At 69.9% G+C, this 54923-nt stretch carries 56 protein-coding genes and 1 tRNA gene (1 of these 57 cut by a window edge); 30 read left to right on the forward strand and 27 right to left on the reverse strand.

All coding sequences use genetic code 11. The annotated features are described in order from the left end of the window. The first annotated feature begins 128 nt into the window (after positions 1 to 128). The 3 genes from glf to FCN18_RS02540 are packed head-to-tail and all read left to right on the forward strand — an operon-like array spanning position 129 to position 2834. Entirely contained in the window at positions 129 to 1352 is a 1224-nt protein-coding gene (glf, locus tag FCN18_RS02530) for a UDP-galactopyranose mutase (RefSeq protein WP_199542859.1), read from the forward strand. Beyond that, a complete protein-coding gene (locus FCN18_RS02535; protein ID WP_112266130.1) occupies positions 1345 to 1905 on the forward strand; it encodes a phosphatase PAP2 family protein in 561 nt (186 codons plus the stop codon). The genes glf and FCN18_RS02535 overlap by 8 nt, the downstream gene beginning before the upstream one ends. After that, positions 1902 to 2834, forward strand: coding sequence for a decaprenyl-phosphate phosphoribosyltransferase (locus FCN18_RS02540; RefSeq protein WP_112266132.1), 933 nt, complete (start codon positions 1902 to 1904; stop codon positions 2832 to 2834). The genes FCN18_RS02535 and FCN18_RS02540 overlap by 4 nt, the downstream gene beginning before the upstream one ends. A 60-nt stretch (positions 2835 to 2894) precedes the next feature. On the opposite strand, the gene FCN18_RS02545 is transcribed toward FCN18_RS02540, so the two are convergent. Further along, positions 2895 to 5762 carry an arabinosyltransferase domain-containing protein gene (locus FCN18_RS02545; RefSeq protein WP_137093027.1) on the reverse strand — a complete coding sequence of 956 codons (2868 nt, stop codon included), beginning with the start codon at positions 5760 to 5762 and terminating at the stop codon, positions 2895 to 2897. Positions 5763 to 5885: 123 nt separating this feature from the next. On the opposite strand from FCN18_RS02545, the gene FCN18_RS02550 reads away from it, so the two are divergent. After that, positions 5886 to 8051, forward strand: coding sequence for an ArnT family glycosyltransferase (locus FCN18_RS02550; protein ID WP_137093029.1), 2166 nt, complete (start codon positions 5886 to 5888; stop codon positions 8049 to 8051). A gap of 85 nt (positions 8052 to 8136) precedes the next feature. Here FCN18_RS02550 and FCN18_RS02555 read toward each other — a convergent pair whose 3' ends face one another. Then, the gene (locus FCN18_RS02555; RefSeq protein WP_137093031.1) at positions 8137 to 8892 is read right to left on the reverse strand and encodes a decaprenylphospho-beta-D-erythro-pentofuranosid-2-ulose 2-reductase; all 756 of its coding nucleotides are present in this window, start codon (positions 8890 to 8892) and stop codon (positions 8137 to 8139) included. Then, on the reverse strand, positions 8889 to 10271 hold the full coding sequence (locus tag FCN18_RS02560) for an FAD-binding oxidoreductase (RefSeq protein ID WP_206077787.1): 1383 nt from the start codon (positions 10269 to 10271) through the stop codon (positions 8889 to 8891). Before FCN18_RS02560 ends, FCN18_RS02555 begins: the two co-directional genes overlap by 4 nt. Positions 10272 to 10341: 70 nt before the next feature. On the opposite strand from FCN18_RS02560, the gene FCN18_RS02565 reads away from it, so the two are divergent. Both FCN18_RS02565 and FCN18_RS02570 read left to right on the forward strand, forming a co-directional pair. Beyond that, a complete protein-coding gene (locus FCN18_RS02565) occupies positions 10342 to 10788 on the forward strand; it encodes a GtrA family protein (RefSeq protein ID WP_112266142.1) in 447 nt (148 codons plus the stop codon). A gap of 84 nt (positions 10789 to 10872) precedes the next feature. Continuing rightward, on the forward strand, positions 10873 to 12813 hold the full coding sequence (locus FCN18_RS02570; RefSeq protein ID WP_112266144.1) for a glycosyltransferase: 1941 nt from the start codon (positions 10873 to 10875) through the stop codon (positions 12811 to 12813). A gap of 49 nt (positions 12814 to 12862) precedes the next feature. Here the strand turns inward: FCN18_RS02570 and FCN18_RS02575 are convergent, their stop codons facing one another. Next, entirely contained in the window at positions 12863 to 13105 is a 243-nt protein-coding gene (locus tag FCN18_RS02575; protein ID WP_137093033.1) for a hypothetical protein, read from the reverse strand. Positions 13106 to 13224: 119 nt separating this feature from the next. Between FCN18_RS02575 and FCN18_RS02580 the strand changes: the two genes are divergently transcribed. The 4 genes from FCN18_RS02580 (at position 13225) to FCN18_RS02595 (ending at position 16692) form a co-directional block, all read left to right on the forward strand. Next, entirely contained in the window at positions 13225 to 14007 is a 783-nt protein-coding gene (locus FCN18_RS02580) for an ESX secretion-associated protein EspG (RefSeq protein ID WP_112266146.1), read from the forward strand. Between the two features lie 133 nt (positions 14008 to 14140). Continuing rightward, on the forward strand, positions 14141 to 14605 hold the full coding sequence (locus tag FCN18_RS02585; RefSeq protein WP_228713590.1) for a hypothetical protein: 465 nt from the start codon (positions 14141 to 14143) through the stop codon (positions 14603 to 14605). Positions 14606 to 14611: 6 nt separating this feature from the next. Then, positions 14612 to 15202, forward strand: coding sequence for a DUF3558 family protein (locus tag FCN18_RS02590; protein ID WP_137093035.1), 591 nt, complete (start codon positions 14612 to 14614; stop codon positions 15200 to 15202). Positions 15203 to 15207: 5 nt separating this feature from the next. Beyond that, the gene (locus FCN18_RS02595) at positions 15208 to 16692 is read left to right on the forward strand and encodes a hypothetical protein (RefSeq protein ID WP_137093037.1); all 1485 of its coding nucleotides are present in this window, start codon (positions 15208 to 15210) and stop codon (positions 16690 to 16692) included. A 54-nt stretch (positions 16693 to 16746) separates the two neighbouring features. Here the strand turns inward: FCN18_RS02595 and glfT1 are convergent, their stop codons facing one another. The 4 genes from glfT1 to FCN18_RS02615 form a co-directional block, all read right to left on the reverse strand. Then, positions 16747 to 17643, reverse strand: coding sequence for a galactofuranosyltransferase GlfT1 (glfT1, locus tag FCN18_RS02600; protein ID WP_112266150.1), 897 nt, complete (start codon positions 17641 to 17643; stop codon positions 16747 to 16749). A gap of 10 nt (positions 17644 to 17653) precedes the next feature. Next, complete coding sequence (gene wzt, locus FCN18_RS02605; RefSeq protein WP_112266152.1) at positions 17654 to 18460, reverse strand: galactan export ABC transporter ATP-binding subunit Wzt/RfbE; 807 nt, start codon at positions 18458 to 18460, stop codon at positions 17654 to 17656. 8 nt (positions 18461 to 18468) lie between these two features. Next, positions 18469 to 19359, reverse strand: a complete 891-nt coding sequence (wzm, locus tag FCN18_RS02610; protein WP_112266154.1) for a galactan export ABC transporter permease subunit Wzm/RfbD — start codon at positions 19357 to 19359, stop codon at positions 18469 to 18471. 91 nt (positions 19360 to 19450) lie between these two features. Beyond that, on the reverse strand, positions 19451 to 20239 hold the full coding sequence (locus tag FCN18_RS02615) for a class I SAM-dependent methyltransferase (RefSeq protein WP_137093040.1): 789 nt from the start codon (positions 20237 to 20239) through the stop codon (positions 19451 to 19453). Between the two features lie 97 nt (positions 20240 to 20336). Here FCN18_RS02615 and FCN18_RS02620 point away from each other — a divergent pair, with 97 nt between their 5' ends. From FCN18_RS02620 to pseI, 4 genes are read left to right on the forward strand one after another with little or no spacing between them, the layout of a single operon-like run. Further along, positions 20337 to 20996 (forward strand): hypothetical protein, encoded by a 660-nt coding sequence (locus FCN18_RS02620; protein ID WP_407675765.1) that lies wholly within the window; start codon positions 20337 to 20339, stop codon positions 20994 to 20996. Between the two features lie 29 nt (positions 20997 to 21025). Beyond that, on the forward strand, positions 21026 to 21469 hold the full coding sequence (locus FCN18_RS02625; protein ID WP_112266156.1) for a hypothetical protein: 444 nt from the start codon (positions 21026 to 21028) through the stop codon (positions 21467 to 21469). Beyond that, positions 21459 to 21938 (forward strand): GNAT family N-acetyltransferase, encoded by a 480-nt coding sequence (locus FCN18_RS02630; protein WP_137093042.1) that lies wholly within the window; start codon positions 21459 to 21461, stop codon positions 21936 to 21938. The genes FCN18_RS02625 and FCN18_RS02630 overlap by 11 nt, the downstream gene beginning before the upstream one ends. A gap of 2 nt (positions 21939 to 21940) precedes the next feature. Continuing rightward, positions 21941 to 22996 carry a pseudaminic acid synthase gene (gene pseI, locus FCN18_RS02635; RefSeq protein WP_137093044.1) on the forward strand — a complete coding sequence of 352 codons (1056 nt, stop codon included), beginning with the start codon at positions 21941 to 21943 and terminating at the stop codon, positions 22994 to 22996. A 17-nt stretch (positions 22997 to 23013) separates the two neighbouring features. Here the strand turns inward: pseI and FCN18_RS02640 are convergent, their stop codons facing one another. Both FCN18_RS02640 and pseB read right to left on the reverse strand, forming a co-directional pair. Continuing rightward, complete coding sequence (locus FCN18_RS02640; protein ID WP_137093047.1) at positions 23014 to 24153, reverse strand: DegT/DnrJ/EryC1/StrS family aminotransferase; 1140 nt, start codon at positions 24151 to 24153, stop codon at positions 23014 to 23016. Continuing rightward, positions 24146 to 25129, reverse strand: a complete 984-nt coding sequence (gene pseB, locus FCN18_RS02645; RefSeq protein WP_113642713.1) for a UDP-N-acetylglucosamine 4,6-dehydratase (inverting) — start codon at positions 25127 to 25129, stop codon at positions 24146 to 24148. The genes FCN18_RS02640 and pseB overlap by 8 nt, the downstream gene beginning before the upstream one ends. Before the next feature lie 50 nt (positions 25130 to 25179). On the opposite strand from pseB, the gene FCN18_RS02650 reads away from it, so the two are divergent. From FCN18_RS02650 to FCN18_RS02660, 3 genes are read left to right on the forward strand one after another with little or no spacing between them, the layout of a single operon-like run. Then, positions 25180 to 25914, forward strand: coding sequence for a cytidylyltransferase domain-containing protein (locus tag FCN18_RS02650; protein ID WP_206077788.1), 735 nt, complete (start codon positions 25180 to 25182; stop codon positions 25912 to 25914). Further along, entirely contained in the window at positions 25911 to 26930 is a 1020-nt protein-coding gene (locus FCN18_RS02655) for a spore coat protein (protein ID WP_137093051.1), read from the forward strand. Before FCN18_RS02650 ends, FCN18_RS02655 begins: the two co-directional genes overlap by 4 nt. Beyond that, entirely contained in the window at positions 26927 to 28429 is a 1503-nt protein-coding gene (locus FCN18_RS02660; RefSeq protein WP_137093053.1) for a hypothetical protein, read from the forward strand. The genes FCN18_RS02655 and FCN18_RS02660 overlap by 4 nt, the downstream gene beginning before the upstream one ends. Before the next feature lie 84 nt (positions 28430 to 28513). Here the strand turns inward: FCN18_RS02660 and FCN18_RS02665 are convergent, their stop codons facing one another. Then, positions 28514 to 29083 (reverse strand): bacterial proteasome activator family protein, encoded by a 570-nt coding sequence (locus FCN18_RS02665; protein ID WP_170200497.1) that lies wholly within the window; start codon positions 29081 to 29083, stop codon positions 28514 to 28516. Positions 29084 to 29226: 143 nt separating this feature from the next. Here FCN18_RS02665 and FCN18_RS02670 point away from each other — a divergent pair, with 143 nt between their 5' ends. After that, the gene (locus tag FCN18_RS02670) at positions 29227 to 30426 is read left to right on the forward strand and encodes a cysteine desulfurase-like protein (protein ID WP_112266174.1); all 1200 of its coding nucleotides are present in this window, start codon (positions 29227 to 29229) and stop codon (positions 30424 to 30426) included. On the opposite strand, the gene FCN18_RS02675 is transcribed toward FCN18_RS02670, so the two are convergent. Beyond that, a complete protein-coding gene (locus FCN18_RS02675) occupies positions 30423 to 31400 on the reverse strand; it encodes an NAD(P)H-quinone oxidoreductase (RefSeq protein ID WP_113642710.1) in 978 nt (325 codons plus the stop codon). The genes FCN18_RS02670 and FCN18_RS02675 overlap by 4 nt on opposite strands. A gap of 109 nt (positions 31401 to 31509) precedes the next feature. Here FCN18_RS02675 and FCN18_RS02680 point away from each other — a divergent pair, with 109 nt between their 5' ends. The 3 genes from FCN18_RS02680 to FCN18_RS02690 all read left to right on the forward strand — a co-directional run bounded on the left by FCN18_RS02680 (position 31510) and on the right by FCN18_RS02690 (position 34141). Beyond that, positions 31510 to 33033: a M28 family metallopeptidase gene (locus FCN18_RS02680; RefSeq protein ID WP_112266178.1), complete on the forward strand. Its 1524-nt coding sequence runs from the start codon at positions 31510 to 31512 to the stop codon at positions 33031 to 33033. 526 nt (positions 33034 to 33559) lie between these two features. Next, positions 33560 to 34036, forward strand: a complete 477-nt coding sequence (locus FCN18_RS02685) for a MarR family winged helix-turn-helix transcriptional regulator (RefSeq protein ID WP_112266180.1) — start codon at positions 33560 to 33562, stop codon at positions 34034 to 34036. A 20-nt stretch (positions 34037 to 34056) separates the two neighbouring features. After that, positions 34057 to 34141 (forward strand) — tRNA-Ser (locus tag FCN18_RS02690). A gap of 91 nt (positions 34142 to 34232) precedes the next feature. Here FCN18_RS02690 and FCN18_RS40015 read toward each other — a convergent pair. Next, complete coding sequence (locus tag FCN18_RS40015) at positions 34233 to 34643, reverse strand: tyrosine-type recombinase/integrase (protein WP_228713592.1); 411 nt, start codon at positions 34641 to 34643, stop codon at positions 34233 to 34235. Positions 34644 to 34855: 212 nt separating this feature from the next. Continuing rightward, positions 34856 to 35878 carry a helix-turn-helix transcriptional regulator gene (locus FCN18_RS02700; RefSeq protein ID WP_137093055.1) on the reverse strand — a complete coding sequence of 341 codons (1023 nt, stop codon included), beginning with the start codon at positions 35876 to 35878 and terminating at the stop codon, positions 34856 to 34858. Between the two features lie 132 nt (positions 35879 to 36010). Here FCN18_RS02700 and FCN18_RS02705 point away from each other — a divergent pair, with 132 nt between their 5' ends. After that, on the forward strand, positions 36011 to 36406 hold the full coding sequence (locus tag FCN18_RS02705; protein WP_137093345.1) for a RidA family protein: 396 nt from the start codon (positions 36011 to 36013) through the stop codon (positions 36404 to 36406). 931 nt (positions 36407 to 37337) lie between these two features. Here the strand turns inward: FCN18_RS02705 and FCN18_RS02710 are convergent. After that, on the reverse strand, positions 37338 to 37928 hold the full coding sequence (locus FCN18_RS02710) for an ImmA/IrrE family metallo-endopeptidase (protein ID WP_112266182.1): 591 nt from the start codon (positions 37926 to 37928) through the stop codon (positions 37338 to 37340). 2 nt (positions 37929 to 37930) lie between these two features. Beyond that, the gene (locus FCN18_RS02715; RefSeq protein ID WP_112266184.1) at positions 37931 to 38302 is read right to left on the reverse strand and encodes a helix-turn-helix domain-containing protein; all 372 of its coding nucleotides are present in this window, start codon (positions 38300 to 38302) and stop codon (positions 37931 to 37933) included. A gap of 116 nt (positions 38303 to 38418) precedes the next feature. Here FCN18_RS02715 and FCN18_RS02720 point away from each other — a divergent pair, with 116 nt between their 5' ends. The 3 genes from FCN18_RS02720 to FCN18_RS02730 all read left to right on the forward strand — a co-directional run bounded on the left by FCN18_RS02720 (position 38419) and on the right by FCN18_RS02730 (position 40528). Next, positions 38419 to 38655 carry a DUF2188 domain-containing protein gene (locus tag FCN18_RS02720; RefSeq protein WP_199542850.1) on the forward strand — a complete coding sequence of 79 codons (237 nt, stop codon included), beginning with the start codon at positions 38419 to 38421 and terminating at the stop codon, positions 38653 to 38655. Positions 38656 to 38730: 75 nt separating this feature from the next. Beyond that, complete coding sequence (locus tag FCN18_RS02725) at positions 38731 to 39327, forward strand: hypothetical protein (protein WP_137093057.1); 597 nt, start codon at positions 38731 to 38733, stop codon at positions 39325 to 39327. Positions 39328 to 39364: 37 nt separating this feature from the next. Next, a complete protein-coding gene (locus FCN18_RS02730) occupies positions 39365 to 40528 on the forward strand; it encodes a glycoside hydrolase family 3 N-terminal domain-containing protein (RefSeq protein ID WP_112266188.1) in 1164 nt (387 codons plus the stop codon). Here FCN18_RS02730 and FCN18_RS02735 read toward each other — a convergent pair. After that, positions 40525 to 40929, reverse strand: a complete 405-nt coding sequence (locus FCN18_RS02735) for an SsgA family sporulation/cell division regulator (RefSeq protein WP_112266190.1) — start codon at positions 40927 to 40929, stop codon at positions 40525 to 40527. The two genes, FCN18_RS02730 and FCN18_RS02735, sit on opposite strands and share 4 nt — an antisense overlap. 351 nt (positions 40930 to 41280) lie before the next feature. Here FCN18_RS02735 and FCN18_RS02740 point away from each other — a divergent pair, with 351 nt between their 5' ends. Next, the gene (locus tag FCN18_RS02740) at positions 41281 to 41964 is read left to right on the forward strand and encodes a hypothetical protein (RefSeq protein ID WP_113642706.1); all 684 of its coding nucleotides are present in this window, start codon (positions 41281 to 41283) and stop codon (positions 41962 to 41964) included. 9 nt (positions 41965 to 41973) lie between these two features. On the opposite strand, the gene FCN18_RS02745 is transcribed toward FCN18_RS02740, so the two are convergent. Next, positions 41974 to 43071, reverse strand: coding sequence for a winged helix DNA-binding domain-containing protein (locus FCN18_RS02745; protein ID WP_137093059.1), 1098 nt, complete (start codon positions 43069 to 43071; stop codon positions 41974 to 41976). Between the two features lie 165 nt (positions 43072 to 43236). Between FCN18_RS02745 and FCN18_RS02750 the strand changes: the two genes are divergently transcribed. After that, on the forward strand, positions 43237 to 44250 hold the full coding sequence (locus tag FCN18_RS02750; RefSeq protein ID WP_199542847.1) for a beta-ketoacyl-ACP synthase III: 1014 nt from the start codon (positions 43237 to 43239) through the stop codon (positions 44248 to 44250). A 29-nt stretch (positions 44251 to 44279) separates the two neighbouring features. Here FCN18_RS02750 and FCN18_RS02755 read toward each other — a convergent pair whose 3' ends face one another. The 8 genes from FCN18_RS02755 to FCN18_RS02790 form a co-directional block, all read right to left on the reverse strand. After that, entirely contained in the window at positions 44280 to 45716 is a 1437-nt protein-coding gene (locus tag FCN18_RS02755) for an adenylate/guanylate cyclase domain-containing protein (RefSeq protein WP_137093347.1), read from the reverse strand. Positions 45717 to 45819: 103 nt separating this feature from the next. After that, a complete protein-coding gene (gene ku / locus FCN18_RS02760; RefSeq protein WP_137093061.1) occupies positions 45820 to 46785 on the reverse strand; it encodes a non-homologous end joining protein Ku in 966 nt (321 codons plus the stop codon). Positions 46786 to 46793: 8 nt separating this feature from the next. Beyond that, positions 46794 to 47666 (reverse strand): non-homologous end-joining DNA ligase, encoded by an 873-nt coding sequence (gene ligD, locus FCN18_RS02765; protein WP_137093064.1) that lies wholly within the window; start codon positions 47664 to 47666, stop codon positions 46794 to 46796. Further along, on the reverse strand, positions 47663 to 48583 hold the full coding sequence (ligD, locus tag FCN18_RS02770) for a non-homologous end-joining DNA ligase (protein WP_137093349.1): 921 nt from the start codon (positions 48581 to 48583) through the stop codon (positions 47663 to 47665). Before ligD (FCN18_RS02770) ends, ligD (FCN18_RS02765) begins: the two co-directional genes overlap by 4 nt. A 14-nt stretch (positions 48584 to 48597) precedes the next feature. Then, a complete protein-coding gene (locus FCN18_RS02775; RefSeq protein ID WP_137093066.1) occupies positions 48598 to 49167 on the reverse strand; it encodes a DNA polymerase ligase N-terminal domain-containing protein in 570 nt (189 codons plus the stop codon). A 37-nt stretch (positions 49168 to 49204) separates the two neighbouring features. Next, the gene (locus FCN18_RS02780) at positions 49205 to 50017 is read right to left on the reverse strand and encodes a SigB/SigF/SigG family RNA polymerase sigma factor (protein ID WP_113642701.1); all 813 of its coding nucleotides are present in this window, start codon (positions 50015 to 50017) and stop codon (positions 49205 to 49207) included. Beyond that, positions 50014 to 50445, reverse strand: coding sequence for an ATP-binding protein (locus tag FCN18_RS02785; protein WP_137093068.1), 432 nt, complete (start codon positions 50443 to 50445; stop codon positions 50014 to 50016). The genes FCN18_RS02780 and FCN18_RS02785 overlap by 4 nt, the downstream gene beginning before the upstream one ends. 92 nt (positions 50446 to 50537) lie before the next feature. Continuing rightward, entirely contained in the window at positions 50538 to 51635 is a 1098-nt protein-coding gene (locus FCN18_RS02790) for an Rv2629 family ribosome hibernation factor (RefSeq protein WP_137093070.1), read from the reverse strand. 146 nt (positions 51636 to 51781) lie between these two features. Here FCN18_RS02790 and FCN18_RS02795 point away from each other — a divergent pair, with 146 nt between their 5' ends. From FCN18_RS02795 to glmS, 3 genes are all read left to right on the forward strand, one after another. Continuing rightward, complete coding sequence (locus tag FCN18_RS02795; RefSeq protein WP_137093072.1) at positions 51782 to 52579, forward strand: sulfite exporter TauE/SafE family protein; 798 nt, start codon at positions 51782 to 51784, stop codon at positions 52577 to 52579. Between the two features lie 61 nt (positions 52580 to 52640). Further along, positions 52641 to 52910: an HU family DNA-binding protein gene (locus FCN18_RS02800; protein ID WP_112266211.1), complete on the forward strand. Its 270-nt coding sequence runs from the start codon at positions 52641 to 52643 to the stop codon at positions 52908 to 52910. Positions 52911 to 52919: 9 nt separating this feature from the next. Then, positions 52920 to 54749, forward strand: a complete 1830-nt coding sequence (gene glmS, locus FCN18_RS02805) for a glutamine--fructose-6-phosphate transaminase (isomerizing) (protein WP_113642699.1) — start codon at positions 52920 to 52922, stop codon at positions 54747 to 54749. A gap of 129 nt (positions 54750 to 54878) precedes the next feature. Here glmS and hisC read toward each other — a convergent pair whose 3' ends face one another. Then, positions 54879 to 54923 carry the final stretch of a histidinol-phosphate transaminase gene (gene hisC / locus FCN18_RS02810; RefSeq protein ID WP_112266215.1) on the reverse strand. 1014 nt of this gene lie beyond the right edge of the window, so 45 of the gene's 1059 nt are visible here — the last part of the coding sequence; the start codon falls outside the window, past its right edge — the gene reads right to left on this strand; the stop codon is at positions 54879 to 54881.

The following is a 54923-nucleotide window of genomic DNA, read 5'->3' on the forward strand; positions in this document are numbered from 1 at the left end:
GGCAACCCGGGGGTGCCGGGATGCGCAGGCCCTCGTGCGGCAGGCAGGCGCGGACTCGGGGCAGGTCCGCAAGGGCCGAAGGAGCCTCGCCGCACGAGGGCCACAGCGCGCCGGTAGCCTTTTCGCCCGTGAGCGCGCACACGAACCCCGCAGAGATCACCGAGGGCGAGTTCGCCGGATACGACCTGATCGTGGTCGGCTCCGGGTTCTTCGGCCTGACCGTCGCGGAACGGGCCGCCAGCCAGCTCGACAAGCGCGTCCTCGTGCTCGAGCGCAGGCACCACATCGGAGGCAACGCCTACTCCGAGCCCGAGCCCGAGACCGGCATCGAGGTGCACAGCTACGGCGCGCACCTGTTCCACACCTCCAACAAGCGCGTGTGGGACTACGTCAACCAGTTCACCGACTTCACCGGCTACCAGCACCGGGTGTTCGGCAAGTACCAGGGGCAGGTCTACCCCTTGCCGATGAACCTCGGGCTGATCAACCAGTTCTTCGGCAAGTCCCACTCGCCGGACGAGGCCCGCGCACTCATCGCGCAGCAGGCCAGCGAGATCGAGACCAAGGACGCGCAGAACTTCGAGGAGAAGGCCATCTCGCTGATCGGCCGTCCCCTGTACGAGGCGTTCTTCCGCGGCTACACCGCGAAGCAGTGGCAGACCGACCCGAAGGAGCTGCCCGCGGGCAACATCACGCGGCTGCCGGTCCGCTACAACTTCAACAACCGGTACTTCAACGACACCTACGAGGGCCTTCCGGTCGACGGCTACACAGCGTGGCTGGAGCGCATGGCCGACCACCCGAAGATCGAAGTCCGCCTCAACGTCGACTACTTCGAGGTGCGGGACCACATTCCCGCGGGCACGCCGACCATCTACACCGGCCCGCTCGACCGCTACTTCGGCTACTCCGAGGGCCGCCTCGGCTGGCGGACGCTCGACTTCGAGCAGGAGGTCGTGCCGACCGGTGACTTCCAGGGCACCTCGGTGATGAACTACAACGACGAGGACGTGCCCTACACCCGGATCCACGAGTTCCGGCACTTCCACCCCGAGCGGGACTACCCGGCCGACAAGACCGTCATCGTGCGGGAGTACTCGCGGTTCGCGAACGACGACGACGAGCCGTACTACCCGATCAACACCTCCGAGGACCGCGAGAAGCTGGAGCGCTACCGCGAGCTCGCCGCCGCCGAGGCCAAGGAGCGCAACGTGCTGTTCGGCGGCAGGCTCGGCACGTACAAGTACCTCGACATGCACATGGCGATCGGTTCGGCGCTGTCGATGTTCGACAACAAGATCGCACCTCACCTGACCGACGGCGCACCACTGGACGGGGCGATCGATGCTTGAGAAGGATCCGGCGAAGGGCAAGCCGGTCGAGGTCCCGCCCGCGACGGGTGAGATCGCGGTGCTGGCGGGCGTGCAGAAGGCCATCGCCCGCCCTGCGACCGTGAAGGCCGCGCGCGGCCTCTCCCACTTCGGGGAGCACAGCGCGGGCTGGTTCGCGCTGGGCCTGCTCGGCGCCGCCGTGGACAAGCCGCGGCGCAAGGACTGGCTCGCCGCCTCGGCGGGCGTCGTCGGCGCACACGCCGCCTCGATCGCGGTCAAGCGGGTCGTTCGCAGGAAGCGTCCAGACCACCCGAGCGTCGAGATCGGGGTGGGGACGCCGAGCAAACTGAGCTTCCCCTCGTCGCACGCGACGTCCACGACGGCGGCGGCGGTGCTCTACTCCGGGTTGACGGGGCGTAACCTCGTGCCCGCACTCGTGCCACCGATGCTGGCCTCGCGGCTCGTGCTCGGTGTGCACTATCCGACCGATGTGCTCGCCGGCGCGGCCCTTGGTGGCGCTGTCGGTGGCATCCTGCGCCGCAAGCTGAACTCACGGAAGCGGAAACCACGATGAGTGAGACGACCGAGCGTGCCGAAGTGAGCACCGAAGCCCCCGCAGGCAAGAAGGGTCCCGTCGGGACCGTCTTCGGCGTGGTCAAGACCGCGCGCCCCCGGCAGTGGGTCAAGAACGTTCTCGTTCTGGCCGCGCCCTTCACGGCGGGGGAGATCGCCAACCTCAGCGTGCTGTTCGAGGCGCTGATCGCCTTCGTGGCGTTCTCGCTCGTGGCGTCCTCGGTCTACCTCATCAACGACGCGGTCGACGTCGAGGCCGACCGCGCCCACCCGACCAAGCGCAACCGGCCCATCGCGGCCGGGATCGTGCCGATTCCGGTGGCCTACGTCTCCGCGGTCGGGTTCTTCGCGGCGGGCTGCGGAATCAGTCTCATCGCCGACTGGCGGCTGCTGATCGTGCTGGTGATCTACGAGGCCATCCAGCTCGGCTACTGCTTCGGCCTGAAGCACCAGCCGGTGGTGGACCTGGCGATCGTCGGCTCCGGCTTCCTGATGCGCCTCATCGCGGGCGGTGTCGCCACCGGCATTTCGCTGTCGCAGTGGTTCCTGCTGGTCACGGCGTTCGGCTCGCTGTTCATGGTCGCGGGCAAGCGGTACGCCGAGATCATGCTGTTCGAGCGCACGGGCGCGAAGATCCGCTCGTCGCTGAAGAAGTACTCGGCGAGCTACCTGCGTTTCGTGTGGGCGACGTCCGCGGCGATCCTGATCATGTCGTACTCGCTGTGGGCGTTCGAGCAGGAGCAGCGCATGGACGGCTCGGTGTGGAGCGTCATCTCCATGGTGCCGTTCGTGATCGCCGTGCTGCGCTACGCGGTGGACGTCGACGGCGGCAACGCGGGGGAGCCGGAGGAGATCGCCCTGCGCGACCGCGTCCTCCAGGTCCTCGGCGCCTCCTGGGTCGTCACCCTGGTCTTCTCGTACTACCTCTGAGCTACTCGCCAACCGCAGTGAAGGCCACCATGCCTGCGTTCAACGCAGGCATGGTGGCCTTCACTGCGTCTGGGTGACCCCGCGCATCGGCAACGCGTAGTCCAGGCGGAAGATGCTCACCGGTTCGAAGAGTTTGTCGCCGCTCAGGTAGGTCGGCAGCGGGGTCTGCCTCGCCAGCTGCAGCAGCGGCGCGTGCGGTCCGCCCGCGCCGGCCGACAGTGACACCCCGGAGAGCCAGCGGATGCTCGGCCCCGACGCGAACCGGTACCGCACCGGTTCGGAGAGCCCGTCCGCCACCGACGACGGCACGCGGCACGGCAGCACGAAGGCGTCCACCCAGTCCAGGATCACCGGCTCCGAAACGGGCACCACCTCGGCCACCGGCACCACCTTCGGCAGCCTCGGCGCGCCGACCGCGATCCAGCCCTCGCCGTCGGCTCGGTCGGTCGCGACCACCCGCACCTGCGCGGCGTCGCCGGGTTCGAGCCGCGCGTCCCGCCAGCCGCCGTTCTTGTCGAGGCCGAGGCCGTGTTCGCGCAGCACGGTGCCGTTCTCGTCGGCGAACTCGACCTTCGCCGACACCGCGCCCTGGCCGCCGATCGGCACCACCAGCGGCGGCATGTCCGCCGCACCGGCGCCGTCCGGCAGCCGGTACCAGTCCGTCGTGACGCTTCCGGCCGCCCCGCCGCTGCCCCACACGGGCGCCTCGGCGGTGCCGTACGGCGCCACGGGCGCCACGTGGGCGGGGAAGCCCCCGTTCACGACGAAGCCGTCGGTCCGCGCGGGAGCCCCTCCGCTCGGCAGCAGGCCGGCCCTGAGGTCGGGCTCCACCCGCAGCCAGTCCTCGACCCCGCAGCTGCCGCCGGACAACGACGCGAGGTTCGACCGGCCGATCGTGTAGGTGTCCCAGCGCGGCACCATCGCGTACGCCATCGTCGCCACCTCGACGACGACCGTGCCCATCGCCACGACCACCACGAGCCAGCCGGGCTGGCGCAGCCACCGCCACGCGCCGAACAGGCCGGCCACCGCGAGCACGAGCCCGAGTACCAGCACCGCGTCGGCCGCGTCGATGTTGCGAAAACCTGGCTCGACCATCGCCCACTTGACGTTGAGGCTCGACACGTACCACCAGCGCGACGGCGCGGACAGCGCCAGCACCACCGCACCCGTGAGCACCGCCATGACCAGCGACTTCTCCCACGAACGCCGCAGCGCACCACGCGTGATGGTGTAGACGGTCACCGCGATCACGAGCGTGCCCAGCCCGGCCAGCGCGCCGAAGTGGTGCGTCCACTTCGTCGGCGTGAACGCCAGTGCCACCAGGTACAGCGCGCTGCCTGCGAGCAGCCGCCGGGTGGGGCCCGCCGCGAGGCCGGGGACACGCCGGAACGCCAGCAGCACCGCGAGCACCAGCATCGAGGCGAGCATCAGCAGCATCGGCATCCGGCGGTTGAGCGCGCCCTCCACCTGGGTGCTGTCGAACAGCGTCTCGTAGCGCGTGAGCTCGTCGGTGACGCCGTAGCTCGGGCCGATCTCCGTGCGCACCTCGGTGGCGTGCAGCACGGCCGAGAGCGACTGGTCGTAGAACATCAACAGGAGCGCGCTCGCGCCCGTGCCCAGCAGCACGGCGACCACCAGCCCCCAGTGCCCGCGCACGAGCCGCACGATCGCGGGCAGGGCCGCCAGGAACGGCATGAACGCCGCCACCCCGGTGGGAGTCACGGCCACGGTCGCGCCCGCGACGATGACGCCCAGCGCGAGCGGCGTGAACGCACGTGTCGCGATCGCCCGCTCCACCAGTGCGAACACCACCAGCGAGCCCAGCACGATCCACGGCTCGGGCCGCACGCCGACGTTGTAGGGCAGGTACCAGAGGAGGAAGAGCGCGGCGCTCGCCCAGCGCAGCAGCCGCGCAGGGCCGCGCCGGCTCCGGGCAGCAGGAAGAGGATTCGTCGGACCCGCCCTGAGCCCGGAGGTGAACCGGCGCAGCAGCACCCGGTCGATCAGCAGCCACGAGGCGAAGCCGAGCAGCACCGAGGGCAGCCGCAGGAACCACCCGCTCGCGGTGAGCTCGGCCAGCGGCCGGTACAGCTCGTAGAACCAGCCGAACGGCGCCTCCGGCGCGTTGAACCAGCGGAAGTAGTTGCCGACGTAGCCCGTGTCGGCCTCGGCCTTGAGCATCGTGACGATGTAGCCGTCGTCGACGGTCAGTGCGCCGATGAACGCCCAGACCAGCAGGGTGGCCGCTACGGCTCCGTCCGCGAGAGTCGGCCGCCACCAGTGCCTCGGCAGCACCCGTACCCGGCGGGTCCTTGGTGCCTCCCAGCGGTGGAGCAGCACGAGCATCGCCACGAGGCTCGCGACCGAGAGCGCCCCGGCGATGATCTTCCACGCGCTCGCGTCCGTCTGGTACCGCGTGTCGGGCACCACGGTGGCCCGCAGGTCCGTCCGGCCGCTCAGGTCCGTGAACAGCCCGTTCACCGCCGCGGTCTGCTGGCTACGGCCCACCTCGGTGCCGTCCACCACCACGCGCGTGCCGTCCGCGCCGGAGTGCAGTGCCCACTCGCAGTCGGCGCCCCGCGACTGTCGCGCCAATTCCTCGTCACCGAGGCTCACCACGACGGAGCCGCCCTCCGCCCGCACCGCCAACCCGGCCGGACTGGGCCGCTCGCCCGCCACGCCGTCGGGCGGCGTCGTGGAAAGCACCAGCCCATCACCGAGCGCGACCGTGTCGGCGCAGGTGAACGTCACGTCGAGCCGCTCCGGCTCGTACGGGAAGAGCGGCAGCGCGGTGCTCTCGGTCTCCTGCGCCGACGGCCATTCGTAGGTCGTCACGTCCTGGTTGACCGGTGCCAGCACGAAGAGCACAGCGGTCAGCGCTGAGAGGAGTCCGAGGCCGGCGATCGTCCAGCGGTGAGAGGACACCGTTGAACCCTAGGGAAGACGACCTTGCTCACGCGCACCCACCTGGGCTGCGGGTCAACCCAGTCGCGGCCACGCGCGATCTGGTCGGTAGCTTACGAACACATGCCCGACAGGCGGGGAGAGATGACCACGACAGCCGACACGGACAGACAGAGCGACACCCCCGGCGACGAGGCCGAGTCCGCCCCGGAGTCGCCGAGGACAGCCGAGCCCGGAAGGCGCATCCGCGCCCTGCTGGCCCGGCGGGACCGTCTTGCCTGGCTGATCGGCGGCCTCTCGCTCGTGCTGGGCGGCGTGTTCGTGGTCGTGGACATGGCCTACAACCAGGGCAACCTCGTCGCCCCGCTCGACGACGTCTACATCCACCTGCAGTACGGCAAGCAGCTCGGCGAGGGGCACCCGTTCCAGTACAACACCGGTGACCCCATCAGCACGGGCGCGAGCAGTCTGCTCTACGCGTTCGTGCTGGGCACCGCCTACTTCCTCGGCTTCAAGGGCGCCCTTTTCCTCACGTTCGCCGTGCTGTTCGGCGTCGTCTGCATGGCCATCACGGCCGGTCTCGTCTACCACCTCGGCCGCGCGCTCGTGAGCCGCGCCGTCGGCGTGTGGGCCGGCGTGCTCGTCGCGGTGAGCGGGCCGCTCCTGTGGGGTGCGGCGAGCGGCATGGAGGTCGGGCTGACGTCCCTGCTGGTCACGGGCTCGGTGCTGACGTTCGTCAAGGAGCGGCCCGCGGTGCGCTTCCGGTGGACGCCGCTCATCGCCGCTGCGATGGCGCTGGTCCGGCCGGAGGGCATGATCTTCGCGATCATGCTCTGCGGCGCGATGCTGTGGACGCTCTGGGGCGTCCGGCGCGAGCGGAAGGTCGTCCTGTCCGCGCTGTGGGCCCTGGTGCCGCTGGCCGCCACCGCGGCGCAGTACCTCTTCTACCGGCTCGCCACCGGCACGTTCACCGCCAACGGCGTGCAGTCGAAGTCGCACCTCAACGACCGCCCGGTGTTCTACCTGGGCCAGTTCATCGACCGCACGGTGGCCAACATCCGAGGCGCCGTCGACTACTTCAACGGCATGAACGGCCAGGACTTCGCGTTCCCCGGCATGCTCGTCGTGTTCCTCGTGGGCCTGGCGTACCTGCTGGTCACGCGCAAGCGGTGGCGCCCGCTGCTCCTCGCGGTAGGGCTGGGCTTCGGCGCCGTCGTGCTGTCGGTGTCGACGCTGTCCACGGCGCTGATCCACGAGCTGCGCTACTTCCACCCGTTCATGCCGCTGTACATCCTGTTCACCGTCTGCGGCGTGTACGCGCTGACGCGCGTGGCGTTCGCGGAGCGGGCGCGCCGGATCGGGATGCACGTGCTGCTCGTCGTGGTGCTGCTGTTCTCACTGGTCGCGCTGCCGACGTGGGGCGTGCGGCTCGGGCGCGAGGCGGCGACCATCCGCGACACCGACGTCTCGCTGGGAGCCTGGATCGACGGCAACCTGCCGAGGGACGCGATCGTCGCCGTGAAGGACGTCGGGGCAGTCGCCTACTTCGGCAACCGCAAGGTGATCGACACGATCGGTCTCGCCACCAACGGTCTCGCCGAGGCCAGCAACAACGGCACGGGCTCGCTGTACGAGGCGCTGCGCAAGCTGCCGCCAGGCGAGCGCCCCGACTACTTCGCCATCTACGAGCCGCAGCCGGGCGCGCCGATGCGCCCCCTGGTCGACGCGGGCATCCTCGGCCCGGAGCCGCTGCAGACGCTGCCGGTGCGCGCGCCTGCCGACCTCACCGGGTTCCGGATCGTGCCGTTCGAGGACCTCAAGGTCTACGAGGCGCACTGGCAACTCGCGGGCAGCGGCGAGGCGTGCCCCGTGCCGGGGGACGTTCGCGACTACCTCAACGCGGGAGACCTCGAGAGCGAGGAGTCGCACGACTACGAGGCCCGCATGGAGCAGCCGAGCCTGCAGCCCAACAGCCTCCTGCGCAGGCAGGACGACGTGATCGACAGCGGCCGCGTGATCGTGGGCGGCGAGGCGTTCACGGCGCACAACCTCGAGCCGGGCAAGCCGCTGAAGATCGCCGGGCGGATTCTGGCGCCGGGCGAGGAGAGGTCGGTGCGCGTGCTCGTCGACGGCCGGGAGGTCGGCGTCTGGCGGCTCGGGCCGAAGCGGGACAGGTGGACGAACGAGTCGTTCACCGTGCCCGGGGACGCGATCACGTCGTCGACGGTCTCGGTGGAGCTCGCACCGGTTCGACCGATGCTGAGCCCCTACCCCGAGTACACCTCCTTCGGCTACTGGTTCATCCAGTAGCGGCTGCTGCAGTGAAGGCCACCATGCCTGCGTTCAACGCAGTGAAGGTGGCCTTCACTGCAGCAGGGCGGCGCGGCTCGTCGGGTCAGATCGGCAACTTGCGGAAGATCGGCCTCGGCACGTGCCGCAGCGCCGACATCACCCAGCGGAAGGTGCCGGGCGCCCACACGAGGTCCTTCCCCGCCTGCGAGGCGTTCACGGCGATCTCGGCCACCTGCTCGGCGGTCTGCTCCAGCGGGGCCTTGCCCATGCCCTCGGTCATCTTCGTGCGCACCTGGCCGGGGCGAACCACGGTCACCGTGACGCCGGAGGGCTTCAGGGCCTCGCCGAGGCCGAGGAAGAAGCCGTCGAAGCCGGCCTTCGTGGAGCCGTACAGGAAGTTCGAGCGCCGTACGCGCTCACCGGCGACGGACGACAGTGCGATCACCTTGCCGTGCGCCTGCTTCTTGAGCTTGTCCGCGAGCGCGACGCCCACGGAGACGGCCGCGGTGTAGTTCACGGTCGCCAGCTCGACAGCCTTGGCGTGGTCCTGCCAGACCTCCTCCGCGTCGCCGAGCAGGCCGAAGGCCACCACGGTCACGTCGATGTCGCCGCCCTCGAACGCCTTGTCCAGCATGGCCGGGTGCGAGGCGGTGTCCTTGGCGTCGAAGTCCACAGTGGAGACATCGGCGCCTTTGGCCTCGAGCCGCTTGGCGGCGGCGTCGAGCCGCGCGGAGGGCCGTGCCGCCAGCACGATCCTCAGTGGACGCTTCGCGAGGTACTGCTCGGCGATCGCCAGAGCGATGTCCGAGGTGCCGCCGAGCAGCAGCAGCGACTGGGGGTTGCCCACCGCGTCGATCACAGTTCCAGCCTCCTGGCCATGTCCGAGATGAATACGCCGTCGGGGTCGACGGAGTGGCGGACCTTGCGCCACTCGTCGAGGCGGGGGTACATGCGGTGGAAGGTCTCCGCAGTCGTGCGGGAGTCCTTCGCCGTGTAGAGCCGCCCGCCCGCGGCCAGCACGTCCTCGTCGAGTTCAAGGCAGAACCGGCTGAGCCCGTCCTTGATCGGGAAGTCGACGCTGAGCATCCAGCCGGGCGAGGGCCACGACAGCGGGGCCGGGTTCGCCTCGCCCATCCGCTTGAACACGTTGAGGAACGAGTAGTGCCCCGAGTTCGCGATCTTGCGGCACATGCGCTTGAGGTCGTCCTCGCGCCCGAACGGCACGGAGAACTGGTACTGCAGGAAACCCGCCGATCCGTAGGCCCTGTTCCACTCGCTCAGCATGTCGAGCGGGTGGTAGAACTGCGTCAGGTTCTGGATCTTGCCGCGGGCGCCCTTCTTCGGCACCGTGCGCTGCCACAAGTTGTTGATGAGTCCGAAGGTGACCTTGTTGCCGAGCCCGTTGGGGAACACGTCCGGCAGCGTCATCAGCACGGGCGCGTCGAACTTGAGCGGGTCGGCCTTCAGCTTCTCCGGCAGCTGGTCGACCTTGGCCAGCGAGCCACGGGAGAACGTGGCGCGGCCGAGGCGGTCGTCCTTGGAGATCAGGTCGGGCACCGACATCGAGTAGTCGTAGTTGAGGTCGGAGCCGTTGGTGAACAGCTCCAGCGTCTCGTCGAGGTTCGAGGTGCGGTCGGCGTCGACGACGAAGTACGCCGTCTCGGTGCGCTTCATCCGCACCTTCGCCCGCACGATGATGCCGGTCAGCCCGATGCCGCCGACCGTCGCCCAGAACAGCTCCGACTCCGGGCCCTCGGGGGTGATCGTGCGCACCCTGCCGTCGGCGGTCAGCAGGTCCATCGACAGCACGTGGTTGCCGAAGCTGCCCGCGCTGTGGTGGTTCTTGCCGTGGATGTCGTTGGCGATGGCGCCGCCGATGGTGACCTGGCGCGTGCCCGGCAGCACCGGCACCCACAGCCCGTGGGGGATGGCCGCGCGCATGAGCGCGTCCAGGCTCACGCCGCCGTCGACGTCCACCGTCGCGCTGTCCGGGTCGATCGAGTGGATGCGGTTGAGCGCGGTCATGTCGACGACCAGCCCGCCCGCGTTCTGCGCGGGGTCGCCGTAGGACCGCCCGAGGCCGCGGGCGATGACGCCGCGCTCACCTGCCTGCGTGACCGCACGCGCGATCGTCTCGACGTCGGGCGTGCTCAGCACGTTCGCGATCGTCGGGGCTGTGCGGCCCCACCCGGCGAGTGCCTGGCGTTCGGTGTGGGGTTCTGGAGTCGCTGCGCTCACCCGGCCCAGGGTAGCGATGCCCGTGTGCGAGACTCGGACCGGACAGATTCCCGGCCGATGAGGTAGAGCAGTGGTGGCGACCGACTCCCAGGCCAGTGAGGCCGCGAGCAGGCCAGCGTCTCCCGGTCTGCTGGCACAACTCGTTCGATTCGCGCTCATCGGTGGTTTCTGCGCGCTGGTCGACTCCGGTATCTACTGGTTGCTGCTCCAGGCGGGCACGTGGGTGCACCTGGCGAAGGCGATCAGTTTCATCGCCGGAACCACGACGGCGTATTTCCTTAACCGCCGCTTTACTTTCACTGCCGCCCAAAAGGGTGGAGCCGGGCAAATCAGCGGCTTCATGCTGCTCTACACGGTGACGTTCTTCGTCAACGTCGGCACCAACGCGCTGGCACTGGAACTGCTGCCGGAACTCACGTGGCGCGTCGCGCTCGCGTGGATCATCGCGCAGGGCACGGCGACCACGATCAATTTCGTGATGCTGAAGTGGGTCGTGTTCCGCGAACCCCGTGCGTGATGGCCTTGTGCGTTGTCCTCAGGGTTGGCCTGTACCTTACTGGCAGCCCCCCGCGAAATGTTTTCCTTGGAGGACTGAGGTCTGATGCCCGGTAAAGCCGCTCCGGCAACCGCACAACAGCCGGCCACGAACGGCAAAGCCCCGGCGAACGAGGAGCAGGCGTTGTTCTCCGAGCACACCCCGCAGGGCAGGCTGCTCGCCCAGCGCGGCCTCTTCGCCGGGCCGTCCGATGTGGTGAGCAAGGACCTCTACTCCGACATCACGGAGGGCGTCGCGTCCCGCAAGCGCGATAGCGTCACGCTCGAGCCCTCGGCCCGCGTCTCCGGCAACACCTACTTCGGACGTTTCCCGGCGAGCTACTGGCAGCGCTGGACCAACGTCCCCACCGTCACCGTCGAGGCCACCGTCACCGGCTCCGGCCACCTGGCCGTGCGGGCCTCCGACGTCGCGGGCGAGCCCCGCACGATCACGGCCACGTCGGTGGAGAACGCCAAGCAGCCCCGGACGGTCGCGCTCGAGGCCAAGCTGGACAAGTTCTACGACGGCGGAGCGCTGTGGCTCGACCTGGAGACCGAGGCCGGTGAGCGGCTGACCGTCTCCGACGTCCGCTGGACCGTCGAGCCGCCGGAGAAGGTGCGTCCGACCGCCGTGACCATCTGCACGATGAACCGCGCCGACGACTGCCTGAAGAACCTCAAGGCGCTTGCCGACTCGCTGCCCGCGCTCGACACGCTCGACGCCATCTACGTCGCCGACCAGGGCACCGACACCGTCGACTCCCGCGACGGCTTCGCCGAGGTCGCCGAGCGGCTCGGCGCCAAGCTTCGATACATCAAGCAGCCGAACCTCGGCGGCGCGGGCGGCTTCACGCGAGGGCTGTACGAGGTCGCCGGGCACACCGAGACCGAGCACGCCAACGTGCTGTTCATGGACGACGACGTGCTGCTCGAGCCCGACCTGGTGATCCGGTTGACGGCGTTCTCGAACCGCGCAGCGAACCCGATGATCGTCGGCGGGCAGATGCTGAACCTGCTGCACCCGAACCAGCTGCACGTCGGCGCCGAGTACGCGCGGCTCAACACACTCGAGCCCGGCCAGCCCGTCGAGCACAGCCTCAGCACCGCCGACCTGCTGGGCGTCGACGAGGAGTCCGGCAAGCCCAACCGGCAGGAGCGCCGCCTCGACGCCGGCTACAACGGCTGGTGGTCGTGCCTCATCCCGTACGAGGTCGTCAAGGAGATCGGCTACCCGATGCCGTTCTTCTTCCAGTGGGACGACGCGGAGTACAGCTACCGGGCGAGGGCGCACGGCTTCCCGACGGTCACCCTGCCCGGCGCGGGCGTTTGGCACGCCGACTTCCACTGGAAGGACTGGGACGAGTGGCACCGCTACTTCAACCTGCGTAACTCGATCATCACGGCGGCGCTGCACAGCCCGTTCGACCTCAACGTGCTTTCCCGCGTGCTCATGGCGCAGCTCGTGCGCTACCTGCTCGGCATGCAGTACGGGCTCTCGGCGACCCTGATCAAGGCGGTCGAGGACTTCCTCGAGGGGCCGGACATCCTGCACGACGGCGGGGTCGCCGCGATGAAGGAGATCCGGGAGATCCGGGCGCAGTACCCGGAGACCAAGAGGTACCCGGCCACCGACGTGCCGGGCATCGCCTCCAACGACATCGGCATCATCAACACCGCGCCGAGGCCTAGCATGCAGCGGCTGGTGCTGCTCAAGCGCATCCTCAACCGCGTGCTCGGCAAGCACCGGTTCGCGCTCGGCGCCATCCCGAGCGACGAGGCCCACTGGTGGCACGTGTCGCTGTTCGAGACGGCCGTGGTCACCGACGCGTCGCAGGAGGGCGTGCGGGTCCGGCGCTACGACCGTGACCGCATGTTCGACCTGGCCAAGCGCGGCGTGCGCACCATCCAGCGGCTCCGCAAGGAGGGCCGCGCGGTGCAGGCGCAGTACAAGCGCGCGCTGCCCGAGCTGACCAGCCGCGACAACTGGACGCGGCTCTACCGGCTGTGATCGTCGGGGTGGTGAGTGCCGGGGGGCACTCACCACCCCGGCCTGTTCCTCAGTGCAGGCCGAAGACCTTCCCCTTGCGCTGCAGGTCGTCGATGTAGGCGACCGCGACGTGAGCGAAGTTCACCTGCAGGTTCACGTCCTCCCTGGTGCGGATGGTCTGGACCGATCCGTGGTCGAGGTACAGGTAGAGCTGCTTCGTGAGCTCGGCGACGTCGTCGGGATGCACGGAGAACAGCAGCGGTTCGCCACCGCTGACCAGGTGCAGGACCAGCGTGGGTTTCTCATCGGCCATGCGGTCCACAACAGCAGCCCGTGATCGCCCCGGCAAGATTGGTTCGCTGACAGCGGAGCCTTCGAGGCTGCTGATAACGTGCGTTCCCAGCAAACGAGGAAATTCGGGGGAGCTGGGAAATGGCGCATTCGTTCTCGCTGTCGCTCGTGGCGGTCGACATGCTGCTGGAGCACCTCAAGCTGGGCAAGGCGCCGTTCCCGTTCCAGATCCCTCACATGGGCACCACCCACACGCAGCGAGCCCAGGTCAGGGAGGCGGTCTTCCGTGACCTGGAGAACCGTGACCTGTTCAGCCGTGGTCGGCTCGACGCCGACGCGCAGCTCGCGCTGGAGACTTTCGTGAAGGCTCCGCTGGCGGTCGCGGCGGCCGCGCAGCTGAAGAAGGACGACAAGCTGTTCGCGAGAGCGGCCTCGGACGGCCAGTTCGCGGTGGTCGCGAGACAGGACGGCAACCTGCTGGTGTTCGAGGAGGTCAGGCCTACGAACTTCGTCTCGGCGATCGTCGACCTCCTGCCCCTGACGCCCGCGGCCGGAGGCCAGTCGGTGACGGTCGCGAAGCCGGCTCCGCGTCGCAGGCCCCGCCACGGAGCGCCCGACGAGGGCGGCTACGACCCGTTCGCGGGCGTGGCCCCGCCGCGTTCGCACTCGGCGTCGCAGGAGCGTGCGGTGGCGAGGCTGTTCGAGAAGCCGAAGGAAGGAATCGGCCAGTTCGCGGCGTTCGTGCGCGGCCGGGACGGCAAGGAGGTAAGCCTCGGTCCGATCGCGTGGTTCGACACCGAGGACGGCCGGTACTTCTGCACCCAGCGGGAGGCGGAGGACGGCCAGCAGTGGCTGACCTACGCGCCCGGCGACAACGCCCGCATCGCGCAGCAGCTGTATGCCCAGCTAGAGGGCTATCTGTAGCCGAAGTGGAACCGGACGTGGCCGTGGCCGCGTCATACCGCGGTCGTGGAGAGGATTCTGTGAACGCCCGTCGCGGTGGGTGGTCGACTTGTAAACTGCCGTCGGACGACACAGGCGAGGATGTGGGGTAACGATGCCGATCGCATGGGATTCGGGGGAGGCGCCGGACACCAGCGCGTGGGGCGCTGCCATCGGCAAAGCGGTGTCCGCGGTGGACACCAAGGCCATCGGGGAGGCGAAGGCCGCGACGCAGCAGTTGATCAGCGCCGCCAACTCGGGCCACTTCCGTATTAGCGAGGGAGCAGTCACACCGCTGCGGAACGCGCTGGTCGAAATGCAGAGTCGCCTCGACCGGCTTAGCGCCGAAACATTCTTCTGGATCACCCAGGCACCGAAGCTGGGGAGTCACGATTACGGCCAGACCGTCGCGCAGCACGACCAAAAGGGCGGAGGGGGTGCTGCCGGCTCAGCTGCCGCTGTTGCCGACCAACTCCGTCAGGTGCTCGAAGACGCCGACAAGGCCTTGGGACAGGCCGTCAAGAACTACCAGGAAAACGAGGCGGCGACCGCCCAGGGACTCGCGACGCGTGAGGCTTGATTGACAATGCGAGTTAGGACGCTCCGTACGTTGCCGTTTGCCGTCGTGGTCACTGGGCTATGCCTGCTCGCTGGCTGCGCGAGTAGCGAAGGGGGCACCGCATCGCCCACGCCGGGCAACTCACCGAGTAGCGCGGCTACGAGTGACGAGTCGCCGACTTCGTCCGCCGCGCCGACCGATCAAGCAGGTTCGCCCGAGGCGATAGACCCCTGCGTCTTGCTGACTGTGGCTGAAGCCGAGCAGTTCGGCAGCTTCACCGAGCCTGAGACTCGCGATGAGCTCGGCGCCCGCGGGTGCAGCTATTACCCGAAGCGGGACGGGAGCAGCGCAGGGTCCCTGCCGACGTTGATCGTCGGCGTACGCGACGAGCAGGCCGTGGACGAGGTGAACGATGTCGGACTGGGAATCAACACCGGGCAGCTCAACGGACGTGAGATCGCGCAGGTGCCAGGGCCCGGTGGCTGCATTATCGCTCTCGCGCTGAGTGATCAAGCTCGTGTCGACATCGGTGTGACTGGCCTCGACACGGAGCCCGCATGTGAACTGGCGGCCCAGGTCGCCGATGTTGTCGAACCAAAGTTGCCGTCGGAGGGGTAGGCGACATGACCACCGCGCATCCGCCGCAGTACACACCGGAACAGCTCGCGCAGATGGCGCCAGCCCAACGGCAACAGGCGCTCAATGAGATGGCCGAGGCTGGAGTCGACACGACCGGACTGTTCGGTCTGATCGAGCGGGTCCAGGCGAGGATGCAGGCCGGCCAGCAAGCCGATGACATCGCGAACAACCAGGTTCGCGAGCTGTCATCGGGCGACGTGCAGTACGTGGAGGGCCTGCAGCCTTCCGGGGCCGACTATCAGGGCCACGACCACAGTGCCATGACCCATTATCTGGCGCAGAACCTCAACACTGAGGAAGTCGTCAAGATCTCTGACGCCTACCACGAACTGCACACCGCGTTCAAGGAGTTCTCGGACCAGCTGAAGGAGGCCGTCGGCAAGTCCCAGCACGAGTGGGAAGGTGCGGCAGCCGATCAGGCGCACGGGTACTTCCAGAGCCTCAGCACCTGGGCCGATGGGAACTCCCAGAACGCTCAGCTCGCCTCCGAGGTCATGTACCAGCAGTCCGAGGCGGCGACCACCGCCAAGAACAGCATGCCCGAAGAGGTTCCCTTCAACTGGGAAACCGAGATGCAGCGCTGGGGCAGTAACCCGTTCAACATCGTCTCCAACATGAACGAGACGTTCGAGACGTACCAGCGCAGCCAGGAGGTCCATTCCGAGGCCGCGCGGGTGATGACCCAGTACGACAACGATCTCTACACGGCCGCCTCGAAGCAGCCCGTGTTCGCCGAGCCGCCGAAGTTCGGCACTGGCAACGGCGAGGGCACCGGGCTCAAGCCGCCGGGCACCGGCATCAGCATGCCCGGCAACGGGGGGACCGACGCGTCCGGTTACAGCGGCGGCTCGATTCCCGGTGGGAGCACCGTCCCCGGCGGGAGTGGGGGTGGCAGCTACGGCGGTGGCGGTTCCGGTCCCGGCGGTCCCGGCGGGGGTTACTCGTCGCCGGCGCCGTTGCCCGGCAGCTACACCGGTAGCACGCCCGGCACCGCTCCATCCGGCTACCGGCCGCCCACCACGAGCAGGCCGAGGGTGCCCACCGGGAACGGCAACAGCAACTTCAACAGCATGGGTCCCATGCCGATGGGTCCCATGGGCGGTGGCGGAAGCTACGGCGCGGGCGGGTCCGACTACGCCAGCAAGCTGGGGCGCGGCGGGGCCGGTGGCTTCGGTCCCGGTGGCAGCGCCGGTGCCGGTGGGGTTCCGGGCGCGGGTGCGGCCTCCGGTGCCGCGTCCGGCGCAGCCAAGCCCGGCATGGGCCCCATGGGCGGCGGTGCGGCGGCGCCCGGCGCCGCCGCGGCGGCAGGCCGGGGCGGTATGGGTGCCGCGGGCATGGGCGCAGGAGCCGGCCGTGGCCAGGGCAGCGAGGATGCCGAGCACCAGCGGCCCACCTACCTCGTCGAGGGCGACCCCGACGAGGTGTTCGGCACCGACCAGCGCACGGCGCCGCCCGTCATCGGCGAATAAGCGCAGCAGAAGGGGCCCCGAGCCCGAAGCTCGGAGCCCCTTCTCGGGAGAGGGTCAGTAGCGGAAGAAGCGTTCCCTGCGGCCCTGACGGACCAGGCGTAGCCACTGCGCGAACGCCTTCGGGTCCCGCTTCACGCCCACGAAGTACAGGCCGAAGCGCAGCACTTCCAGAGCGCCGATCTTGCGCATCCCCGGCTGCGACAGCAGGTAGCCCCTGTTGCGGTAGGTGTAGTACCGCTTGACGTCGTTCTCCGGGTCCTGCGCGTGGAACCGGCCGCCCAGCATCGGCTTGAACTCGTCCGAGCCGTTCGGATGCAGGTAGGCCGTGCGCAGCGACGTGCCGAACGGCAGGCCCGAGCGGACGAGCCTGCGGTGCAGCTCCACCTCGTCGCCACGGAAGAACAGCCGCAGGTCGGGCACGCCCGTGACCTCCAGTGTCGACGCGCGGAACAGCGCCCCGTTCATGAGCGAGGCGATGCCCGGCAGGAAGTCGGTGCCCAGCTCGGCCGACGAGCGCTTCCACGTCAGCCCCCTGCGCAGGGGGAACGCGAGCCGTTCCGGGGCGTCGATGTTGACCACCATCGGCGAGACCTCGGCGAGGTCGCGCTGCCGGGCCTCGTCGAGCAGCACCTGCAGCACGTGCTCGTCGGCGGGCCTTCCGTCGTCGTCGGCGAGCCACACCCAGTCGGCGCCCAGCGCCAGCGCATGCAGCATCCCGAGCGCGAACCCGCCCGCGCCGCCCAGGTTGCGGTGGGACGGCAGGTAGGTGGCGGGCAGCGAGTACGCCTCGACCACGTCGCGCGCGGGCACGTCGGGGCCGTTGTCGACCACGATGAGGTGGTCCACGGGCCGCGTCTGTGCCTCGATCACCTTCAGTGACTCGGCCAGCAGCTCCCGCCGGTGGCGGGTGACCACCACGGCGACGACGGCGCCCTCCGGCAACGGCTCCATGGCTGCCACCTCAGTCGCCGCTCAGCGCCGGTGCGCCTTCGAGCCGGTCGAGTGTCTCCTGGCTGACGTTGTGGAAGGGATCCCTGCCCTTGTACGCGGTGAGGACCTCGCGCAGCGGGCCCTGCATCTTCATCCGGCCCTCGTCCATCCAGATGGCCGAGGTGCACAACTCCAGCAGCAGGTCGTCCTGGTGAGACGCGAACACCAGCAGGCCGGAGCGCTTGACCAGGTCCACGAGCCGGTCGCGCGCCTTGTTCAAGAACGCCGCGTCCACAGCGCCGATGCCCTCGTCGAGCAGCAGGATCTCGGGGTCGATCGACGTCACCACGCCCAGCGCGAGCCGCACCCGCATGCCGGTCGAGTACGTGCGCAGCGGCATCGAGAGGTAGTCGCCGAGCTCGGTGAAGTCCGCGATGTCGTCGACGCGCTTCTCCATCTGCTTGCGAGTCATGCCCAGGTACAGGCCACGGATCATGATGTTCTCGTAGCCGGAGATCTCCTGGTCCATGCCGACGCCGAGGTCGAAGACCGGCGCCACGCGCCCGTTGACGCGCGCGGAGCCGCGCGTGGGCTCGTAGATGCCGGAGAGCAGGCGCAGGAGGGTCGACTTGCCCGCACCGTTGTGGCCGACCAGGCCGATGCGGTCGCCGCTCTTGACCGACAGGGTGATGTCGTGCAGCGCCTCGATGATGGGCACCTTGCTGTCGGTGCCGATCTTGCCGCCGACCTTGCCCAGCACGCGCTTCTTCAGCGAGCGGGTCTTCGCGTCGAAGATCGGGAAGTCGACCGACGCGTTCCAGACGTCAATGCTGATCATCTTTGTCGTCACACCCAATACGAGACGCGAGCACGGTAGTTGCGCATCACCAACAGCGCCAGGGCCCAGCCGACGATCGTGAAGGCGCCGACCACGACCCAGTGGTGCCAGCTCTGCTCGTTGCCGATCAGCGGCGCGCGCACGAGCTGGATGAAGTGGTACAGCGGGTTCAGCTCGGCGACGAGGTCCCGCCAGCCGACGCTCTCCCCGAACTTGTCCTTGAGGATGTCGGTGGACCAGACGATCGGCGTCATGAAGAACAGCAGGTTGATCAGGCTCGAGACGACCTGCGGGATGTCGCGGAACCGTGTGGAAGCGATGCCGAACAGCAGCACGACCCAGCCCGCGTTGATCGCCACCAGAACGAAGGCCGGGATGGCGAGCAGCACGCTCCAGCTCAGGCCCGGCTGGGGGACACCGCCCTCGGTGATCGAGTAGCCCGACGTGGTCACCGGGCCCCAGAAGATCGCGATCACGATCACGTAGATGACCATGTTGTGGGCGAGCATGATGCTCTGCCGCCACACCGTGCGCAGTACGTACACCGACAGCGGAGCGGGCAGATGCTTGATCAGCCCCTCGTTCGCGATGAACGTGTCCGTGCCCTCCGTCAGGCACCCCAGAATGAAGTACCAGACGATGAAGCCGGCCGTGATGTAGGGCAGGAACGTCCCGATCTCGGCGTCGAACAGTTGCGAGTACAGCAGGCCGAGACCGAGCGCGGTGATGCCCATGCTCAGGGTGATCCACAGTGGCCCGAGCACCGAGCGGCGGTACCGCTGCTTGATGTCCTGCCAGGCGAGGTGGCCCCACAGCTCGCGCTGCCGGGCGCCGTCCCTGAGGTCGGCGAACGCGCGGCGGAAGGTTCGGCTGTCCGAAGCGGGTGGTGCCGAAGTCATCGTGGGCGTTTCCGTGGGGTCAACGGTGCTTGTGGCGTGCACGAGATACGAGGGTACTGGCGACGGATGAAGGCGATCGCGCGCGTCCGCCTCAACCCGTGAGCCGCACCACGACCTGGCAGTCTTCGTAGGAGTACGCCTCGTACGAGAACTGCACACCTGTGCGCTCGGCGTATTCCCGCCACGCCCGGTACTCGTGGTCCTGCCAGCCGGGGTAGTTGAAGAACTCGTCGAACGCGATCACGGATCCCGCCCGCAACCGGGGTCCGACGAGGTCGAGCACGGTCTTCGCGGAGCTGTAGAGGTCGCTGTCCACGTGCACGAAGTCGACGGGCTGCCCGTGCTGCTCCAGGAAGGCGGGCAGCGTGTCGGCGAAGAGCCCGACCACCAGTTCCGCACCCGGTACGTCCGGTAGGTCCGTCCTCGCGAACGCGCCCGCGGGCATCCCGGCCAGCCACGGCTCGGGCAGGCCCTCGAACGAGTCGAAGCCGTACACCTCGCCGCCGTCGCGGGCCTCCGCGATGTGCCGGAGGGTGTTGCCGGAAGCGACGCCGAACTCCAGCGCGAGGCCGCCCTCGGGGGCCAGCGAGAGCGCGTAGCGCAGCGTCTCCCACGGCTTGCGGAAGTGCCGTGCGCCGATCAGGTGCTGGCGGGCGAAGCGGTGGCTCTCGGCCGCGGCCTCGCGGTCGCCCGCGTACACGATGTCGCGCCGGCTTCGGACCTCGAACTCGACGACCCGGTCGAGCAGGCGCGCCGTGTCCCGCCGCAGCTCGGTGACCTCCCGCTCGAGTCGTTCCAGCTTGCGCAGCTGTGGGGCCTGCGCAGCCTCGACGGCGCGAACGAGTTTCGCGCGCAGTGCGTGCCGGAGGTTTCGGCGCATCACCGGATCATAGGCGCAGGACTGCGCCGTTCGGAGCACTCGGTAGCTGTGTGTGTACGCGTTGCGCACTGCCGGTGTGCTGATAGCTTGCGTTCACATGGATAGCGACGTCCGGGCGCCGAACCTCCTGAGGAGCCTGCTCGAGGCGTACGCCGACCGCCCCGATCCGCGCTCGGTCGCCGTCGTGGGCAACCAGCCGCTCGCCCCGGACGAGCAGCGGGCCAAGGCCATCGATTCGTGCGACCTCGTCTTCCGGGTCAACGGCTTCGTGTGCGACGAGCCGGGCGGGCGGCCCACCGTCGGCCACCGAACGCACGTCGTGGTGTTCAACCGGGCCCTGCGGGCCACGAAGTGGGTGTTCGACGACTACCCCTCGCGGCTGTACCTGCTGGTGGAGCCGGGCAGGCTGCACTGGGAGCCCGAGGACATCCCGCAGTGGTGGCCCGCCGATCTCGGCTTCGTCCCCGTGTCCAACCGCGACGTGACGCTGCCGCTGTCGGAGGCACTCGACCTGCCGACGCAGGCTGAGGGCACGTGGGCCACCACGGGCACGATGGCGGCGTGGATCGCGCGGACGTCCTTCCCCGACGCGGAGCTGGTGCTCACCGGCTTCTCGTTCATCGACGACCCACACCAGACGTCCTGGGAGCACGCGGCGGGAGATTCGTGCATCGTGGGACCGGAGCACCAGATCGCCGCCGAGGGCAGGCTGCTGGAGTCCTGGACCAGGACGGGCAACACCAAGTTCCTCCGCTGACCACCGAGAACCCCAAAGGAAAACATGCAGTGAACCCAGTGAACCCGTTGAGAGCGCTTCGTCAGGGCGCCGCCGCGAGGCTCGCCAGGCTCGTCGACTTCCGCATCGACGACCGTATGCGCGGGCACGTCGAGCGCATCGAGCGGCACGCCGGGCGGCTCGCCGAGCAGGAGCGGCGGGTCGCCGACCTGGCGGCGGAGCTCGACCGGGTCCGCGGCGACCTGCGCTGGACGACCGGCGAGGTGGAGCGCCTGATCCCGCACGTCGCCGCGCAGGAGGCCCGGCTGGAGGACCTGCGCGCCAAGATCGCACTCACTCCGCCCGCCGACAAGGCGGAGCTGGCCGAGGCGCGCTCGCTGGTCGAGGAGGTGCAGCGCCAGCACGCCCAGGTGCGCGTGCGGCTCACGGGGATCGCGCGGTACGAGGAGCGGCTGCGCAAGCTGGAGGACCGTGCGGGCGCCAGTGGACACTGAGGCGCGGCTATCCGTCCGTGAGGCAGGCGTTCGCGACGCCGAGCTGCTGCTGAGCTGGCGCAACGACCCGGAGACGCGGCGCTGGTCGCGCGCCAGCGAAGTCGTCCCGCTCGCCGACCACGTGCGCTGGCTCGAGAGCGTGCTGGCCTCGGCGGACCGGCTGCTGTTCGTCGCCGAGGCGGACGGGCCCGTGGGCACGGTGCGGTTCGACCTGGTGTCCGACGCCCCCGAGGGCACGTGGGAGGTCAGCATCACCGTCGCCCCCGAGTGCCGCGGAAGGGGCCTCGCCGGAGCCATACTGGCGGCGGGCGAGTGCGAGCTGCGCAGGCGGCAATCCGCGCGGTGCGTGCTCGCGAGCGTCCACGAGGACAACTCGGCGTCCGTGGCCCTCTTCCGCAAGGCCGGCTACACCGGCACCGAGACGGCCGGGCCGTTCCGGGTGCTCACCAAACCACTGGAGAATGCCTAGCCATGGCTGCCACGTCCGTCGTCATCGGTAAGCACGACATCGGGCCGGAGCACGCGCCGTTCGTGATCGCGGAGGTGTCCGGCAACCACAACGGCGACCTCGACCGCGCGCTCGCGATCGTCGACGCGGTGGCCGAGTCCGGGGCGCAGGCAGTGAAGCTGCAGACCTATCGGCCCGACACGATCACGATCGACGTGGACGGTCCCGCGTTCCGGCTCAGCGAAGGCCACGAGCTGTGGGGCGGGCAGAACCTGTACCGCCTCTACGAGCAGGCGCACACGCCGTGGGAGTGGCACGAGCCGCTGTTCCGCCGCGCCCGTGAGCGCGGCCTGGAGGTGTTCTCCAGCCCGTTCGACCCGACCGCGGTGGAGCTGCTGGAGTCGCTCGACGCGCCCGCGTACAAGATCGCGTCGTCGGAGATCGTCGACCTGCCGCTGATCGAACTGTGCGCGCGGACCGGCAAGCCGCTGGTGATCTCCACCGGCATGGCCACGGTCGCCGAGATCGACGCCGCGGTGCGCACCGCGCGCGAGGCGGGCAACGACCAGCTGATCGTGCTCGGCTGCACGGCCAGCTACCCGGCCGCGCCGGAGGAGAGCAACCTGCGCGGCCTGCCGTTGCTGGCCCAGGTGACGGGTGCCCTGGTCGGTCTGTCGGACCACACGCCGGGCCTCGGTGCCCCGGTGGCAGCCGTGGCGCTGGGAGCGTGCGCGATCGAGAAGCACGTCACCCTCTCTCGCGGCGACGGCGGCGTCGACTCGGCGTTCTCGCTCGAGCCCGCGGAGCTCGCGGCGCTGGTCACGGAGACGCGGCGGGCGTGGCAGGCGTTGGGCGAACCGGTGCTGGGGCCCAAGGAGAGCGAGCGCGAGGGCCTGCGGCTGCGCCGATCGCTGTACGTCGTCGAGGACGTGCGGGCGGGCGATCCGGTGACCGAGCGGAACGTGCGCTCGATCCGGCCGGCGGGTGGGCTGTCTCCCGGTGACATCGCGAAGGTGCTCGGCCGGACGTTCCGCGTCGACGCGGTGAAGGGCACGCCCCTGAGCTGGGACCTGATCTAGGCCGTGCCTGACGCGGCCTAAGCCCCGAAGAACGACCGCACCGACGTGATCACCCGGTCTACATCGGACTCGGTCAGGTCAGGGAACAGCGGCAGGGACAGCTGTTCGGAGTAGAACCGCTCGGCGTTCGGGCACAGGCCGCGGCGGTAGCCGAGGTCCTCGAACACGGGGTGCCAGTACACGGGGATGTAGTTCACCTGCACGCCGATGCCGAGCCCACGCAGGTGGTCGAACAGCGCCCGGCGCCGTCCGTCGAGCACGCGCAGCGGGTACAGGTGCCACATCGGGTCCGCGCCCGCCCTCGTCACCGGGGTCCGTACGCCGTCGAGGTCGGCGAACGCCTTGTCGTAGCGCGTGTGGATCGCCGCGCGGCGCCGCTTGAACTCCGCGAGCCGTCGCAGCTGGCTGCTGCCCAGCGCGCACAGCACGTCCGGCAGCCGGTAGTTGAGCCCGAAGGCGTGCACCTCCTGGTGCCAGCCGCCCTCGTCGGGGTACCGCTGGGCGGCCCGGTCTCGCACGAGGCCGTGGTTGCGGAACGCCCTCGCCCGCTCCAGCAGCCGCTCTGACGCGCTCACCACGGCACCGCCTTCGGCCGTGGTGAGGTTCTTGGTGGCGAAGAACGAGAACGTCGTCAGGTCGGCGAGCGAGCCGACCGGCCTGCCGCGCCACGAGCCGCCGATCGAGTGCGCGGCGTCCTCCAGCAGCAGCGCGCCCGCCGAGTCGGCGACGGTTCGCAGCTCGTCCAGCTCCGCGGGGTGGCCCGCGTAGTCGACGGCGGCGACCACCTTCGTGCGGCTCGTCAACGCCGCGCGGGCCGCGTGCGGGTCGAGGTTGCCGGTGTCGGGCTCGACGTCGGCGAACACCACCTTCGCGCCGTGCAGCGCCGCGGCCGACGCCGTCGCGACGAACGTCATCGGGCTGGCCACCACCTCGTCGCCGGGCCCGAGACCCGCTGCCGCGTAGGCCACGTGCAGTGCCGCCGTGCCCGAGGTGACCGCCACCGCGGGGGTTCCGCCCGTCTGCGCCGCGAGGTCGGCCTCGAACCGCTGCACCGCGGGGCCCGTGGTCAGCCAGTCGCCGCGCAGCACCTCGGCGACGGCCGCGAGGTCGTCGTCGCCGATCGACTGGCGCCCGTAGGGCAGGAACGGCTCACTCATGTTCGGCGATCAGCTCCTGCAGCTGGCCGGTGTCGAGCCAGAGGTCGTTGGTGTCGGAGCGGTAGGCGAAGCCGTCCGGCACCGGCACGCCACCCTCCGGCGGCTCGTAGCCCCAGCCCGCGATGTGCGGCTGTACCACATAGCGGTCCTCCAGCAGCAGTGTCCGCCGCGAGTCGTCCGGCGCGATCATCTCCTCGTGCAGCTTCTCGCCGGGCCGGACGCCGACCTCGTGCATCGCGCTGCCGGGGGCGATCGCCTGCGCGAGGTCGACGAGCCGCATGCTGGGAATCCTCGGGACGTACAGCTCGCCGCCGTGCATCTGGTCGAAGGAGTCCACCACGAAGCGCACCGCCTGCGGCAGCGTGATCCAGAAGCGCGTCATCTCCTTGTGCGTGATCGGCAGCGACTCGCCGCGCTCGGCGAGCGAGCGGAAGAAGGGGATGACGCTGCCGCGCGAACCCATCACGTTGCCGTAGCGGACCACGGCGAAACGGGTGGGGTGGGTGGCGGCGTAGTGGTTGGCGCTGATGAACATCCGGTCGGCGCACAGCTTGGTGGCGCCGTAGAGGTTGATCGGGCTCGACGCCTTGTCGGTGGAGAGCGCCACGACCTTGCGCACGCCGGTGTCGATGGCGGCCTCGATGACGTTCTGCGAGCCCATCACGTTGGTCTGGACGAACTCGAAGGGGTTGTACTCGCCGGTGTCGACCTGCTTGAGCGCGGCGGCGTGCACCACGTAGTCCACGCCGTGCATGGCGCGTTCGAGCCTGCGGCGGTCGCGGACGTCGCCGATGAACCAGCGCAGGCGGGGGTCGTCGCCGAACTGCCTGCGCACCTCGTACTGCTTCAGCTCGTCGCGGGAGAGCACGACCAGCCTGCGCGGGTTGAGCTCGGCGAGCGCGTGGGTGATGAAGGCCTTTCCGAACGAGCCCGTACCTCCGGTGAGCAGGATGCTCGCACCGTCGAGCTCGGCCATGGGGTTACCTCCGCGTTGCAGGCGTATGGACTCCGGCCATCATGTCACCCATGCGCGAGCCGACCGTCGTGAACGTCGTCATCCAGGCGAGGGCGTCGTCGACGCGGTTGCCGGGCAAGGTGCTGCGTTCGCTGGGTGGTCGCAGCGTGCTCGGCTGGGTGGTGCGGGCTGCGTCGGCGACGCCGGGGGTCGACACGGTGGTGGTGGCCACCTCGGACGCGCCCGACGACGACTCGGTGGCCGACGAGGCGGCGCGGTGTGGTGCCGAGGTGGTGCGCGGCCCGCTCGACGACGTGCTCGCCCGGTTTCTGCTCGCGTGCGAGCGGTACCCGGCCGACGCGGTCGTGCGGCTCACGGCGGACTGCCCCCTGCACGACCCGGCGCTGATCGCGCAGCTCGTGGCGTTGTGGCGGGCACAGCCGGAGCTGGACTACGTGAGCAACGTACTGGTGCGCACGCTGCCGCGTGGGTTCGACGCCGAGCTGGTGCGCGTGCCGGTGCTCACCGAGCAGGCGGAGGAACCGAGGGGGCCACACCGCGAGCACGTCACGTCGGGTGTGCACGGGCGGCCGGAGCGTTATGCGTGCGCCGGTATCGTCGTGTCGCCGCCCGCCGGCGACCTTCGGGTCACGCTCGACACCGAGCAGGACTGGACGGTGCTGGAGGGCGTGGTCGCGGAGCTGGGCGACCGCGTCCCGGCGTGGCGGGAGGTAGTGGACGTGCTGCGGCGGCGTCCGGACCTGGTGGCGGTGAACGCGGACGTGGAGCAGAAGGCGGTGCGGTGAGGATCCTGCTGCGAGCGGACTCGTCGCGACAGATCGGGGCCGGGCACATCTCGCGCATGGTCGCGCTCGCCGAGCAGGCCACGCCGCGCGGCTGGACGGTCGCCTTCGCCGGGCACACGGACAACGCCGACTTCCTCGCGGCGCGCTTCGCCGAACTGGGCGTTCCGGTGCTCGGGCCCGAGACGCGCGCGGACGGCTACGACGCGGTGGTGGTGGACCACTACGGCATCGGCGAGGTGCGGGCCGAGGTGAACGCCGCCGGTGCGCGGCTGGTGTCCTTCGAGGACGGAGTGTTCGGCAGGCGGGCGGCGGACGTGGTGGTGGACTGCGGGCTGGCACCCCAGCCGCGCCCCGACGACGGCTCCGGCTCGGTGCTCACCGGCGTCGGCTACGCCCCGCTGCGGCAGGTGGTGCTCGAGGCGAGGGACAAACGGAGAGCGAGGGAGCTTTGCTCCCGCGAAACGGGAGTAAAGCTCCCTCGCTCCCACGACGGGGGCGACGCGAAAGCTCCACACGTGCTGGTGGTGCTCGGTGGGGGCGGGGTCTGGCAGGAGACCGTCGCCGCGCTGCTGGAGGCCCTGCGCGCCACCGGCAGGCCGTGCACCGTCGAAGCCCTCGTGCGCGGCGAGCCCACTCTCCCCGAACCAGGACCCGGCCAGCGCTTCGTCGTGTCGCCACCCGGCCCGAGCCTGCACGGCAAGCTCGTCGACACCGATCTCGTCGTCAGCGCCTCCGGTGTGACCCTCCTCGAACTGTGCTGCATCGGCGTGCCGACCGCGCTCGTCCAGCTCGTCGACAACCAGGCCGCCGGCTACCGCGCCGCCGTCGACGGGGGCCTCGCCGCGGGACTCGGCAACGCCGCCGCGTTCGACAGCCCCACCACTGCCACCGCGACCCTCGCCACGCTGCTGGCCGAGCCCGCCGCGCGCGAGCGCCTCGCCGCCACGGCCTCGGCCGCCGTCGACGGCCACGGCGCCGCGCGCGTGCTCGACGCGCTCGAAGGAGCCGTGCGATGAGCAAGGCGGCCAGGTCGGGCCTGTTGCTGGGGCTCGCCGTCCTGTTCGCGTTCGGCACGTGGCTGGCGTGGGCGTTCGTGATCGACGACGCGTTCATCACCTTCCGCTACAGCAAGCACCTCGCCGAGGGGTTCGGTCCCGTCTGGAACGTCGGCGGCGACGCCGTCGAAGGCTTCACCAACTTCGCCTGGATGCTGTGGCACGGGCTGTTCGCGTCGTTCGGCGCCGACCTGCTGACCGTCGCGAAGGTGACGTCGCTGGTGTTCGGCGGCGTGACGCTCGTGCTGCTCGTGCGCGCCACCGACGGCGTGGGAGCCGTCGTCGCGGGCACCGCGTTCGTGCTCTTCCTGCCCACCTACTTCCACCTCAACAGCGGGCTCGAAACGGTCGCCTTCGCCGCCGTGCTGCTGCGGCTGGTGATCGTCGCGCTGCACGTGATCGACGAGGACCGGGTCTTCGACTGGGAGCCGCCACTGCTGCTCCTGCTGCTCGCGATGCTGCGGCCAGAGGGTCTGCTCGCCGGACTGCCCGCGTTCGCCGTGTGGTTCTGGTACTCCCGCCGGATCCCCACGGCGCGCTGGGGGCTCGGCGCGCTGGTGGTCGTCGGCGCCGGGTACTTCCTGTGGCGCTGGATCTACTACGGGCAGCTGCTGCCGAACACCTTCTACGTCAAGTTCGGCGACGTGGCCGCGGGCTCGGACTGGGCCGGACGGACGGCGCTCGCCCTCGCCCCGCTGCTCGTGCTCACGCTCGCCCTGCTCGTCGTCAAGGGGCTGTGGTTCAAGGGCCTGCTGCTCAGCCTCACGGTGGCGGCCACGTACGCGCCGTACGCGATGTCCGGCCTCACGATGGACTACCTGCACCGCTTCGCCTACCACGCCTTCCCGGTGCTGTGCCTCGGCGCCGGCATCGCTGTCGCCGCGATCGGTCACCGCCTGGCGAGCGCAGCGGTGGGCGCGGTCGCCGTCGGGTGGGTCGCTGTTACCGGAGCAGTGGCCTCAGATCTGCCGACGATCGCCAACTACGGCGTGGACCTCCAGCGCGCACACGTCGCGATCGGGCAGGGCCTCGCCGAGTCGGGTGTGCCGGAGGAGGCGCGCACCCTGGCCGTCAGCGACGCAGGCGCGATCCCTTACTACAGCGACTGGCGGTCGATCGACTACATCGGACTCAACGACGAGGCGATCGCCCACGGCGCCGACCCCACCTCGATCGTGAGCAAGGCACGGCCGACCGTGGTCGTGGTGACAGGGATCGGGCCCGAGATCCCAGCGAACAAGTACGGCCTGGACGTGGACGCCGCCACCGCGGGGTACCAGCTCGTGGCCCGGATCCAGATGCGCGAGGACTACTGGCAGAACGTCTTCGTCCTGCCGCAGTGGGCGCCCCAGGTGAGTACCGCCGTCACCGCGAGCACCGATGCGGCACGGCTGACCTACGACCCAGGGCGCTACGAGCTGACCATCGACCGGTGGCTCGGCCGGCTCAGCGGCCGCTGAACCCAACCGCAGTGAAGGCCACCATCACTGCGTTCAACGCAGTGATGGTGGCCTTCACTGCGGACGTCGGGCTCGGCGCACCGCTCAGAGGTACTGGCCGGGGTTGCCGATCGACGGGCCCTGCTCTCCGCCACCCGTGCCGGGCGGGAGCCCGCGCCGCATGTGCTCCAGCTGCACGCGCGCGGCCATCTGCTGGGCGAACAGCGCCGTCTGGATGCCGTGGAAGAGGCCTTCCAGCCAGCCGACGAGCTGGGCCTGCGCGATCCGCAGCTCCGCGTCCGAGGGCGTGGTGTCGTCCGTGAACGGCGCGACCAGCCGCTCCAGCTCGTTCTGCAGCTCCGGCGCGAGCGCCTGCTCCAGCTCCTTGATCGAGGTCTGGTGGATCTCGCGCAGCCGGTTGCGGGAGGCGTCGTCGAGCGGTGCCGCGCGCACCTCCTCCAGCAGCTGCTTGATCATGGTCCCGATCCGCATGACCTTGGCCGGTTCCTCGACCATGTCGCCGACGGACTCGTTCTTGTTGTCCCCCTCAGCGCCGGGACCGATCCGTGCCGCACCCACCGGAGCGCCATCCGGGCCCACGACCACCACGTGGTGTGATTGTTCCCCTTCTTGGCTACCGGCCGTGTGTGAATTCGGGAAATTCGGCTCCGTCATATGCTCCATCCTGGCTCATTTCGGAAGTACTTCACAGCGCTTCGACACACCCCACATCCGAGCGTAGCCGGAACCGTCGCTGACCGTGTTCACCAGGGCAACCCCGAACGCGCAGCGAAACTACGGCTCCGTACGGTGTGCTCATGGCGTTTGACGTCGCTCGGATACGTGGGTTGTTTCCCGCACTGGGTGACGGCTGGATCCACTTCGACGGTTCCACCGGAATGCTCGTTCCAGAACAGGTCGCCTCGGCGGTGTCGACGGCGATGCGGGCTCCGGTTTCGGGGCCTGGCGGAGCATTTCCGGCCTCCCAGCGCGCGGAGAGCATCGTCGCGGCCGCGCGCCGTGCGGTCGCCGATCTCGTCGGCGCCGACCCCGACGGCGTCGTGCTCGGCCCGAGTGCCTCGGTGCTGCTGAGCCGCCTCGTCGACTCGCTGTCCGAACGCTGGACGCTCGGCGACGAGGTCGTGGTGTCGCGGTTGGACGAGCCGGCGAACATCGCGCCGTGGCTGCGTTCCGCCAAGCGGATCGGCGGGGCCGTCCGCTGGGGCGAGATCGACATCGAAACGTGCGAGCTGCCGGCCTGGCAGTACGAGAACCTCGTCAACGCGCGCACCAAGGCGGTGTCGCTGACCTGTGCGTCGGGCTCCGTCGGCACGCGGCCCGACGTGCCGACGGTCGTGGAGATCGCCAAGCGCGTCGGCGCGCTGGTGGTCGTCGACGCCACCTACGCGGCGCCGTTCCTGCCGCTCGACGTGAATTCGCTCGGCGCCGACGTGGTGGTGTTGTCGGCGCAGACGTGGGGCGGCCCCGCCGTCGGTGCGCTCGTGTTCCGCGACCCGGAGCTGCTGGAGCGCCTGCCGTCGGTGTCGCTCGATCCGAGTGCGCGCCGCGCGGCGCGACTGGAGCTCGGCCCGCATGCCTACCCGCTGCTCGCGGGCCTGATCGCCTCGATCGACTACCTCGCCGGGCTCGACGACGCGGCCTCGGGCTCCCGCCGCGAACGGCTGCTGACCTCGCTCGGTTCGGCCAAGTCGTACCACGCCGGGCTGCTCGCCCAGCTGTCCACCGAGTTGCGCTCGCTGCGGCACGTGATGGTGATCGGCGACGCCATGCGGCGGATCCCGGCGCTCGCGTTCGCCGTCGCCGAGCGCAAGGCCGCCGAGGTCGCGGAGTACCTGGCGTCGCAGGGGCTGTGCGCGTTCGCCGACGAGGGCACGAGCGGAGTGTTCGCGGCACTGGGCGTGGGCGAGGTCGGCGGCGCGGTCCGCATCGCCCTCGCCCACTACTCCAACGTCTTCGAGATCAACCAGCTGGTGCGTGTGCTCGAAGAGCTCGCCTAGGACTTCGCGGTCAGCACGACCTTGCCGAAGACGCCGCCCTCTTCGAGCGCTCGATGCCCGTTCGCGGCCTCGGCCATCGGGATGACCTGGTCGATCACGGGTCGCACGGAGCCGTTCTCGATCAGCGGCCACAGTCGCTCGCGGACGTCGGCGACGATCCGGCCCTTGTCCTCGACCGGCCGGGCGCGCAGCGTGGTCACCGCGACGCTGCCGCGCTTGGCGCCGAGCTTGCCGAGGTTCAGCTCGCCCTTCACCCCGCCCTGGAAACCGATCACGACGAGGCGACCGTTGGTGGCGAGCGCGTCGACGTTGCGGCCGAGGTACTTGGCGCCCATGTTGTCGAGGATGACGTCGGCGCCCCCGGTCTCCTTCTTGAGCTCCTCGACGAAGTCCTGCTCGCGGTAGTTGATCGTGAGGTCGGCGCCGAGCTGACGGCAGCGCTCCAGCCGCTCCGCCGAGCCCGCCGTGACGGCGACAGTCGCGCCGAGCGCCTTTCCGACCTGGATCGCGTGGGTGCCGATGCCGCCCGCGCCGCCGTGGCAGAGCAGCACGTCGCCCTCGCCGAGGCCCGCGTGCATGACGACGTTGGACCACACGGTGCAGGCCACCTCGGGCAGCCCCGCCGCCGAGATCAGCTCGACCTCGCCGGGCACCGGCAGCAGCTGCACGGCCGGGACGACGACCTTCTCGGCGTAGCCGCCACCGGCGAGCAGCGCACACACCTCGTCGCCGACCTGCCAGCCCTCGACGCCCTCGCCCAGCTCGGCGACGGTGCCGGAGCACTCGAGGCCCAGCACGTCGCTTGCGCCGGGCGGTGGCGGGTAGTGGCCCTGCCGCTGCAACAGGTCCGCCCGGTTGACCGCGCTCGCGGCCACGTCGATCAGCACCTCACCGGCGCCGGGGGACGGGTCGGGCACTTCGGTCCACTGGAGGTTCTCCGGACCACCTGGCTCGCTGATCGTGATCGCGTGCATACGGGGACCCTACGTCACACCGCAACCCGGCCTTTCCTACGAATGGCGCTTGACCTTACGTGCAGGAGACACGAAAGTGACGCTCCTCAGTCACGAAGGGGACGTGTCTATGTCATCCAGCAGAGGGAAGCTCAGACCTGCCATCGTGCTCGCGGCCTGTGCCGGGCTCGTGCTCACCGGCTCCGCCACCTCGGTCGCCGCGCCGGACGCGGGCGACCGGCTCGCCGACACGCTCGCGAAGAAGGTCGACGTCGGCAACATCAACCGGCACCTGATCGCGCTGCAGCGGATCTCCGACGCCAACGGCGGCAACCGCGCGGCGAGCAACCCCGGCTACGACGCCTCCGCGGAGTACGTCGCGGGCAAACTCGAAGCCGCGGGCTACACCGTGACCCGCCAGGAGTTCCCGTTCACGTACACCGAGACGCTGGCCGAAAGCCTGGTGGTGGGCGGCACCGACGTGCCGATCATCATCATGAGCTACAGCCCGTCCACGCCCGAGGGCGGCATCACCGGCCCGCTCGCGGTGATCGAGTCCGACGACACCCCCGGCTGCGAGGCCACCGACTACGGCGACGTCACCGGCCAGATCGTGCTCGTGGAGCGCGGATCGTGCCCGTTCGCGCAGAAGCAGGCCGCCGCCGCCGACGCGGGCGCGATCGGCGCGATCGTCTACAACAACGAGCCAGGCCCCCTCAACGGCACGCTCGGCGACCCGAGCGCGGGACGCGTCCCGACCGGCGGCATCAGCCAGGAGGACGCGCAGCCGCTGCTCTCGCAGCACGGCGCCGAGACCACGCTGGAGCTGCGTGCCTTCGAGGAGGAGCGCACGAGCTACAACGTCATCGCCGAGACCAAGACCGGCCGTAAGGACAACGTCGTGATGGCGGGCGCCCACCTCGACAGCGTCACCGAAGGCGCCGGCATCAACGACAACGGCACCGGTTCGGCCGCGCTGCTGGAGACGGCGCTGCAGCTGGGCGGCAAGCCCAAGGTCAACAACGCGGTGCGGTTCGCGTGGTGGAGCGCCGAGGAGTTCGGGCTCGTCGGCTCCACGTACTACGTCAACTCCCTGTCGTTCGAGCAGCAGCTCGACATCGCGCTGTACCTGAACTTCGACATGGTCGGCTCGCCGAACGCGGGCTACTTCGCCTACGACGGCGACGACTCCGACGGCGAGGGCGAGGGCGCGGGCCCGTACGGCTCCGCGCAGATCGAGCAGTCGTTCATCGACGCGCTCGCCACCAGGGGTATCGAGCCGGAGGGCACCGATTTCAACGGCCGCTCCGACTACGGCGAGTTCATCGCGGTGGGCATCCCGGCGGGTGGCCTGTTCACCGGCGCCGAGGGCGTGAAGACCGAGGAGCAGGCCGCGAAGTGGGGCGGTGAGGCCGGAGTCGCCTACGACCCGTGCTACCACCAGGCCTGCGACAACCTTGGCAACGTCGACCGCCTGGCGCTCGACCGCAACGCGGACGCGATCGCTCGCGTGGCAGCCAAGTACGCGATCAGCACCGAGGAGATCAACGGGGTGACGCCGAAGGGCGCGAAGAACAAGGCGAAGCTCGCCGACCAGCGGTCGGCGCAGCGGACCCTCGCGGCCGAGGGGCACACGCACGGCGCGGCCGCGTAGCGGTTGAGCCCGACCGGGCCCCTCGGCAGGTGGGAGGGGCCCGGTCGTGGGCACAAAAAATGCCTGGGTGCGGTTGGTCTGCTGCCACCGCACCCAGGTCTACCGAGGTTGTCCAGTTGTCTTGCGGTCGACCGCGACGCGGGCCGGCGTGGAACGCTGTGGTGCGGTCACAGAAACCGTACCGAAGCAGTGCTCGAGAACGCCGTCTGCGCGAGAAGACGCTTGAACACCCGGGCTGCTCACAATCGCGGCTGGGCCGGTTCAAGCCGCCCCACCCGTGGGGACACAGCGGGCGGACAACCGCAGGAAATCATTTGTCACAGCACCACCTGGCCCTTTCCCGGCGGGGTCGTCCAGCTGGTGCTCCGGTGTGGAGTCCAATCTGCCGGTCCGACTCCTCCGTACCCCTCAGCATCCCCCTTCCGTCCCGAGGTCACAACCGCTGGGAGTTTCCACCATCCGGTGATTCCACCACCATGCCAACGCGGTGGGAGTGTTGTCGGGGCCAGGACCTACTCTCCGTAGCATGACCCAGGTTCCCGGCGAGGTGCGCTGGCTATCGGATACGGAGATGGCCGCGTGGCGGTCCTACATCGTGTCGACGCTGCGACTGCGGCAGTGCCTCCACCGCGAGCTCGTCGAGAGCCACGACGTCTCGCTGATCGACTACGAGGTGCTCGTGTGCCTTTCGCAGGCGCCGGAGAACCGGATGCGCATGACGGAGCTGGCCACCATGCTCGGGTCGACCAAGAGCCGGCTGTCCCACCAAGTCGGGCGCATGGAGCTCGCGGGCTACGTCCGCAGGGGCAAGGACCCAGGGGACCGGCGCGGGGTCACGGCCGAGCTGACGAAGGCGGGCGAGGAGCTGCTGGAAAGCGCCGCGCCGACCCACGTGCGGGGCGTCCGTGCGCACCTGATCGATCTGATGAGCACCGAGGAGCAGGTGACGATGGGGAAGGTCTTCAACCGCGTGCTCACACACCTGACGGAGCAGGACGACTGACGCGTTAGGCTGAGCGACGGGGAAGCGTGGCAGAGCGGCCGAATGCACTCGCCTTGAAAGCGAGCGACGGGCAACCGTCCGGGGGTTCAAATCCCTCCGCTTCCGCAGCTGTGACCAGGCGATATGCCGGGCGAGGGTCAACGCCTCGCCCGGCATATCGGCCCTGGGGTTGCAGTTCGGGTTGCAGTTGCACCCTTCAGACGGCCACTGGTTGCCCTGCTGAACCGTCGTCGCCGTCGTCTTCGTCGGCCCAGAACAGCCCGCCGATCTGGTCCGCGATCGACGTCATGAGGTCCGTCGTCATGTGCTGGTAGCGCGCCGTCATGCCGACGGCCGACCAGCCCATCACCTCCATCACCGCCCGGCCGGGAACGCCGAGCACCAGCAACATCGTGGCGGCGGTGTGCCGCGCGTCGTGGCGGCCCGCTTCCTTCAGCAGCGCCTTCCACGCCGTGTGATCCGTGCGTGGGTGAATCGGCTTGCCGACCGGGCTCGCGAAGACCCAACCTTCGTCATGCCACAGATCCCCGGCCTGCCTCCGTTCGCGCTCCTGGTCGCGTCGGTGATCCTTGAGCGCTCGCAGAACCGGGTGTCGGCAACGCGACAATGCGACGGCCAGCGCGTGACTTCACCTCCTGCGTGACAACACCGCCGCCATGCCTTCGCGGGCAGTGCCCGGCGTGCCGGTGGCCGCATGGTTCCTCCGGCGTGCAGCCGTGTTGCCACTTCTGGCTGTGGAGGTCTCGTTCAACACCGAATGGGGGCTGGTTTCGACACCACTCGGTTCGTGAGCTGCGCCTGTGTTGGTGAGTTTCGCCATCACTCCTGAAGTGGGCAGGCACGGACGGACTGGGTTTGGATCGGTTCGGGCTCAGGCGTGTCTCGATAGCGGTCGGCGACTGCTTGTGCCCGAGTGTGCAGGGAAGCGCGTAGTTCGGGCGGGGCGAGCGCTTCGGCGTCGGTACCGAGTTGCCACAGCGCCCACTCTGCGTGCCAGAGGTCTTGGAAGGTGGCTTCGAGGCGTAGCCAGCCGTCTGGTTCGGGCTCTTCCGCGCGAACGGCTTCGGCCATGTCGAGGAGGTCATCCCGGCGCGCGGGGCTCACCCGTACCTGGACGGGGATGTGGCCCTCGGACAGGAACTCGGCGCAGCGTTGTGCCCAGATGTGTTCGAGGTCGACCTGATCTGGTCGCTGCGCTGGTTCGGCAAGTTCTTCGGCGGCGTGGACCCGCGCTATTCGCATGGTCCGGTCGGTGCCGGATTCGGTGGCCAGGAGGTACCCCTTGTCTCGCACGGTGACCAGGCCGATCGGGTCCACCGTGCGCCACTGGGGTGGCTGGCCGCGCGAGGCGTAGTGGATCCGCAACTTGCGTCCGGCGAGAACCGCGCGTCGCACCACCCTCAACGTGGCGTCGGGCAGCGAGTCTTGGCTCAGGCGACGGGAGAGCAGGTCGGTCTCGGGGTTTACAAGGAATCGCTGTGCCGCGTTGTTCGCGGCGTTCTGGTGGCCTTCGGGGAGCGCGTCAACGATCTTCCGCATCGCTGAGGCGAGAGCCGTTCCGAGTCCGAAGGTGTGCTCGCTGGGCCCCGAGCCGGCGGTGAGCAGCGCGAGGGCCTCGTCGTGGTTCAGGCCCGTGAGCTCGGTCCGGAACCCCGGTAGCAGCGAGTACCCACCGTGCCGGCCACGTTCGGCATAGACGGGGACGCCGGCCGCGGAAAGCGCTTCGATGTCGCGCAGGACGGTGCGCGGGGAGACCTCGAGCTCCTTGGCCAGGGCGTCCGCGGTCAACTGGCCGCGCTGACGCAGCAGAAGGACCAAGGACACCAGCCGGTCAGCTCGCACGACGGAGACGCTACCGAATACCTGACACAAGGTGTCGTGATTCAGCGTCAGGGTGGTAACGCGCCGCTGAACCGCGGCGACGCGCGAATGCGGGCAACTCGCCGATGGAATCTGATTGGAGCTGATGTGGCAATCGAACGAGTGGCCGTCAACCCGGTGACGTGGTCGGTGGAGATGGGGTTCAACCAGGGTGAGGTGATAACCGGCCACACCCGGACGTTGTACTGCTCTGGGCAGACTGCGATGGGGGCCGACGGAACTCCCCAGCATGAGGGAGACATGGCAGCGCAGGTTGCGTTGAGCTTGGACAACCTGGAGGCGGTGCTTGCCGCGGCCGACATGTCACTGGCCAATCTCGTGCGGCTCAACGTCTACACCACCGACGTCGACCTGCTCTTCCAGCACTACGGGGTGCTGGCGTCGCGGCTGGGAGCGGCCCAGGTGGCGCCGAGCACCACGATGCTCGGCGTGACTCGGCTGGCGATCCTCGGGCAGATGGTCGAACTGGAAGGCACCGCGGTCGCCTGAGCGACCCCTGCTGCTCGCGCCGGCCACCGACGGCGCGGGCGGCTAGACAGGAGAGGTGACCGCTGGGCCAGCTCGCAGCGATTGCAGGCCTCGCTTGCCGCAGGCGGGATCGCATACCGGCACCACCACTGAGCTGCGGCAGCTTCAGTGCGCCGAGGACGCCCGGCAGGGCGTCGGGAAGCGCACCCGTCGTGAACTCGCACCCTCATATGTCGGCCGCTACACCGCTGAGATCCTCGACCACGCCGACCTCGAGTCGATCTTGTCGGTGCTGCCGAACACGGGAGCCGCCATTGTCGATCTGCTCACTTTCGGCAACGGTCGACCTGACCCGCGGTCGAGGCAAGAAGCGAGGTCGACGCAGACCAACATCGCCGACCCGAATCATGCCCCGACGGTTTCAGAACTGACCTACAAGCGGTGTCAGGAGAGACCTCCGAAGCCAGGCTTCGGAGCGCAGGTCACGCGGCCCGCGTGGTTGCAGTGTTCGTTGCAGTTGGGTCCCGTCGCGCCGCCGCTTCAGTCCCGTTCGGACAAGTTCCAGGTGCCTCGGCTTACCTCGTTTCGGCGGTTCACAGCCATGCGATGGCATGGGGCGAACCACGCTGAACAGCCATGCATGGAGCTTGAAAGCGAGCGACCCGCAAGGGTCCGGGGGTTCAACTCCCTCCGCTTCCGCACCTGTGACCAGGGCAGACCGCCCGGAGTGGCACTCGCGCCACGTCGTGACGGTTTGCCCTGGTCTCATTTCTGGTCTGATCAGCCGCGATCGACGGGTCCTCCGGGTGGTCCTTGCCCTCCGCTTGCTCCCACAGGTGGCCTCCGACCTGGTCGCCGTGCGCGACGAGTGGTGGCCCGACGGCCCGGTGCTGGACCCGCTGAGCGCCCGCAGTGCGTCGTCGGCGCGGTGGGCCGCAAGCCGCGGTTCCGCTCAGCAGACGTTCGCCGGAACCGGTTCCCGCCATTTCGCCTTGGTGCACCGGGCGATCCGCCTCGCCGCCGTGGTGTTGAGCCGCCAGCGCGCCATGCTGCGGCTGATCCGGAAGTACCGCGCCACCGACGTGTCGGTCCAGCCGCGGAACGCCGCCGTACGGGCGGCGTCGCAGGGCAGCAGCAGCTCGCCGGAAAGCTCGGCCGCTTCCAGTTCGAGGTCCGATGAGGATGACCGGCACCGTTCGCCGTCGTTGAGCAGGACGCCGAAGTCGTGTTCCAGCAACACGTGCGCCATCTCGTGGGCGATCGTGGAGCGGCGGCGATTGGTTTCGTGCACGTGGTTCTCGATGATCACCGCGCCCCTGCCGACGGACACGAGCGCCCCGGAGAACGACGCCGCGGCCGGGCCGGTGAAGTGGCGTACCGCGTCGCGGGGCAGAGACGGGTGGCTCAGGTCGTGCACCTCGATCCCGTACAGCTCGGCGAGTGCGTACGGATCGAGCGGGGCGAAGACGCCGATGCCCATCTCCTCGCGGACCTCGAGTGCCAGTCGCTTCGCTTCTGCCTTGAAACCGCGCCGTAGGGCCACGCTCATCTCTCCTGACGGTCCACTTTGATCCTCCGCATGGTCGCTCCGACGATCTCCAGCAGGTAGTCCTTGTCGGCCTGCGACAGGTCGTCCCTCGCCCGCAGCAGCAGGGCGAGCTGGGTCTCGAGTGCGGGTTCCTCCCGGGTGCGCTCCTGTCCGTCCGGCCACACCATGAACACCTCGGCAGGCGAGCCGAGCCACTGCACGAGCGCGATGAACCCGTCCAGGTCCGGCCGGTGTCCGTTGCCCATCCGGCTGAGCAGTGAAGGGCTGACCCCGGCCTCGTCGGCGAGCTGGCGCCACGACATCCCGCGTGAGCCTCGCTGCGCGTCCAGCGCGTCGTAGAGCCGACGCGCGTCCATCCGGCCTTCCATACCGCCGCCCTCCGTGAGTCGTCCTTTTCACTATCACAGGGGTGTGTCAATTCTGCCATTCGTCGCGATACTGCTACATTGTTTCAGTAGAGAAACGCCCGGCGAAGGGAGCGATCATGACGAGGAAGCTGTTCCAGGTGCGGTTCCGGTTCTCCCCGGATTCGCTGACCTGGCTCGTGGTCCACGAGCAACTGGTGCTCTCCCGGCACTGCCGCAAGCGCGACGCCGTCACCGAGGCCGCGCGCGTGGCGAGGGCGAACCCGCCCAGCGCGCTGGTGATCGAAAGGATGGACGGAACCGTCGAGCGCGAGCGAAGATACGGGGTACGCACCGGAGTTGACGCCACGCTGTAGCGCTCCGGCTCGTCTCGGCGACAGACAATGTGCAGACCGCGTTCAGACCCTCACCCTTCGCGAACGGAGGGCCCCATGAGCAGCGTGAGCCCGCCGCCGTCCCGAACCCACCGCGTGCCGATCGCAGTGGCCGGTGCGGTGGCGCTGCTCGTGGTCGTCGGCGTCGCCCTGCTGGCCGCCAGGACGGAACCGAGACCGGAGATGGCGCCGGGCCGCGCCGGGGTGCCTCCGCTCGCCACTCCCGCCACGGCTCCCACCTCGGTCGGGTCCTCGGCGCTGGGGCCGGCGTCCGCCGTGGTCGGTCCCCGGTCGGCTGCCACGTCGGGAGCGGACGTGAGGCCTCCGGAGATCGCGGGCCAGTCGGCCGAGGGCGGCGGCCTCACCGTGCGGGGATGTGCGGGAGACGTCACCACCATCGAGGCCACGGTGGCCGACGTCAGCGGCGTGCGGTCGGTGACGCTCAGCTGGAGCATGCCGGACGGGGAGCACGGAACGACGCGGATGGCCAGGGGCCGCGGTGGGTCGTGGTCGGCACGGTTGGGCCCGTTCTCGCGGCCGGGCGAGGTTGTGTGGCAGGTCGTCGCCACCGACACGGCGGGCAACACCGCCACGGGCGCGCCCGCGCGGCTGATCGTCGAGGGGTGTCCATCACCCGCGACGACCCTCAGCTGAGTCACGGCCGACCCGCACAACGTACCGTGGGGCAACGATGAAGCGTTTGCTCCTGACGACCGTGTTCGTGTCCCTGCTCGCCGCCGGGTGTGGTTCGCCCGGCGGTTCCGGCAACTCCCCGACCCCGGGTTCGGCGGCGTCGCGGCCGCCGTCGTCCGCGTCGTCCGCCCAGGCCGCGCCCCCCACTACCTCGGCCGTCCCGCCGCGGACCGGCTGTGAACCGGTGATCGCCGGGATGTCCCCGAGGGAGCGCGTGGCCCAGCTCGTGGTGGTGGGCGTGGAGCCGAGCGACCCCGCGGCCGCGGCCGCGCTCGTGCGCGAGGAGCAGGTGGGCGGCATCTTCATCGGCGGCAACGCGACCGACCTGCTCACGGACAACGCGCTCGCGCGGGTCCAGGAGGCGGCGAAGGTGCCGGTCTCGGTGGCCGTGGACGACGAGGGCGGCCGGGTGCAGCGGCTCGACCAGCTCGAGGGGGACCTGCCGAGCGCGCGGGAGATGGCGCGGACCATGACGCCGGAGCAGGTGCGCGCGCTCGCCGAGGAACGCGGAAGGGCGATGCTGGCGAGGGGCGTGACCGTTGACTACGCGCCGGACGCCGACCTCACCGACGAGGACGCGGGCGCCGCGATCGGCGACCGCTCGTTCAGCGCCGACCCCGCGGTGGCCCGTGAGTACGCGCTGGCCTTCGCCGCTGGGCTCACGGACGCGGGCGTGCGGCCGGTGCTCAAGCACTTCCCCGGCCACGGGCGGGCGAGCGGCGACTCCCACACCGGCCTCGTGCGCACGCCGCCGCTCGCGGACCTGCGGGAGCACGACCTCCTGCCGTTCGAGGACATCGCGCAGTACGGCGACATCAGCGTGATGGTTGGCCACCTCGACGTGCCGGGCCTGACCGAGGGGCAGCCCGCTTCGCTCTCGCCTGCGGCCTACCAGCTGCTGCGCAACGACTACGCGTTCGAGGGCGTTACCGTGACCGACGATCTCGGCGCCATGAAGGCGATCTCCGACCGCTACAGCGTGCCCGAGGCCGTGCTGCGCGCGCTCCAGGCAGGGGCCGACCAGGCGTTGTGGTCCTCCGGCGGGGACGTCGCGCCCGTGCTCGACCGGCTCGAGCAGGCCGTGGCCGGCGGAGAGCTGCCCGGCGAGCGCGTCGAGGACGCGCTCGAGCGGGTGCTGCGTTCGAAGAACGCCTGCGGTTAGGCCGCGGTGAGGTCGGCGATGAGGGTGTCGAGGTCGAGGTGGCCGCTCTCGGTACCCGGCGGGACGATCTCCACGGTCGCCCGTGTGAAGCGCCGCACGTCCTCGATGTCGATCTCCACCACCGCGTAGCCGTCGGGCGACTCCAGCTCCAGCACGAGGTAGTCCTCGTGCGTGGCGAGGTCGGGCCGGACGCGCACGTCGCCGATGCCCGCGGGTTCGGTGATGCCATCGAGGAGCAGGTCGCGCGCGAACTCCCACTCGACCCACTCGCCCGGGTCGATGCGAAACGCGAGCACGACAGTGAACGGCTCGTCCGCCGCGTAGGAGAGGCGGGACAGCAGCGGCGTGCCGCAGCCGTTGAGGTACACGAACTGGCTCTGGTGTACGGCGTCCTGATGCACGGCGCACCCTCCCGTCTGTCCGTGCCGCCCGCTTGCTGTGGGCGGCCCTTCCGCAAGGAGAGACGCCCACCTGGCTGTGCCGTGATGCGCCAATCGGGGGAATTCCTCACCGGGCAACTGCGAGTAGAGCAACGCGCGTGACGCGAGCGTCGTTGCTAGTCCGGCCGGGTGGTGCACAGGCGCGAATTGCCTGTCGGACCGGCCAAATGCGGCTTGTTGGCAGGCTGTTCACTCGATCGAGTCGACTTGTCTGCGAAGGCGGGGTGGCCTAGTGACACCACTTCGCCAGGGGGGTAAACAGCGATCTGGCCTTGGTCGGCCGCTGGGGGACGATGTTTATGGAGGGACCTGATGGCGCCCAAGGTTCTGCGCCAGACTCCGCATGACGCGGACCTGCTCGACCGCACCGGGATCATCGGCGCCAGCCTGCCCGGCGCGCACCCCGGTGGCGAAGGTCCCGGCGACGGCGTGCCGGTCAGTCGCGTCAACCGCTCCAGCATCGCGAGCATGGCCGCCGCCGTGTTGATGGCGATCGTGGCGTTCGGCGCCGTCCTCGACCGGACCCCGGGGCAGGGTGCGGGAGCCCCCATGGCGGGCGATGTCGCAGGCAGCGGCCCGATCGTGATCGTCGAGGCGCCGCGGCCCATCGAGGTGGAGGGCAAGGCCAGCCCCGATCCCGGCGCCGTCCCCGCGCCGGAGACCGTCGACCCGCCCGCGTCGGTCGCCGTGGTGGAAGAGGAGCCCCAGCCGGAACCCGAGCCCGCCCCCGAACCCGAACCCGAGCCGGTGATCGCGGCCGAGGCGCCGGTGCCTGACCTCGATCTCCCGGACGCGCGCGCAGACCTGCCCGCAGGCGTGGGGTCGCCGTCGCGTTTCGGCGCCCGGATGCGGGAGTTCGTCGACCCGATGTTCGAGCACTACCTGGAGCAGCGCCGGGAAGCCAGGTCCGCCGGACACGAGCGGTACGACGACCACCACGATTACCACGACCACGACTCGCGGTACCGCGGCGACTTCGGCTACCACGACTGGTAATCCGTCCGGTTAGGACGGTAGGAGCCGGACCTCGCCGCCGGGCGCCTCGGCGAACTTCAGCAACCGCCTGCCCTCGGCGGTCAGCGCGGCCGTGTCCCGCTTGGACAACCGGCGGAACGGCTGGATCTCCAGCACCGTTCCGCCCTTGTTCCGTTTGAGCTTCCAGCCGCCCCGTACGAACCCGTCGACGAGGAAGGCCGCCAGCAGGATGCCGTTGCGGGTGAAGAGGCGCTTGCGGTCCTCGTCGCTGATCACCCTCGTGCGATCGGCATGGGAGAGCAGCAGGTTGTCGTACTCGGGCACGAACCGGACCGGTGCGCGCGTGTCCGGGCCGGGTCGCGGTGCGTCGGGCAGATCGAACAGCTCCACGCCGTCCTCGGTGCGGAACGTGCGCAAGCGGTGCCGGAGCCGCTCGACCACCTCGCCCAGCTTCGTGAGTCCGCACCACGTCTGCACGTCGCGCACGCTCGCGGGCCCGAACGCGCCGAGGTAGCGCAGGATCAGCCTCTCGACATCGGGGCGAGGGTCGAGCTGCCCACCGAGCCACTCGGTGGCGAGCGCGTAGGTCGGCTGCCCGCTGCGGCCCCACACGGCCCTCGGCGGCACCTGTACCAGTGGGAGGAGGTTGCGGGCCGCGTACACAAGCGCCGTCGGCTCGCGATCCGGCCACCGTGTGGCGAGCGCCTTGCCCAACTCGGTGCTGCTCAGTGGCTTCTCGGCCAGCAGTGCGGTCGCCGCCGAGGCGACCTCGCCGAGATCGAGGCCGCTCAGCAGCGGGGTGTACTGCTGGTTGCCCTTCAGGTCGTTGTCCATGAGCGGCTGGGTGAACGCGCGCAGCGGCAGCGCGTCGGGCGCGCTCACCAGGTGGACGGTGCCCCGCAGGTTGACGATCCGCACGACGTCGCGGCGGAGCAGCAGCCGCGACAGCTCGTCGGGAGAGAAGTCACGCAGCCGCGTCCAGAGCCCGTAGTAGGGCGGGAACGGCGCCTGCGCCTGCATGCCCACGAGGTGCTCGATCAGTTCGATCGCAGGCTGCTCGGTCCGTGCCAACAGGGACTGCCGGGCCAGCAGCGCGCGGTTGAGGGAACGGGTGCCGAGCGTCGTCATGGCCTCTTTCCTATCGGGCATTCCGGTCGATTTCCGGCCTGATTTGCCCCGAGGTCTACACTCGACGAGACATAGGTCACAACGGAAGCCTCTACCGATTAGTAGGCCATACAAGTGTTCGGGGGCGGTTTCGCGTCTCCGGTCCCCGACGCAGGCCCCTGGAGGATGCAAGTGCCCACGCACGATGCGCGTGGTGTGGCGGTGCTCGCCGGTCTCGGTGGCTGGCTCCCGCCGCGCATAGTGGACAACGACGAACTGAGCGGCCACCTCGACACGTCCGACGAGTGGATCCGGACCAGGACCGGCATCGGCCAACGGCACGTCATCGACCCCGGTATGTCCACAGTAGACATGGCGGTGGAGGCGGGGCGGCGTGCGCTGCACTCGGCGGGATCACGGGACGTCGACGCCCTCGTGCTCGCCACGGCGACGCCCGACCAGATCTGCCCCGCCAGCGCTCCGCAGGTGGCGAGCAGGCTCGGGCTCGGCCACATCGCCGCCTTCGACGTCAACGCGGTGTGCAGCGGATTCGTGTATGCACTGGCCACGGCTGCCGGGCTGATCTCAGCGGGCGCCGCGCGCAGCGTGCTGATGATCGGTGCCGACGCGTTCACCACGCTGCTGAACCCGAAAGACCGTGGCACGGTGCCGATCTTCGGCGACGGTGCGGGCGCGGTCGTACTGCGCGCGGGCGAGCCGGACGAGCTCGGGGCGATCGGACCGTTCGACCTGCACAGCGACGGCGACCTCGCCGAACTGCTGATCGTGCCCGCGGGCGGGGCGAAGCAGAAGACCTCCGACAACCCGCAGGACCACTACTTCTCCATGCAGGGGCCCGCGGTGTTCCGGCACGCGACCGCGCGCATGGCGGAGTCGTCGCGCACGGTGATGGAGCGGGTCGGCTGGACGGTCAGCGACGTCGACCGGTTCATCGGCCACCAGGCCAACATCCGGATCCTGCACGCCACGGCCAAGCAGCTCGGTCTACCCGCCGACAGCCTGGTGGTCAACATCGAGCGCACCGGCAACACGAGTGCGGCGTCGATCCCGCTCGCGATGGTCGACGGGGTCAACGACGGCACACTCCAGGCGGGCGACCGCGTGCTCGTGAGCGCCTTCGGCGCCGGCCTCACGTGGGGCGCCACCGCCCTGCGCTGGCCCGACCTCACCCCCGGCTGAACCGCCCCCCAAGGCCACCTTTGTTGCGTTCAACGCAACAAAGGTGGCCTTGGGGGCGGGTGCGGCTCCCAGGTTTCGGTGGGGGTGGGGCGGCCGCGGAGGTGGATGGTGCCGTGGTGCTGCCAGAGGTCCCTCTCCGAGGCCGCGCACGCCTTGACCACGGCCTCGCTCGCCAGGATCCGGCCATCGGCTTGCTTCGCGTGCTCGGTGAGCCGTGCCGCCTCGTTCACCGCGTCGCCGATCACCGTGTACTCGAAGCGGCTCGCCGTGCCCAGCTGGCCCGCGAACGCGGGGCCCTTGGCGACGCCGATGCCGAGGTCGAGCTCTCCGCTGGTGGCCACGGCGTCGCGGATGGCCCGCGCGGCGCGCAGCGCCGACGTCGCCGGGTCGGCGTGCCGTGTCGGGGCGCCGAAGACGCACAGCGCCGCGTCGCCCTGGAACTTGTTCACCAGCCCGCCATGGGTGCTCACCGCGTCGACGACGCTCGAGAACAGGCCGTTGAGCTTGCGCACCACCTCGTCCGGCGGCAGCTCCGCCGCCAGCGCCGTGGAGTCCACCACGTCCACGAACAGCGCCGTCACGTCGCGCACGTCGCCGGAGAGCGACGCGCCGTACTCGAGCGCGTGCCGCACCACGTCGTCACCGACGTGCCTGCCGAAGAGGTCCCGCAGCCGTTCCTGCTCGGCGAGGCCCTTCGCCAGGTCGTTCACCGACGTCTGGAGCATGCCGATCTCACTGGAGTCGTCGATCCCGACCCGCAGGTCACGGCGCCCCTTGGCGATCTGGTCGAGCGCGAGGCGCAGCCGGTGCAGCGGCGCCGCCACCGCGCGCGCCAGGAGCGCCGTCGCGAGGGCGCCGAGCACGAGCCCCGTCACCGACAGTGCCAGGAGGCTGGGCGCCGGGTCGCTCGGGCCGAGGTCGGGTGGCAGCACCACCAGCAGCACACCCACCATCGGCACGCCACTGGCCAGCGCCCACGTGATGACGAGCCGCCGCAGCACCGTCATCGGCAGCGTGCCGCGCGGTGGTGCGGCCGCCAGCGCCATCGTCATCACCGGCCGCGCCACCCACTCCGTGGCCAGGTAGGTCAGGCCCACCGTCGCCAACCCGCCGAGCAGGATCGCCATCGCCACGCCAAGCGCGTCGAGCCACGTCCCGAACACCGCGGTGAGCGTGCTGATGACCACGACGCCGCCCAGCCACAGCGTGCCGCTGACCGTCGCGAGGTCCACCGGCAGGCGCAGCGCGCGGCGGGCCTCCTCCCGCGTCGGCTCGCGCCCGAGCACGAACCACACGGCGGTGCGGCGCTGCAGAAACGCCGCCCACGCGGTGCCAACCAGCGCGGACAGCAGCACGTAGCCGCCCGCGCACACCGCGATGATCCAGCCGTGCCCGGCGACGGTCTCGGGGACGCCCTGCAGCATGAGCAGCAGGAACACGATCCCGGCACCGCAGAAGCTCGACATGAAGCCGAGCGCGGCGAAGCCCAGGCTCGTGCGCACGACGGTGTGGAACCGCGTCGGTAGCCGGGACGTGCGCACGCGGTGATCGTATTGCCTGGCGCGCTCCTCAGGAGGCTCGTTTGCGCGCCGGTGCTCCTGAGGCGTCGGCCAGTGCCTTCTCCAGCTGCGCGCGCGTCATCTTCGACCGGCCCTTGATGCCGGCCTCGCGGGCCATCTTGTCGAGGTCGGCCTTGCTCAGCTCGGAGAGATCGGGCTGCTTGGCCTTGCCCTTCTTCGCGGTGGTCGAGCCGCCCTTCTTGCGGCTCTCCACACTGCGCGAGAGGGCCTCGAACAAGTCCACGACCTTCGTGGCCTCGGGCGGCGCCTCCTCGGGCGTCACCGTGCGGCCCGCGCGCTTGTCCTCGATGAGCTTCTTGACGCGCTCGGTGTAGGTGTCGTGGTACTCGTCGGGCTTCCACGCCTCCGCCATGGACTCGATCAGGCTCACCGCCATATCGACTTCCTTGGGTTTCACGTTGCCCGGCGCCGGAAGCTTGCTGATCTCCTTCTTCGGCTCGCGGATGTCCTCGGGGAAGAGCAGCGTGTTCAGCACGAGCACGCCGTCGCCGGCCCGCACTGCCGCGATGTACTCCTTGCCGCGCATGACGAACCGCGCGAGCCCCGCCCGGTTCGTCTTGCCCATCGCCTCGATCAGCAGGCTGTACGCGCGGCCGAACTCCTCCTTCGCCGGCGCGAGCCAGTACGTCTTCTGGAAGTAGATCGGGTCGATCTCGTCGAGGTCCACGAACGCGTCGATGTCGATGGTGCGCGAGCGGCCGGGCGCGATCTGGTCCAGCTCGTCGGGCTCCACCAGCACGTACTCGTCGCCGCCGAGGTCGTAGCCCTTGACGATGTCCTCGTACGGCACCTCCTTGCCGGTGCGCTCGTTCACGCGCCGGTAGCGGATGCGGTCGGAGGTGCCGCGCTGGAACTGCCGGAAGTGGATCGTGTGATCCTGGGTGGCGCTGTAGAGCTCGACGGGCACCGTCACCAGCCCGAAGTTCAGCGCTCCGCTCCAGATCGCCCTTGCCATGCCGCCTCCTAGCTCAGCTTCTCCAGCGCGTTCGCCGCCGACGCCGCGCGGGCGTTGATGTCGTGCCAGGGGTCGGCCTTGCGCGCCAGCCGTCGCCGGATCCGGGTGAGGTCGTAGCCGTCCGGCCGCGCCCTGCCCAGCTCTGTCCAGTCGAGCGGGGTTGCCACGTGCGCGCCGGGTCGCGCGCGCAGCGAGTACGGCGCGATGAAGGTCTGCCCGTAGGCGTTGCGGTTGGTGTCGAGGAAGATCCGCCCGCCCCGCTTGTCCTTGCGCTGCGCCGTGGTGAGCCGGTTGGGGTCGTCGGTGGCGAGCTGGTCGGCGGCGAGCCGGGCCAGTTCACGCACGGTGTCGAAGTCGGTGGTGGCGTCCAGCGGCGCGGCGACGTGGAAACCGCGGCCCCCGGTGGCCTGCACGAACGGCCTGAGCCCGATGCCCTTCAACAGGTCCCTGGCCCGGCGGGCGACCCCGCGCAGCTCGGCGGCCTTGGTGCCCTCGGGTGGGTCGAGGTCGAGCACGAGCAGATCGGGACAGTCCAGTTTGTCTACTGTGGACAGCCAGACGTGGAACTCGATCGTCGCCTGGTTGGCCAGGTACTCCAGGGTCTCCGCGTCGTCGCACACGACGTGGTGCACGTACTCGCCCTGCCTGCCGCGCTGGGGCACCGCCTCGACGCGCACCCAGTCGGGGAAGTGCTCGGAGGCCTCCTTCTGGAACCAGCCCTCTCGCTCGATGCCGTCGGGGTAGCGGCGCAGCGTCAGCGGGCGCCCCTCCAGGTGCGGCACCAGCACGCCGGCCACGCGCCGGTAGTGCTCGACGACGTCGCCCTTGGTGATGTCGTCGGCGGGGTAGAAGACCTTGCCTGCCTTGGACACTTCGGTCATGACGTCTCCCGGACCACGTCGGTCGCCGGTTTGTCGTTGCGCAGCCCCGTGAACCGAGGATGCCGCAGCCGCCCGTCGCCGGTCCACTCGGTGAACTTCACCTGCACCACGAGTTCCGGCTCCACCCAGTGGCTGTTCGGCTCCCGCACCACCCCCGCGAACGGGGACTTCTCCCTGCCCAGTCCGTCGAACCTGCGGCGGAGGTCGCGCAGCGTCGCGTCGTTGTAGCCTGCGCCGACCTTGCCCGCGTAGCGGAGCCTGCCGTCCGCGTAGTAGCCGACGAGGAGCGAGCCGAACCCCGCGCGCGAACCGGACGGGTCGGTGTAGCCGCCGACAACGAACTCCTGGTCCTTGACGCACTTGAACTTCAGCCAGTCACGCGAGCGCCCGCTGGTGTACGGCGCGTCGGCGCGCTTGGCGATGAGGCCCTCCCAGCCCTTCGCGCACGCCTCCGCCAGGAACCTCTCGCCCTCGGTGTTGCGGTACCGGGAGATGCGCAGCACGCCGTGGAAGTCGAAAGCCTGTCGCAGCAGCTCCCTGCGTTGCCGCAGGGGCAGCGACCTGGCGTCGGTTCCGCCGAACTCCAGCAGGTCGAACAGGTAGTAGAAGACCTCGACGCCGGTGTTCCTCGCGCGCACGGGATCGGTGAGGTGGATCCGCGGCTGGAGCTTGGCGAAGCTCGTCTGCCTGCCGTCGAAGGCCACGATCTCGCCGTCGGCGGTGAACGACTCGCCGCCCTGTTCGGCCAGCGCCTCGACCAGCTCGGGATAGGCGGCGTTCATCAGCCGGTGGTTGCGCGACCACAGCTGCGGCTCGCCGCCGTCCTCGCGCACGCACACCGCGCGCACGCCGTCGAGCTTGCGCTCGAACACCCAGCCCGGATCGGAGAAGTGGCGGTCGGTGAGCGTGGCCAGCATGGGCTCGTGCCACCTCACGCGAGGTCCTCGTTGGTCCGGCCGGTGAGCACCGACTCGGGCTGCGTCTTCGCCGGCTTGCGACGGCGGTCGGCGCCCTCGTCGTCCTTTTTGATCAGCAGCCACTGTTCCTGGCGGCTCGTTCGGGTGCGCACGAGCGTGAATGCGCCGTGCAGCTTCTCGCCATGGAGCCGGAATTTGAGACCGCCGCGGTCGAGTGCGTCCTGGGCCGAGCCGTCACCGAGGTGCTCGAACGTGCCGGTGTCCCACACGATCACTGTGCCCGCGCCGTACTCGCCCTCCGGGATGCTGCCCTCGAAATCGGCGTAGTCGAGCGGGTGGTCCTCCGTGCGGATGGCCAGTCGCTTGTCGCCGGGATCGAGCGAGGGGCCCTTCGGGATCGACCACGACACGAGCACGTCGCCGATCTCCAGCCGGAAGTCGAAGTGCAGGCTCGACGCGTCGTGGCGCTGGATGACGAAGCGTGGCCGCGCGGTCTTCCGCCCGCGCCGCGACCCACCGGGCTCGCCGGACCGGTTGAGGTTCCGCTTCGCGTGGTAGGCGCCCAGTGCGTCCCTCTTCGCCATACCCGGGCAGGTACCCGGGCCGTGAGCTGCTGAAACGCTACTGCTCGTCGCCCTCGGGCCGATCTTCCACGAGCCCCTCGCGCAGCCGGTCCAGCGTGCGGGCGAGGAGCCGCGAGACGTGCATCTGTGAGATGCCGATGCGCTCGGCGATCTGCGTCTGTGTCATGTTGTGCACGAACCGCAGCGCGAGGATCTTGCGTTCACGTTCCGGCAGCTCCCTCACCAGTGGCTGCAGCGTCTCGTGGTTCTCCACGCCCTCCAGCGCGGCGTCCTCCTCGCCCAGCGTGTCGCCGAGCGCGAGGTTCTCCGTGTCGCCGGAGAGCACCTCGTCGAGCGACATCGAGTGGTAGGCGTTGCCCGCCTCGAGGCCCTCCATCACCTCGTCGGGGGTGAGGTCGAGGTGCGCGGCGATCTCGCTCGGCGTCGGCGCGCGGCCGAGGCGCTGGGAGAGCTGCGTGCTGGCGTTGTTGATGGAGAGGTGCAGCTCCTTCAGCCTGCGCGGCACGCGGATCACCCATCCGGTGTCCCGGAAGTGCCGCCGCACCTCGCCCATCACCGTCGGCACGGCGAAGGAGAGGAAGTCCGAGCCCCGCCGAGGGTCGAAGCGGTCGACCGCGTTGATGAGCCCGACCCTGGCCACCTGCACCAGGTCCTCCTTGGCCACGCCGCGGCCGGAGAACCGCTGCGCGATGTGCTCGGCGAGCGGCAGGTGGCCGGTGACGAGCTCGTCCCTCAGCTCGACGCGGCGTGGATCGTCCTCAGCGAGCTCGACGAACTCCTCGAAAAGGGGGGTGAGGTGCTCGTAGTCGTCCGAAGGGCTGCGCGATCCGCGAGTTGTCGATCCGGTCACGTAAGCGTCGGCTTTCGCTTGGCGAGTTCGACATGGACCCAGTTGCCCTGCCCGTCCTGCTTGGCCGGCTCCACCCAGGACTCGGCCGAGTCGGCGAGGGTGGTGAGCACCCGCCAGCCGAAGGACGCCGTGCTCGGCGCCTCGTGGTCGGCGGAGGTGACGGCGCCGCTGAAGCGCAGCTCGTCGTCGTCGATGGTGAACCGGCACACCATGGTGGTGCCCGGCACCGCCCTGGTGATCAGCGTGGAGCACGCCTCGTCGACGGCGAGCCGCAGGTCTGCGATGGCATCCAGATCGAAGTCGGCTCTGATGGCGATGTTCGCCGCCACGGAGCGGATGATGGGCAGGTGGACCAGGCTCGCGCCCAGTCGCAACTCGATGTCGTCCTGGGCACCGACGTCATGCGACGGCGGCTCTGTTTCGGTCACTTTCACCTCAGTGTTCTGCCGGCCGTTCAACGTTTCTCGCCTACAGTAGCCACCCTGCGCATACCTCGTCTCGATGCGGCGTCGACGCGCATTCAGTCGTGCCGGAGGATCGCGCCGACGCCGTCCATCAGCTCCAGCGTGTCACCGGTGCAGATGATTTCGGCGGCCCCGGCGATGGCGGCCACTGCCAGCGCCTCGTCGGCCCGCCGCCTGCTGACCGACCGCGTTCCGTGTGCCTCGAGCTCCTCCTTCTGCACCGCGACCAGCGTCGGCTCCTCGCCGGTGAGCACCTCGGCGTCGCCGGGATCGGCGACGAGCAGCGTCTCGACGTTGGCCTCCCGCAGCGCCGTGGTGGTGGCCTGCAGGCCCTGCACGGCGAGTCCGTCACGCTTGCCGAGCGCGGCACGGAACCGTTCCACCACCTCGTCGCGGCGCGCCTGCTTGGTCTTGGCGAGCAGCTGCTGGATCTGCTCGCGCAGCTCTTCGTTGCCTCCACCCTGGTGGCGCGCGCCGGTCTGGATTTCGGTCGCCACGCGCCGCACCTGCTCGGGCAGCGCGTCGTGCAGCTCCTTGCGGGCCTGCGACTCCCCGGCCAGCACCACCAGCGCGGCGCCGACCCGACGCGCCGTCGTGGCCACGTGCTCCGCGACCCGGTTGATGTTGTGCCGGGCCGTCTCCTCGGCGCGCGACTGGAGGTCCCGGTGGGCCGAACCGCCGCCCCGCACCTTGTGCACGGGGTGCTCCGAACCCTCGACGGTCTGCTCATCGACGACGTTGCCGTCCGCATCGACCGCGGTGACGTCAGCGCCGACGTGGTCGACCACCGCCACGACGTGGGCGGGCGGGCGCTCGCCGAACTCGGCCAGCGGCAGCACGTAGGGCAGGCCGGAGAGCCGGGCGATGGGCTGGGCGGGCGGCTCGTCGAGCTCCTGGTCCACCAGCACGCGGTCGCCGACGGCGACGAGCGCCCTGCCGCTGCGGCCGACCGGCGGCGCGGCCTCCCGCACGGCTGACTCCATCGCGTCGAGCGTGGGCCGCTCGGCGCCCTGCCCCTCGAGCCGCTCGCGCAGCTCGCGCCAGCGCAGCTCCAGCAGCTTCTCGGCGTCGGCGGTGTCGTGCGTGTCATCGAAGTAGACCGAGGCGAACGGGCCGTCGGTCGTGACCAGCTCGCGCAACCTCGTCGTGTCCACTCGTACCTCCCTCGCAACGTGTCCGGCGGGGGATTCCCGGTATCCCGGGGGTGAAACGTCCCACCTGGGAAGGTCGAGCGTGAGGCTGAACACTGTATACGCCTCCTCGCGCGGCGGCCGAAATAACCGCCGCTTATGGTCCGTCCGTGATCTGGTGGCACGCCGTTCTCATCGCTCTCGCGGGCGTGTGGGCGGGAATGATCAACACGGTGGTCGGGTCCGGGACGCTCGTGACGTTCCCGGTGCTCGTCGCGTTCGGATACCCGCCTGTCACGGCGACGACGTCGAACGCGATCGGGCTCGTACCCGGCACGATCACCGGTGCGATCGGCTACCGGAAGGAGCTGCGTGGCCAGTTCGGGCGGCTGCTGACCTTCGTGCCCGCGTCGGCCCTCGGCGCGGTCGGCGGCACCGTGCTGCTGCTCTCCCTGCCGCCGGACGCCTTCGAGACGGTGGTGCCCGTGCTCGTGGGGCTCGCGGTGGTGCTGGTGATCATCCAGCCGCGCGTGTCGACGTGGGTGCTGCGACGGCGGGAGACCAGGGCGGAGCGCAAGGGCGGGCAGGACGGCGACGAGCCTGCGAAGCAGGGCACGGTGCTGCTGCTCACGCTGATCTTCCTGGTCGGCGTCTACGGCGGGTACTTCACCGCGGCCCAGGGCGTGATGCTCATGGCCATCATGGGCATGCTCATGTCCGAGCCCATCCAGCGGCTCAACGGGATCAAGAACGTGCTCGCCGCCGTGGTGAACGTGGTGGCGGGGACGATTTACGCCTTCGTGGCGCCGATCAGCTGGCCGGTCGTCGCGCTGCTGGCGGGTGGCTCGATCCTCGGCGGGTGGCTCGGCGCGCTGGTCGGGCGCAGGTTGCCGCCGACGGTGCTGCGGGGCGTGATCGTGGTCGTCGGCATCGCCGCGGTCATCCAGCTGGTGCTCCGCCAGGTGTGAGCTTGCCCGATATCGGGCAGAAAACTTGAAGTAGTCGTTCGGCGCGGGCAGGCTCTGGCGCATGGACCAGTCGCCGCCCTCGGAACTGGTGCGGCACGTCGCGGCCTCCACGGGGCTCTCCTCAGAGACCGCGGCCAGGGTCGTCGCCGACGTGCTCGCCTTTTTCGGCGAGACCACCGAGGAGCTGGTGCGGCGGCGGCATCGCGAACTGAAGAACCGCGGGTGGCGCAACGCGCAGATCTGGGCACTGCTCCAGGCCGAGCTGGCGAACAGACCGGTCGCGGCGGGCCCGCTCTCGGAACGCCAGCTGCGGCGCATCGTCTACGGGTAGGAGACACCCATGTGTGGAATCGTCGGCTACGTCGGCAAGCGGGAGGCCGCGCCGATCCTGCTGGAAGGCCTGCAGCGGCTGGAGTACCGGGGCTACGACTCGGCCGGTGTCGCGCTGGCCCACCGGGGCAGGCTCAAGGTGACCAAGGCCGCCGTGCGAGTCGGTGAGCTGCGCACGCTCGTGGGTGAGGACAACCCGGCGCCGGTGGGCATCGCGCACACGCGCTGGGCCACGCACGGCGAGCCGACCGACGTCAACGCGCACCCGCACCTCGACGCGCAAGGCCGCATCGCCGTGGTGCACAACGGGATCATCGAGAACGCCGAGCAGCTGCGCGCGAAGCTCATCGCGAGCGGCGTCGAGTTCGCCTCCGACACCGACACCGAGGCGCTCGCCCACCTGATCGCGGCGCGGCTGCGGGACGGCGCCGAGACGCTCGAGGACGCCGTGCGCCGCGCCCTGCACCAGGTGGAGGGTGCATACGGAATCGTGGTGCTCGACGTCAAGAATCCCGGCGAGCTCGTGGTCGCCCGCAACGGCAGCCCCATCGTGCTCGGCATCGGAGACGGGGAGATGTACGTCGCCTCCGACCTCGCCGCGCTCGTCCGGCACACGCAGCGCGTGGTCTACCTCGACGACGGTGAGCTGGCCACACTCAAGGCGGGCGACTACCGCACCAGCACCCTGCAGGCCAAGCGCACCGACAAGACCCCGACCGAGGTTGAGCTGTCCGATGAGGACTACCAGCTCGACGGCTATGCCGACTACATGCGCAAAGAGATCGGCGAGCAGCCAGAGGCCGTGCGGCGCGCCCTGCGCGGCAGGCTCGACGAGCGGTTCTCCACCGCGCGGCTCGGCGGTCTCCGGCTCGACCCGAGGGAGCTGCGCTCGATCCGGCGGGTGAAGTTCCTCGGCTGCGGCTCGGCCTACTACGCGGGCCAGATCGGCGCCAACCTCGTCGAGGAGCTGGCGCGGCTCCCCGCCGACGCCGAGCCCGCCTCGGAGTTCCGCTACCGCAACCCGGTGGTCGACCCCGAGACGCTGTACGTCGCCGTGAGCCAGTCCGGCGAGACCGCCGACACGCTCGCCGCCGTGCAGGAACTGTCCCGCAAGGGCGGGCGCGTGATCGGCGCGGTGAACGCCGTGGCGAGCGCGATCGCCCGCGAGTGCGGCAGCGGCGTGTTCCTGCACGCCGGCCCCGAGGTGTCGGTGGCCTCCACCAAGGCCGTCACGAACATGAGCACGACGTTCGCGATGCTCGCCCTGTTGCTGGGCCGGGTGCGCGACCTCTCCGTCGCCGACGGGCGCCGCATCGTCGAGGGCCTCGACGCGCTGCCCGACCACATCGAGGAGGTCGTGCGCACCCAGGACGAGCCCATCGCCGAGGTCGCCCGCAAGTTCGCCGACGCCCGGCACATGTTCTTCGTCGGCCGAGTGCGGGGCTGGCCCGTGGCGAGGGAGGGCGCGCAGAAGCTCAAGGAGATCTCCTACGTCCACGCCGAGGCGTACCAGGCGGGTGAGCTCAAGCACGGGCCGATCGCGCTCATCGACCCCTCCATGCCATCGGTGGTGATCGTTCCGGACGACGAGCTGCTGGTGAAGAACATCGGCACGATGGAGCAGATCAAGGCGCGCGGCGGCCCGGTGATCGCGGTGACCAACGCACAGCTGCCGGAGGGGCTCGCCGACGCGGAGCTGCGGGTGCCGCGCACCGAGCCCGAACTGGACCCGATCCTGTTCGGCATCCCGTTGCAGCTGCTCGCCTACCACCTCGCGACGGCCCTGGGCCGCGACATCGACAAGCCGCGGAACCTGGCGAAGAGCGTCACTGTCGAGTGACCGGTCGCGGTGATCGACATGGGCGCTGTCGGCGCGGCGCTCACCGGCCGCGGCGCCGCTCCCACCGACGACGACGCCACGCGCACACTCGCCTGATTGCAGGCCCTCGCACCCGGCAGCTGTCCGCTGTCAGCGAGTGAACGACCTCGCCGCGTCGAGGAACACGTCGTTCTC

This window comes from Prauserella endophytica, assembly GCF_005146945.1.
GTDB lineage: Bacteria > Actinomycetota > Actinomycetes > Mycobacteriales > Pseudonocardiaceae > Prauserella_A > Prauserella_A endophytica.

Coding starts and splice junctions, on each gene's coding strand:
- FCN18_RS02535 (WP_112266130.1), top strand. CDS start 1,345: ATGCTTGAGAAGGATCCGGCGAAGGGCAAGCCGGTCGAGGTCCCGCCC.
- FCN18_RS02540 (WP_112266132.1), top strand. CDS start 1,902: ATGAGTGAGACGACCGAGCGTGCCGAAGTGAGCACCGAAGCCCCCGCA.
- FCN18_RS02550 (WP_137093029.1), top strand. CDS start 5,886: ATGACCACGACAGCCGACACGGACAGACAGAGCGACACCCCCGGCGAC.
- FCN18_RS02570 (WP_112266144.1), top strand. CDS start 10,873: ATGCCCGGTAAAGCCGCTCCGGCAACCGCACAACAGCCGGCCACGAAC.
- FCN18_RS02575 (WP_137093033.1), bottom strand. CDS start 13,105: ATGGCCGATGAGAAACCCACGCTGGTCCTGCACCTGGTCAGCGGTGGC.
- FCN18_RS02580 (WP_112266146.1), top strand. CDS start 13,225: ATGGCGCATTCGTTCTCGCTGTCGCTCGTGGCGGTCGACATGCTGCTG.
- FCN18_RS02585 (WP_228713590.1), top strand. CDS start 14,141: ATGCCGATCGCATGGGATTCGGGGGAGGCGCCGGACACCAGCGCGTGG.
- FCN18_RS02590 (WP_137093035.1), top strand. CDS start 14,612: ATGCGAGTTAGGACGCTCCGTACGTTGCCGTTTGCCGTCGTGGTCACT.
- FCN18_RS02595 (WP_137093037.1), top strand. CDS start 15,208: ATGACCACCGCGCATCCGCCGCAGTACACACCGGAACAGCTCGCGCAG.
- glfT1 (WP_112266150.1), bottom strand. CDS start 17,643: ATGGAGCCGTTGCCGGAGGGCGCCGTCGTCGCCGTGGTGGTCACCCGC.
- wzt (WP_112266152.1), bottom strand. CDS start 18,460: ATGATCAGCATTGACGTCTGGAACGCGTCGGTCGACTTCCCGATCTTC.
- wzm (WP_112266154.1), bottom strand. CDS start 19,359: ATGACTTCGGCACCACCCGCTTCGGACAGCCGAACCTTCCGCCGCGCG.
- FCN18_RS02615 (WP_137093040.1), bottom strand. CDS start 20,239: ATGCGCCGAAACCTCCGGCACGCACTGCGCGCGAAACTCGTTCGCGCC.
- FCN18_RS02620 (WP_407675765.1), top strand. CDS start 20,337: ATGGATAGCGACGTCCGGGCGCCGAACCTCCTGAGGAGCCTGCTCGAG.
- pseI (WP_137093044.1), top strand. CDS start 21,941: ATGGCTGCCACGTCCGTCGTCATCGGTAAGCACGACATCGGGCCGGAG.
- FCN18_RS02640 (WP_137093047.1), bottom strand. CDS start 24,153: ATGAGTGAGCCGTTCCTGCCCTACGGGCGCCAGTCGATCGGCGACGAC.
- pseB (WP_113642713.1), bottom strand. CDS start 25,129: ATGGCCGAGCTCGACGGTGCGAGCATCCTGCTCACCGGAGGTACGGGC.
- FCN18_RS02650 (WP_206077788.1), top strand. CDS start 25,180: ATGCGCGAGCCGACCGTCGTGAACGTCGTCATCCAGGCGAGGGCGTCG.
- FCN18_RS02660 (WP_137093053.1), top strand. CDS start 26,927: ATGAGCAAGGCGGCCAGGTCGGGCCTGTTGCTGGGGCTCGCCGTCCTG.
- FCN18_RS02665 (WP_170200497.1), bottom strand. CDS start 29,083: ATGACGGAGCCGAATTTCCCGAATTCACACACGGCCGGTAGCCAAGAA.
- FCN18_RS02670 (WP_112266174.1), top strand. CDS start 29,227: ATGGCGTTTGACGTCGCTCGGATACGTGGGTTGTTTCCCGCACTGGGT.
- FCN18_RS02675 (WP_113642710.1), bottom strand. CDS start 31,400: ATGCACGCGATCACGATCAGCGAGCCAGGTGGTCCGGAGAACCTCCAG.
- FCN18_RS02680 (WP_112266178.1), top strand. CDS start 31,510: ATGTCATCCAGCAGAGGGAAGCTCAGACCTGCCATCGTGCTCGCGGCC.
- FCN18_RS02685 (WP_112266180.1), top strand. CDS start 33,560: ATGACCCAGGTTCCCGGCGAGGTGCGCTGGCTATCGGATACGGAGATG.
- FCN18_RS02715 (WP_112266184.1), bottom strand. CDS start 38,302: ATGGAAGGCCGGATGGACGCGCGTCGGCTCTACGACGCGCTGGACGCG.
- FCN18_RS02720 (WP_199542850.1), top strand. CDS start 38,419: ATGACGAGGAAGCTGTTCCAGGTGCGGTTCCGGTTCTCCCCGGATTCG.
- FCN18_RS02725 (WP_137093057.1), top strand. CDS start 38,731: ATGAGCAGCGTGAGCCCGCCGCCGTCCCGAACCCACCGCGTGCCGATC.
- FCN18_RS02730 (WP_112266188.1), top strand. CDS start 39,365: ATGAAGCGTTTGCTCCTGACGACCGTGTTCGTGTCCCTGCTCGCCGCC.
- FCN18_RS02740 (WP_113642706.1), top strand. CDS start 41,281: ATGGCGCCCAAGGTTCTGCGCCAGACTCCGCATGACGCGGACCTGCTC.
- FCN18_RS02745 (WP_137093059.1), bottom strand. CDS start 43,071: ATGACGACGCTCGGCACCCGTTCCCTCAACCGCGCGCTGCTGGCCCGG.
- FCN18_RS02750 (WP_199542847.1), top strand. CDS start 43,237: ATGCAAGTGCCCACGCACGATGCGCGTGGTGTGGCGGTGCTCGCCGGT.
- FCN18_RS02755 (WP_137093347.1), bottom strand. CDS start 45,716: ATGTCGAGCTTCTGCGGTGCCGGGATCGTGTTCCTGCTGCTCATGCTG.
- ku (WP_137093061.1), bottom strand. CDS start 46,785: ATGGCAAGGGCGATCTGGAGCGGAGCGCTGAACTTCGGGCTGGTGACG.
- ligD (WP_137093064.1), bottom strand. CDS start 47,666: ATGACCGAAGTGTCCAAGGCAGGCAAGGTCTTCTACCCCGCCGACGAC.
- ligD (WP_137093349.1), bottom strand. CDS start 48,583: ATGCTGGCCACGCTCACCGACCGCCACTTCTCCGATCCGGGCTGGGTG.
- FCN18_RS02775 (WP_137093066.1), bottom strand. CDS start 49,167: ATGGCGAAGAGGGACGCACTGGGCGCCTACCACGCGAAGCGGAACCTC.
- FCN18_RS02800 (WP_112266211.1), top strand. CDS start 52,641: ATGGACCAGTCGCCGCCCTCGGAACTGGTGCGGCACGTCGCGGCCTCC.
- glmS (WP_113642699.1), top strand. CDS start 52,920: ATGTGTGGAATCGTCGGCTACGTCGGCAAGCGGGAGGCCGCGCCGATC.